This is a genomic window from Lolliginicoccus suaedae, from assembly GCF_008312885.1.
Classification (GTDB): domain Bacteria; phylum Actinomycetota; class Actinomycetes; order Mycobacteriales; family Mycobacteriaceae; genus Lolliginicoccus; species Lolliginicoccus suaedae.
This window is the reverse complement of record NZ_VSSO01000003.1, coordinates 516793-574463: the sequence shown is the minus strand read 5'-3', so window position 1 is coordinate 574463 and position 57671 is coordinate 516793. Positions and strand designations below refer to the sequence as shown.

The 57671-nt window shown below is 68.9% G+C and carries 46 protein-coding genes (1 of these 46 running past the window's edge); 35 read left to right on the top strand and 11 right to left on the bottom strand.

Going from position 1 to position 57671, the window contains the following annotated elements:
• Window positions 1–146 precede the first annotated feature (146 nt).
• The 8 genes from ahcY to secA all read left to right on the top strand — a co-directional run bounded on the left by ahcY (window position 147) and on the right by secA (window position 11359).
• Window positions 147–1646, top strand: a complete 1500-nt coding sequence (gene ahcY, locus FXO18_RS11745; protein WP_187774337.1) for an adenosylhomocysteinase — start codon at window positions 147–149, stop codon at window positions 1644–1646.
• A complete protein-coding gene (locus FXO18_RS11740) occupies window positions 1646–2323 on the top strand; it encodes a dTMP kinase (RefSeq protein WP_149361266.1) in 678 nt (225 codons plus the stop codon). The genes ahcY and FXO18_RS11740 overlap by 1 nt, the downstream gene beginning before the upstream one ends.
• Before the next feature lie 72 nt (window positions 2324–2395).
• Entirely contained in the window at window positions 2396–3073 is a 678-nt protein-coding gene (gene mtrA, locus FXO18_RS11735; RefSeq protein WP_149361265.1) for an MtrAB system response regulator MtrA, read from the top strand.
• Window positions 3070–4845, top strand: coding sequence for an MtrAB system histidine kinase MtrB (mtrB, locus tag FXO18_RS11730; RefSeq protein ID WP_149361264.1), 1776 nt, complete (start codon window positions 3070–3072; stop codon window positions 4843–4845). Before mtrA ends, mtrB begins: the two co-directional genes overlap by 4 nt.
• Window positions 4842–6641 carry an MtrAB system accessory lipoprotein LpqB gene (gene lpqB / locus FXO18_RS11725; protein ID WP_149361263.1) on the top strand — a complete coding sequence of 600 codons (1800 nt, stop codon included), beginning with the start codon at window positions 4842–4844 and terminating at the stop codon, window positions 6639–6641. Before mtrB ends, lpqB begins: the two co-directional genes overlap by 4 nt.
• Window positions 6642–6725: 84 nt before the next feature.
• Entirely contained in the window at window positions 6726–7388 is a 663-nt protein-coding gene (locus FXO18_RS11720; protein WP_235900618.1) for a ComF family protein, read from the top strand.
• 309 nt (window positions 7389–7697) lie between these two features.
• Window positions 7698–8351 carry a ribosome hibernation-promoting factor, HPF/YfiA family gene (gene hpf, locus FXO18_RS11715; RefSeq protein ID WP_407936469.1) on the top strand — a complete coding sequence of 218 codons (654 nt, stop codon included), beginning with the start codon at window positions 7698–7700 and terminating at the stop codon, window positions 8349–8351.
• Between the two features lie 146 nt (window positions 8352–8497).
• Window positions 8498–11359 carry a preprotein translocase subunit SecA gene (secA, locus tag FXO18_RS11710; RefSeq protein WP_149361261.1) on the top strand — a complete coding sequence of 954 codons (2862 nt, stop codon included), beginning with the start codon at window positions 8498–8500 and terminating at the stop codon, window positions 11357–11359.
• 127 nt (window positions 11360–11486) lie between these two features.
• On the opposite strand, the gene FXO18_RS11705 is transcribed toward secA, so the two are convergent.
• Window positions 11487–11987 carry an Rv3235 family protein gene (locus tag FXO18_RS11705; RefSeq protein ID WP_149361260.1) on the bottom strand — a complete coding sequence of 167 codons (501 nt, stop codon included), beginning with the start codon at window positions 11985–11987 and terminating at the stop codon, window positions 11487–11489.
• A 361-nt stretch (window positions 11988–12348) separates the two neighbouring features.
• On the opposite strand from FXO18_RS11705, the gene FXO18_RS11700 reads away from it, so the two are divergent.
• From FXO18_RS11700 to FXO18_RS11685, 4 genes are all read left to right on the top strand, one after another.
• On the top strand, window positions 12349–13755 hold the full coding sequence (locus FXO18_RS11700; RefSeq protein WP_149361259.1) for a WS/DGAT/MGAT family O-acyltransferase: 1407 nt from the start codon (window positions 12349–12351) through the stop codon (window positions 13753–13755).
• A gap of 10 nt (window positions 13756–13765) precedes the next feature.
• On the top strand, window positions 13766–14269 hold the full coding sequence (locus tag FXO18_RS11695; protein WP_187774328.1) for a DUF6912 family protein: 504 nt from the start codon (window positions 13766–13768) through the stop codon (window positions 14267–14269).
• A gap of 2 nt (window positions 14270–14271) precedes the next feature.
• Window positions 14272–15384, top strand: coding sequence for a ferredoxin reductase (locus tag FXO18_RS11690; RefSeq protein ID WP_149361257.1), 1113 nt, complete (start codon window positions 14272–14274; stop codon window positions 15382–15384).
• Window positions 15385–15474: 90 nt separating this feature from the next.
• Window positions 15475–16779 carry a fatty acid desaturase family protein gene (locus FXO18_RS11685; protein WP_149361256.1) on the top strand — a complete coding sequence of 435 codons (1305 nt, stop codon included), beginning with the start codon at window positions 15475–15477 and terminating at the stop codon, window positions 16777–16779.
• A gap of 28 nt (window positions 16780–16807) precedes the next feature.
• Here the strand turns inward: FXO18_RS11685 and rsgA are convergent, their stop codons facing one another.
• Both rsgA and aroA read right to left on the bottom strand, forming a co-directional pair.
• Complete coding sequence (rsgA, locus tag FXO18_RS11680; RefSeq protein WP_149361336.1) at window positions 16808–17803, bottom strand: ribosome small subunit-dependent GTPase A; 996 nt, start codon at window positions 17801–17803, stop codon at window positions 16808–16810.
• On the bottom strand, window positions 17800–19068 hold the full coding sequence (gene aroA / locus FXO18_RS11675) for a 3-phosphoshikimate 1-carboxyvinyltransferase (RefSeq protein WP_149361255.1): 1269 nt from the start codon (window positions 19066–19068) through the stop codon (window positions 17800–17802). Before aroA ends, rsgA begins: the two co-directional genes overlap by 4 nt.
• Window positions 19069–19166: 98 nt before the next feature.
• Here aroA and FXO18_RS11670 point away from each other — a divergent pair, with 98 nt between their 5' ends.
• The 3 genes from FXO18_RS11670 to rsrA all read left to right on the top strand — a co-directional run bounded on the left by FXO18_RS11670 (window position 19167) and on the right by rsrA (window position 21098).
• Window positions 19167–19928 carry an SOS response-associated peptidase gene (locus FXO18_RS11670; RefSeq protein ID WP_149361254.1) on the top strand — a complete coding sequence of 254 codons (762 nt, stop codon included), beginning with the start codon at window positions 19167–19169 and terminating at the stop codon, window positions 19926–19928.
• 217 nt (window positions 19929–20145) lie between these two features.
• On the top strand, window positions 20146–20772 hold the full coding sequence (locus FXO18_RS11665; protein WP_268884965.1) for a sigma-70 family RNA polymerase sigma factor: 627 nt from the start codon (window positions 20146–20148) through the stop codon (window positions 20770–20772).
• Between the two features lie 29 nt (window positions 20773–20801).
• Complete coding sequence (rsrA, locus tag FXO18_RS11660; RefSeq protein WP_235900636.1) at window positions 20802–21098, top strand: mycothiol system anti-sigma-R factor; 297 nt, start codon at window positions 20802–20804, stop codon at window positions 21096–21098.
• A 248-nt stretch (window positions 21099–21346) separates the two neighbouring features.
• On the opposite strand, the gene FXO18_RS16260 is transcribed toward rsrA, so the two are convergent.
• Window positions 21347–21421, bottom strand: a complete 75-nt coding sequence (locus tag FXO18_RS16260) for a 50S ribosomal protein bL37 (RefSeq protein ID WP_131245889.1) — start codon at window positions 21419–21421, stop codon at window positions 21347–21349.
• A 264-nt stretch (window positions 21422–21685) separates the two neighbouring features.
• On the opposite strand from FXO18_RS16260, the gene FXO18_RS11650 reads away from it, so the two are divergent.
• Together FXO18_RS11650 and FXO18_RS11645 are read left to right on the top strand one after the other, a co-directional pair.
• Entirely contained in the window at window positions 21686–21901 is a 216-nt protein-coding gene (locus tag FXO18_RS11650) for a biotin/lipoyl-binding carrier protein (protein WP_149361251.1), read from the top strand.
• Between the two features lie 9 nt (window positions 21902–21910).
• Complete coding sequence (locus FXO18_RS11645) at window positions 21911–23467, top strand: sensor histidine kinase (protein WP_149361250.1); 1557 nt, start codon at window positions 21911–21913, stop codon at window positions 23465–23467.
• 100 nt (window positions 23468–23567) lie between these two features.
• Here the strand turns inward: FXO18_RS11645 and FXO18_RS11640 are convergent, their stop codons facing one another.
• Both FXO18_RS11640 and FXO18_RS11635 read right to left on the bottom strand, forming a co-directional pair.
• Window positions 23568–23822, bottom strand: coding sequence for a WhiB family transcriptional regulator (locus FXO18_RS11640; protein WP_149361249.1), 255 nt, complete (start codon window positions 23820–23822; stop codon window positions 23568–23570).
• A gap of 326 nt (window positions 23823–24148) precedes the next feature.
• Entirely contained in the window at window positions 24149–25111 is a 963-nt protein-coding gene (locus FXO18_RS11635) for a diacylglycerol/lipid kinase family protein (RefSeq protein ID WP_149361248.1), read from the bottom strand.
• Window positions 25112–25234: 123 nt separating this feature from the next.
• Between FXO18_RS11635 and FXO18_RS11630 the strand changes: the two genes are divergently transcribed.
• Window positions 25235–25663: a hypothetical protein gene (locus tag FXO18_RS11630; RefSeq protein WP_149361247.1), complete on the top strand. Its 429-nt coding sequence runs from the start codon at window positions 25235–25237 to the stop codon at window positions 25661–25663.
• 90 nt (window positions 25664–25753) lie between these two features.
• The gene (locus FXO18_RS11625) at window positions 25754–26557 is read left to right on the top strand and encodes a ParA family protein (protein WP_149361246.1); all 804 of its coding nucleotides are present in this window, start codon (window positions 25754–25756) and stop codon (window positions 26555–26557) included.
• 27 nt (window positions 26558–26584) lie between these two features.
• Here the strand turns inward: FXO18_RS11625 and FXO18_RS11620 are convergent, their stop codons facing one another.
• A complete protein-coding gene (locus tag FXO18_RS11620; protein ID WP_149361245.1) occupies window positions 26585–27844 on the bottom strand; it encodes an Rv3212 family protein in 1260 nt (419 codons plus the stop codon).
• 5 nt (window positions 27845–27849) lie between these two features.
• Entirely contained in the window at window positions 27850–29508 is a 1659-nt protein-coding gene (locus FXO18_RS11615; protein WP_149361244.1) for a DEAD/DEAH box helicase, read from the bottom strand.
• A 486-nt stretch (window positions 29509–29994) separates the two neighbouring features.
• Here FXO18_RS11615 and FXO18_RS11610 point away from each other — a divergent pair, with 486 nt between their 5' ends.
• A complete protein-coding gene (locus FXO18_RS11610) occupies window positions 29995–30225 on the top strand; it encodes a DUF3107 domain-containing protein (RefSeq protein WP_149361335.1) in 231 nt (76 codons plus the stop codon).
• Between the two features lie 163 nt (window positions 30226–30388).
• On the opposite strand, the gene FXO18_RS11605 is transcribed toward FXO18_RS11610, so the two are convergent.
• Window positions 30389–31081 carry a TetR/AcrR family transcriptional regulator gene (locus FXO18_RS11605; RefSeq protein WP_149361334.1) on the bottom strand — a complete coding sequence of 231 codons (693 nt, stop codon included), beginning with the start codon at window positions 31079–31081 and terminating at the stop codon, window positions 30389–30391.
• 220 nt (window positions 31082–31301) lie between these two features.
• On the opposite strand from FXO18_RS11605, the gene FXO18_RS11600 reads away from it, so the two are divergent.
• From FXO18_RS11600 to FXO18_RS11590, 3 genes are all read left to right on the top strand, one after another.
• Window positions 31302–32408 (top strand): DUF3152 domain-containing protein, encoded by a 1107-nt coding sequence (locus tag FXO18_RS11600; RefSeq protein ID WP_407936468.1) that lies wholly within the window; start codon window positions 31302–31304, stop codon window positions 32406–32408.
• A 12-nt stretch (window positions 32409–32420) separates the two neighbouring features.
• The gene (gene moeB, locus FXO18_RS11595) at window positions 32421–33596 is read left to right on the top strand and encodes a molybdopterin-synthase adenylyltransferase MoeB (RefSeq protein ID WP_149361242.1); all 1176 of its coding nucleotides are present in this window, start codon (window positions 32421–32423) and stop codon (window positions 33594–33596) included.
• A gap of 102 nt (window positions 33597–33698) precedes the next feature.
• Window positions 33699–34577: a TIGR02569 family protein gene (locus FXO18_RS11590; RefSeq protein WP_149361241.1), complete on the top strand. Its 879-nt coding sequence runs from the start codon at window positions 33699–33701 to the stop codon at window positions 34575–34577.
• A 150-nt stretch (window positions 34578–34727) separates the two neighbouring features.
• On the opposite strand, the gene FXO18_RS11585 is transcribed toward FXO18_RS11590, so the two are convergent.
• Window positions 34728–35405, bottom strand: coding sequence for a FadR/GntR family transcriptional regulator (locus tag FXO18_RS11585; RefSeq protein WP_235900635.1), 678 nt, complete (start codon window positions 35403–35405; stop codon window positions 34728–34730).
• A gap of 185 nt (window positions 35406–35590) precedes the next feature.
• Here FXO18_RS11585 and FXO18_RS11580 point away from each other — a divergent pair, with 185 nt between their 5' ends.
• The 8 genes from FXO18_RS11580 to FXO18_RS11545 all read left to right on the top strand — a co-directional run bounded on the left by FXO18_RS11580 (window position 35591) and on the right by FXO18_RS11545 (window position 47251).
• A complete protein-coding gene (locus FXO18_RS11580) occupies window positions 35591–36913 on the top strand; it encodes an MFS transporter (RefSeq protein ID WP_149361239.1) in 1323 nt (440 codons plus the stop codon).
• Window positions 36914–37167: 254 nt separating this feature from the next.
• Window positions 37168–38577, top strand: a complete 1410-nt coding sequence (locus tag FXO18_RS11575; protein WP_149361238.1) for an MFS transporter — start codon at window positions 37168–37170, stop codon at window positions 38575–38577.
• A gap of 75 nt (window positions 38578–38652) precedes the next feature.
• Window positions 38653–40797 carry a molybdopterin oxidoreductase family protein gene (locus FXO18_RS11570; protein ID WP_149361237.1) on the top strand — a complete coding sequence of 715 codons (2145 nt, stop codon included), beginning with the start codon at window positions 38653–38655 and terminating at the stop codon, window positions 40795–40797.
• Window positions 40794–42338 carry an FAD-dependent oxidoreductase gene (locus FXO18_RS11565; RefSeq protein ID WP_149361236.1) on the top strand — a complete coding sequence of 515 codons (1545 nt, stop codon included), beginning with the start codon at window positions 40794–40796 and terminating at the stop codon, window positions 42336–42338. Before FXO18_RS11570 ends, FXO18_RS11565 begins: the two co-directional genes overlap by 4 nt.
• A complete protein-coding gene (gene nirB, locus FXO18_RS11560) occupies window positions 42335–44866 on the top strand; it encodes a nitrite reductase large subunit NirB (protein ID WP_149361235.1) in 2532 nt (843 codons plus the stop codon). Before FXO18_RS11565 ends, nirB begins: the two co-directional genes overlap by 4 nt.
• Window positions 44866–45261, top strand: a complete 396-nt coding sequence (gene nirD, locus FXO18_RS11555) for a nitrite reductase small subunit NirD (RefSeq protein WP_149361234.1) — start codon at window positions 44866–44868, stop codon at window positions 45259–45261. Before nirB ends, nirD begins: the two co-directional genes overlap by 1 nt.
• A gap of 65 nt (window positions 45262–45326) precedes the next feature.
• On the top strand, window positions 45327–46460 hold the full coding sequence (locus FXO18_RS11550) for a uroporphyrinogen-III synthase (protein WP_149361333.1): 1134 nt from the start codon (window positions 45327–45329) through the stop codon (window positions 46458–46460).
• Entirely contained in the window at window positions 46457–47251 is a 795-nt protein-coding gene (locus FXO18_RS11545) for a sirohydrochlorin chelatase (RefSeq protein WP_149361233.1), read from the top strand. Before FXO18_RS11550 ends, FXO18_RS11545 begins: the two co-directional genes overlap by 4 nt.
• 25 nt (window positions 47252–47276) lie before the next feature.
• Here the strand turns inward: FXO18_RS11545 and FXO18_RS11540 are convergent, their stop codons facing one another.
• Window positions 47277–47579: an MGMT family protein gene (locus FXO18_RS11540; RefSeq protein ID WP_149361232.1), complete on the bottom strand. Its 303-nt coding sequence runs from the start codon at window positions 47577–47579 to the stop codon at window positions 47277–47279.
• Window positions 47580–48042: 463 nt separating this feature from the next.
• Here FXO18_RS11540 and FXO18_RS11535 point away from each other — a divergent pair, with 463 nt between their 5' ends.
• The 4 genes from FXO18_RS11535 to FXO18_RS11520 form a co-directional block, all read left to right on the top strand.
• Window positions 48043–49806, top strand: coding sequence for a condensation domain-containing protein (locus FXO18_RS11535; protein ID WP_187774327.1), 1764 nt, complete (start codon window positions 48043–48045; stop codon window positions 49804–49806).
• Between the two features lie 70 nt (window positions 49807–49876).
• Window positions 49877–53317, top strand: a complete 3441-nt coding sequence (locus tag FXO18_RS11530) for an ATP-dependent helicase (protein WP_407936467.1) — start codon at window positions 49877–49879, stop codon at window positions 53315–53317.
• A complete protein-coding gene (locus tag FXO18_RS11525) occupies window positions 53314–56736 on the top strand; it encodes an ATP-dependent helicase (protein WP_149361229.1) in 3423 nt (1140 codons plus the stop codon). The genes FXO18_RS11530 and FXO18_RS11525 overlap by 4 nt, the downstream gene beginning before the upstream one ends.
• 11 nt (window positions 56737–56747) lie before the next feature.
• Window positions 56748–57671 carry the 5' portion of a saccharopine dehydrogenase NADP-binding domain-containing protein gene (locus tag FXO18_RS11520; protein ID WP_149361228.1) on the top strand. The gene runs 261 nt beyond the window's last position, so 924 of the gene's 1185 nt are visible here — the first part of the coding sequence; the start codon lies at window positions 56748–56750; its stop codon lies off the right edge, out of view.

The following is a 57671-nucleotide window of genomic DNA, read 5'->3' as shown; positions in this document are numbered from 1 at the left end:
CCTGGCCGCCACGGGCAGGCCGGGCAGTGGATCGCCTCCTAGCCAATCCCCACGCCGTAGCTGCAACGTATCCCCAACGACGCATCCCTCACGACGATGGACCGGGCCCTCCCGTGGCCCCACAAGCGAAGATCCCCAACAAGAAGATGGTGAAGATAATGTCGGCTCTGCCGGTCGCAGACTTCCACAATGGAATCGAGTACAAGGTCGCGGACCTCGGGCTTGCCGAGTTCGGTCGCAAGGAGATCCGCCTCGCCGAGCATGAGATGCCCGGCCTGATGTCCCTGCGCCGCGAGTACGCCGAGGCGCAGCCGCTCAAGGGCGCGCGCATCACCGGTTCGCTGCACATGACCGTGCAGACCGCAGTACTGATCGAGACCCTCGTCGCGCTCGGCGCGCAGGTTCGCTGGGCCTCCTGCAACATCTTCTCCACCCAGGACCATGCGGCCGCGGCAGTCGTCGTGGGACCGCACGGCACCCCTGAGGAGCCCCGCGGCACCGCGGTCTTCGCATGGAAGGGCGAGAGCCTCGAGGAGTACTGGTGGTGCGCGGAGCAGGCGCTCACCTGGCCCGCGGCGGATGGTCCCGCCAACATGATCCTCGACGACGGTGGCGATGCCACCATGCTCGTGCTCCGGGGCGCGCAGTTCGAGGTCGCCGGCGTGGTGCCGCCGCTCGACGAGGATCAGCACTCCGCCGAGTACCAGGTGTTCCTCGAGCTTCTGCGCGCCTCGACCGCCGCCGACGCCACCAAGTGGAGCACCATCGCCAAGTCCGTGCAGGGCGTGACGGAGGAGACCACCACCGGGGTCCTGCGGCTGTACCAGTTCGCCGCGGCGGGGGAGCTGACATTCCCCGCGATCAACGTCAACGACTCCGTCACCAAGAGCAAGTTCGACAACAAGTACGGCACCCGGCACTCGCTCATCGACGGCATCAACCGTGGCACCGATGTCCTCATCGGCGGCAAGAAGGTTCTCATCTGCGGCTACGGCGATGTCGGCAAGGGCTGCGCCGAGTCGCTCGCCGGGCAGGGCGCCCGCGTCCAGGTCACCGAGGTCGACCCGATCAACGCGCTGCAGGCCCTGATGGACGGCTACGACGTCGTCACCGTCGAGGAGGCGATCGGCAAGGCCGACATCATCATCACCTCCACCGGCAACAAGGATGTCATCACCCTTGACCATATGCGGGCGATGAAGCACCAGGCGATCCTCGGCAACATCGGTCACTTCGACAACGAGATCGACATGGCCGCGCTCGAGCGCAGCCCCGAGACGTCGCGCATCAACATCAAGCCACAGGTCGACGAGTGGGTCTTCGCCGACAAGGAGGGCAACCCGCTCCGGTCGATCATCGTGCTCTCCGAGGGCCGCCTGCTCAACCTCGGCAATGCGACCGGGCACCCGTCGTTCGTGATGAGCAACAGCTTCTCCAACCAGGTCATCGCCCAGATCGAGCTGTGGACGAAGAAGGATGAGTACGACAACGAGGTGTACCGCTTGCCCAAGCACCTCGACGAGAAGGTCGCGCGCATCCACGTCGAGGCGCTCGGTGGCAGCCTGACCAAGCTCACCAAGGACCAGGCCGAGTACATCGGCGTGGACGTCGAGGGCCCCTACAAGCCGGAGCACTACCGCTACTGATGGGCACGCTCGTTGTCCTCGAGGGGCTCGATGGCTCCGGGAAGCGCACGCTCGCCGCGGCACTGCTGCGGGAGCTCGCTGACCGGGGCCTGCGAGCCACCAGCCTGGCGTTCCCGCGCTACGGGCAGTCCCAGCCCGCTGACATCGCCGCAGAGGCGCTCAGGGGCCAGCATGGCGATCTGCTCGCCTCGATCAACGGGATGGCCGTGCTGTGGGCGCTGGACCGGCACCAGGCCCGGCCCATGCTCGATCGGCTGCGCCACGAGCATGATGTGGTGCTGCTCGATCGGTACGTGGCGTCCAACGCGGCCTACTCCGCCGCGCGTGGCGAGGCGCGGGACGAGGACAGCACGGTGGAGTGGGTGCGCGAGCTCGAGCACGGCCGGCTCGGGCTCCCGGAGCCGGGGCTGCACATCCTCGTGGACGTCGAGGTCGCGGTGGCCGAGCAGCGGGCCCGCCACCGCGCGGCCACCGAGCCTGGTCGCGCCCGCGATGCGTACGAGCGGGACAGCACGCTCCAGGAGCGCACCGCGACGATCTACCGGCGGCTGGCGGAGCAGCGCTGGACGTCGCCGTGGGTGGTCTTCGGCGGCGCCGGAGCGGGCGGGAGCTGCTCCATCGAGGACCTTGCCGGGCGCATCGAGGAGATCCGTGCGGCAAGCGCTGGGCGGGGCTAGAGTGGTGGGGAGCGCGGCGCGCCGGCAGCGTCAAAACCACGCTTGCAGGCATTTGAGTGTAACGATATGGGTATGAAGCCGAAGATTCTGGTTGTCGACGATGACGCAGCGCTCGCCGAAATGCTGACCATTGTGCTCCGTGGTGAGGGATTCGAGCCCTACGTCGTCGGAGACGGCACGCAGGCATTGAGCGCGGTCCGGGACATCCGGCCCGACCTTGTGCTCCTTGACCTGATGCTGCCCGGAATGAATGGCATCGATGTGTGCCGCGTGCTGCGCGCCGACTCGGGCGTCCCGATCGTGATGCTGACCGCCAAGACCGACACCGTTGATGTCGTGCTCGGCCTGGAGTCCGGTGCTGACGACTACGTGATCAAGCCCTTCAAGCCGAAGGAGCTCGTGGCGCGCGTGCGGGCCCGGCTTCGTCGGCGCGAGGATGAGCCCGCTGAGCTGCTCAGCATCGGCGAGGTCGAGATCGACGTCCCCGCGCACAAGGTCACCCGCAATGGCGAACTGATCAACCTGACGCCGCTGGAGTTCGACCTGCTGGTCGCGCTGGCCCGCAAGCCCCGCCAGGTCTTCACCCGCGAGGTGCTGCTCGAGCAGGTCTGGGGCTACCGGCATGCTGCCGATACCCGCCTGGTCAATGTCCATGTGCAGCGCTTGCGCGCCAAGGTCGAGAATGATCCCGAGAAGCCCGAGATCGTGCTGACGGTGCGGGGAGTTGGATACAAGGCCGGACCGCCGTGATCGGTCGCGCCCGCACCCGGCGCAAGATCAATGGTCGGACCACGAGGTGGGTGCGCAGGTTCAGGGCGGTAGGGTCGGCACTCGGGCACTGGTGGCGACGGTCACTCCAGCTGCGCGTCGTTGTGTCGACGATGGCACTGTCGCTCGTTGTCATCCTGGCGCTGGGCTTCGCCCTGACGAACCAGCTCACCGCGCGGATGCTCGAGGCCAAGCTTGGTGCTGCGGTGCAACAGCTGGATTCGGCGCGACTGACCGTCCAGCGGGAGCTCGCGGGGGCAGGGGATACGACCTCGCGCCAGGGCCGGATCAACAGCGCGCGCTCGGCCCTGAACTGGCAGGTCGACAATGACCAGAACACGGGTGGCGCTGGATTGTGGACGCCGGTGCTCATCGCGACCGACTCGGAAGCGACGCAGGGCCTGATCACCAGTGGCGCCGTGGAGCAGATCCCGGATTCGCTGCGCGACTATGTGCGCCAGGGCCAGGTCTCCTACGTGTACTCGACGGTTCCCGCGTCCGAGAACAGTGTCGTGTCCGCACTGATCATGGGAACGCCCACCGCCTCAGACATTCCAGGCCTGGAGCTGTACCTGATCTTCCCGCTCGAGAGCGAGGCCCGGAGCCTCTCCCTCATGCGAGGGACCGTGCTCACCGGCAGCGCCGTGCTGCTCGTCCTGCTCACGGCGATCTCGCTGCTCGTGGCGCGCCAGGTGGTCATCCCGGTGCGCTCCGCTGCCCGGATCGCCGCCCGCTTCGCGGAGGGGCGGCTCAAGGAGCGCATGCCCGTTCGGGGCGAGGATGATATGGCCCGGCTCGCCATGTCCTTCAACGAGATGGCGGAGAGCCTGTCGCGCCAGATCACCCAGCTCGAGGAGTTCGGCAACCTGCAGAAGCGATTCACCTCGGATGTGAGCCATGAGCTGCGGACTCCGCTGACCACCGTGCGCATGGCCGCCGACGTCATCTACGACAGCCGCGACGAGCTCGATCCGATGCTGGAGCGCTCGGCCGAGCTGATGATGCGCGAGCTCGACCGCTTCGAGAGCCTGCTCGCGGACCTGCTCGAGATCAGCCGCCACGATGCGGGCGTCGCCGAGCTCTCCGCCGAGCAGATCGACGTTCGCTCCTGCGTGCACGCCGCGCTCTCCACGGTGCAGCGGCTCGCCACCGATGCCAGCGTCCCGCTGATCGTGGATATCCCTGATGAGCCGATCATCGCTGAGGTGGATCCCCGCCGCGTCGAGCGTGTGGTTCGCAATCTCCTCGCCAACGCCATCGACCACAGCGAGGGCAACCCTGTGCTGCTCCGGATGCGCGCCGACAATGACACCCTCGCCGTCATTGTTCGTGACTGGGGCGTGGGGCTCAAGGCAGGGGAGGAGAAGCTGGTGTTCAACCGGTTCTGGCGCTCCGACCCCTCGCGCGTCCGGCGCTCCGGTGGTACAGGTCTCGGCCTCGCGATCAGCGTCGAGGATGCCCGCCTGCACAATGGCAGGCTCGACGCCTGGGGCGAGCGCGGGTACGGATCGGTGTTCCGGCTCGCGCTCCCGCTCTCGCGCGGACGCAGGGTCACCACCTCGCCACTGCCGCTCAAGCCTGACCCCGAGGACATGGACATGCCCGTGATCGCTCCGGCCGCGGAGCGAAGCACCAAGTCCGAGGTGGAGATCATGCTGGACCCCATGGAATCAGCGGCAGTGTTCACCCCCGACGATGTCGCCGACACTCGCTCGGGAAGGGACTCGGAGGACGCGGGGTGGCACGCGAAATGATGAGCGTTCAGCTTCCCGCAACGCTGCGGGCCCGGCGCCTGCTGAGCTGGCTGGCCCTCGCCACAGTCGCCCTGCTGGCGGCCGCGTGCACCACCCTGCCGACGGACTCCCAGCCCCGCGCGATCGGCACGATCCCGCAGGAGTCCCTCTCCACCTCGGTGCCCGAGCCCACGCCCGGCATCGATGCGTTCCCCCTCGTGCGCGAGTTCCTGCGCGCCAGCGCCGACCCCCGTGGGCGGCACGCTGCTGCGCGGGAGTTCCTCACGCCCTCCGCGGATAGCCAATGGAACGACAACGCGAACATCGTCATCGCCAACCGCATCGATGTGCTCTCCGAGGGGCTGCGCACCGCTGACACAGCGACCTTCGCCATCCGTGCCGACAAGGTCGGCCAGCTCAGCTCCGACGGAGTGTTCACCGCGGAGGAAGGCACTGTCGAGTCCCAGGTGACGGTGGTGATGAGCGACGGCGAATGGCGCATCGATGAGCTCGACAACGGTGTGGTCATCGAGCGCCCTCACTTCCTGACCAGCTATGAGCGGTTCTCCGTGTACTTTCTCGATGCCTCCGGTGAGCACCTGGTCCCGGACCTGCGATGGGCAGCGGTGGAGGAGGACCAGAAGGTCTCCCAGCTGATGGCCATGCTCATCGACGGGCCGAGCTCCAGGCTCGCGCCGGGCGTGCGGACCCGCTTCAGCGGCGACGTCCGCTTGCGCGGTCCCATCACCAAGGCTGACGGTCGTGCCTCGCAGGTAGGCGTGGGACTCGGGGGCGTGCGCCTGGACTTCCAGGGCCTCGGCTCGGCCTCCCTGGAGGAGCGCAGGCGCCTCGCCGCGCAGATCGTATGGACCCTCGACAGCGCAGGGATCCCCGGTCCCTACCTGATCGAGGCGGACGGCGCGCCGCTCGTGGAGGAGAACGCCTCGGGGTGGGGCCCGCAGGATGTCGCGTCGATGGATCCGGTGAGCAGCACGGCCACCGAGGTTGGCCTGCACGCGGTCGTCGACGGCCAGGTCGTGGCAGTGACCGACACCTCCATGACCCCGGTGCCCGGGACCGCTGGTGCGCTCGACAGCGTCGAGTACGCGGCCATCTCGCACGATGGCCGATCAGTCGCTCTCGTCGCCCGCAGCGACCAGTCCGACGAGGCGCCCTACCAGTTGCTCATCGGCGACTATGGCGGCGCGCTGTCGGTCGTCGGGGAGGGCATGTCCATCACTCGTCCCACCTGGTCCACCAGCGACGGCGCGGCATGGGCCGTGATCGACGGGGAGACCGTTACCCGCGTCGTCAGGGATTCCGGGACCGGCACGTTCTCCACGACGACGGTCGAATCCGGATCCCTCGCCGCGCTGCAAGGACAGATCACCAGCCTGCGGCTCGCCTCCGATGGAACCCGGGTGGCCCTCATCATCGGGGGACGCGTCCACGTCGCCGTCGTCGCCGAGCCCCGTGCGGACGAGTTCACACTGGTCAATCCCCAGCCGGTGGCGCTGAACCTGACCGACACCGCGGTAGCGCTCGACTGGGGCACCCCCGATGCCCTGCTCGTGGTCCGTGGCGTAGCTGACGCGCCGGTCGCGCGGGTCTCCGCCGATGGGTCGCGCGTCGAGCAGCTTCCGCGCAGCAACCTCTCGCCGCCCGTGACCGCGGTGGATGCCTCGCCGACCACTGAGTACGTGACGGATTCGCGCGGCGTGCTGAGGCTTGGCCGCGACGAGCCGCAAGGCGAGCGGTTCTGGCGCGAGGTCACCCGGCTGATGGGCACGGACGCCAAGCCCATCCTGCCGGGCTAGGCGCGGTTGTGGATAGCGCGGCGGTTATCCACAGATTCGCTATCGCTATCGATCCGGGCGGCGGTGATGCCGCAGGATCGTGGCATGCAGGCCTTGATGGAGCTCATCCTGCCCCGCGAATGCGGGGGATGCGGAACACCCGGAACCAGTTGGTGCGGCGCGTGCGACATGACCGTGCCATGGGAGCCAGCGCGCTGGATGCCCCGGCATGATCCCGGCGTGCCGGTATGGACGCTGGCCCGGCACCGGGGCCCGCTGCGCCGGGCACTCTCCGGATGGAAGGAGCACGGACGCAGTGATCTCGCGCCGGTGCTCGCGTACCGGATGGCCCACGCCCTGGCTGCCACCGCAACCGGGGGAGCGGGCCGCACCGTGCTCCTGCCCGCGCCGAGCCGCTGGTGGGCCACGCGCATGAGGGGCCGGGATGCGATCGCTGATCTCGCATCGCAATGCGCGCGCCTGCTCGAGGATCTCGGCGGAGGAGATGCTGCCATGGAGCGCGCGCTTGCCCTGCACTGGCGGGCACGGGATTCGGTGGGCCTGACGGCACGACAGCGCGCGGCGAATGTACAGGGGCGGGTCCGTGCGCGCGGAGGCCTCCTTTCTACTGCCGCCCAGGCGCCGCGTGGCCGTGTCGTTCTCATCGACGATGTGGTCACCACCGGGGCGCTGCTCGCGGAATCAGTCCGTGTACTGCGAAAATCCGGCATTCCTGTGCGCGAGGCAATGGTGCTTGCCGCGGCCTGAGCGGGCCCAGGCAAATTTTCCGTGACTTTTCGGTCCGATCGGTAGCGCGACGGGAAACGACGTACTACCGTCGCGTTCACAACCCATAGCACGGCGATCTGGGGAGGTGACGTCATCGATCCCTTGTGCCGGGTGCGGTTGAGCAGGTCCCCGGCACTCTCGCACTGCAGCTGACACCGCAGGAACGGTGAGCAGCGGAATCTGGGAGGTATTGTGTCGACTGTTTCTCAAGCGGATCTTGTCCGGGCCCGAAACGGCGAGCCGGTAGGGCTCGACGAGGCCACCGAGGATCGCGGCAATCACGCGGACATTGTTGTCAAGGGCCGAAACGTCGAGGTTCCCGATCATTTCCGGCTCCATATCGAGGAGAAGGTAGGCCGGCTCGAGCGGTTTCACCACGATGTCCATCTCTATGACGTCGAGCTCCAGCACGAGAAGAACCGACGCCAGGCCAAGCACTGCCAGCGCATCGAGATCACCGCGCGGGGCAAGGGGCCTGTCATCCGAGCGGAGGCGTCGGCCGAGAATTTCTACGCAGCGCTCGAGATCGCGGTGGACAAGCTCGAGAGCAGGTTCCGCAAGACGCGTGATCGGCGCAAGGTCCATCATGGTAGTCGCACACCGATCTCGGTGGCCGAGGCTACGGCAGCGATGGCCCCCGAGCCCATGCTCGAACCGGGATCCCCCGCGCTCAATGGCAATGCCTGGGAGCGCAGCACCGATGAGGACATGGTGGCTGCGGCAGCCAGCGTGCCGGACGACGGGATCGAGGAGTATCCAGGCCCTGGGCATATCGTGCGCACGAAGGTGCACTCGTCCAAGCCCATGACCGTCGACGAGGCCCTGTACGAGATGGAGCTCGTGGGGCACGACTTCTACCTGTTCCATGATGTGGATTCAGACAGCCCCTCGGTGGTGTATCGGCGCCATGCCTTCGACTACGGTTTGATCAGGCTGGCTTGAGGAAAGCGACGGATCACGATCCGCGCTCTACCATGGAGTCCGGCTAGGTGGATGCCTAGCCGGATTTTCCATGGCGGGATGCCGCCCGGCGGTGGCCACGCCGCCCGGGTGCACGCTGTCACGACGACGATTGAGGAAACCTGTACATGCTCTCGAAGCTGCTGCGAGTGGGCGAAGGCCGTATGGTCAAGCGGCTCCAGGTCATCGCGGACCACATTGGAACGCTCTCGCCCGACGTGGAGAAGCTGTCGGATGATGAGCTGCGCGCGAAGACCGACGAGTTCAAGCGCCGCCATGAAGCCGGGGAATCGCTCGATGACCTGCTGCCCGAGGCGTTCGCCGTGGCGCGGGAGGCGTCGTCGCGCGTGCTGTCCCAGCGGCACTTCGATGTCCAGGTCATGGGAGGCGCGGCGCTGCATCTCGGCAATATCGCCGAGATGAAGACCGGTGAGGGCAAGACCCTCACCTGTGTGCTGCCCGCCTACCTCAATGCCATTGCGGACAAGGGCGTGCATGTGGTCACCGTCAATGACTACCTCGCCAAGCGTGACTCCGAGTGGATGGGCCGCGTGCACCGGTTCCTCGGCCTCGAGGTCGGCTCGATCCTGTCGGGCATGACGCCAGCCCAGCGGCGGGCCGCCTACAAGGCAGACATCACCTACGGCACCAACAACGAGTTCGGTTTCGACTACCTGCGCGACAACATGGCGCACTCCACCGAGGAGCTCGTGCAGCGCGGCCACAACTTCGCCGTCGTCGATGAGGTGGACTCGATCCTCATCGACGAGGCCCGCACGCCGCTGATCATCTCGGGCCCGGCCGATGGATCCTCCAAGTGGTATGGCGAGTTCGCTCGCATCGTCCCGCTGATGAAGCCCGACGTCCACTACGAGGTGGACATCAAGAAGCGCACGATCGGCGTGCACGAGGCTGGTGTCGAGTTCGTCGAGGACCAGCTCGGCATCGAGAACCTGTATGAGGCCGCCAACTCGCCCCTCGTCAGCTACCTCAATAACGCCATCAAGGCGAAGGAGCTGTTCCAGAAGGACAAGGATTACATCGTCCGCGATGGCGAGGTCATCATCGTTGATGAGTTCACCGGGCGCATCATGCAGGGCCGCCGCTACAACGAGGGCATGCACCAGGCCATCGAGGCCAAGGAAGGCGTGGAGATCAAGGCCGAGAACCAGACTCTCGCCTCGATCACCCTGCAGAACTACTTCCGCATGTACGACAAGCTCTCGGGCATGACCGGCACCGCCCAGACCGAGGCGGCCGAGCTGCACCAGATCTATTCGCTCGGCGTGGTGTCCATCCCGACGAACCGCACGATGCAGCGCGTGGACCAGTCAGACCTGATCTACAAGACCGAGCGAGCCAAGTTCGATGCCGTCGCTGATGACATCGCTGAGCGCCACCACAAGGGCCAGCCCGTGCTCGTGGGCACCACCAGCGTGGAGCGCTCCGAGTACCTCTCGCAGCTGCTGCAGCAGCGCAAGATCAAGCACAGCGTGCTCAATGCGAAGTATCACGAGCAGGAGGCGCAGATCATCGCCGAGGCCGGGCGCGCGGGCTCGGTGACGGTGGCGACCAACATGGCCGGCCGTGGTACCGACATCGTGCTCGGCGGCAACCCCGAGATCATCCTCGATATGCGGCTGCGCGCCATGGGACTCGATCCCGTCGAGCACGACGAGGAGTACCAGGCCAAGTGGGATGCCCAGATCGACGACGTCCGCGCAGAAGTCTCGGCGGAGGCACGGAAGGTCTGCGAGGCTGGAGGACTCTATGTCCTCGGCACCGAGCGGCACGAGTCGCGTCGTATCGATAACCAGCTGCGTGGACGCTCGGGCCGCCAGGGCGACCCCGGTGAATCCCGGTTCTATCTCTCCCTCGGCGATGAGCTGATGCGCCGCTTCGGCGCTGTCGAGGTCATCATGTCCCGGCTCAACCTGCCCGAGGACGTGCCCATCGAGTCGAAGATGGTGTCCCGCTCGATCCGGTCCGCGCAGACCCAGGTGGAGCAGCAGAACTTCGAGGTCCGCAAGAACGTCCTCAAGTACGACGAGGTGATGAACCAGCAGCGCAAGGTCATCTACGCCGAGCGCAACCGCATCCTGCGCGGCGAAGCGCTCGATGGCCAGATCAGTCACATGATCGACGATGTCATCACCGCGTACGTCAACGGTGCCACCGCTGAGGGCTTCGCCGAGGACTGGGACCTCGAGCAGCTCTGGGCGGCATTGAAGACGCTGTACCCGGTGAGCTTCGGCTGGCAGGAGCTCGCGGGCGAGACCAAGCCCGGAGAGCATTCGGACCTTACTCGCGAGCAGCTTCTCGACGCGCTCCTCGAGGATTGCCACAAGGCATACGCCAAGCGGGAGACCGACATCGAGGCCGTCGCCGGGGAAGGCGCGATGCGCCAGCTCGAGCGTCGCGTGCTGATGTCCGTGCTCGATCGCAAGTGGCGCGAGCACCTCTACGAGATGGACTATCTCAAGGAAGGCATCGGCCTGCGCGCGATGGCGCAGCGCGATCCGCTCGTCGAGTACCAGCGCGAGGGCTACGACATGTTCACCGGCATGATCGACGGTGTGAAGGAGGAAGTCGTCGGCTTCCTGTTCAACGTCTCGATCGAGCAGCAGCCCTCCCGGACGGTCCAGCCCGCGGCCGGGCTCACCGGTGCGGGCGCGAGCCCGCTCGCCCAGGCCGCGGCCGCCTCGCGCGCCCGGCAGGCTCAGGGCGCAGCGCCAGCACGGCCCGCCCAGGAACCCGCTCCTGCACAGCCCGCGGCCAGCAGCACGCCGCAACCCGCGGCTGTGCAGGCCAAGGGGCTCGATGAGGATGAGCAGCCACCGCGGCTCACCTACAGCGGCCCCTCCGAGACAGGCGAGACGCAGGTCCGTGGCGAGAGCAACACCGTCGAGGAAGGCGTGAGCACCAACCGTCGCGTGCGTCGCCAGGCCGAGAAAGAACGCAAGAAGGCCACCCGCGGGCTTCGCCGCTAGGCAACTAGGGGTGCGCCGCTAGGCGGGCGCGGACGTCGAGCGAGTGTGCGAAAAGCGACAGGATTCTTCAGGATCACTGTCGCTTTTCGCACACTGGTGCCCCTGTTTCGGGCGCCCTCGTCCCCGCCTATCCGAGCTCGAGCGCGGTGCACTGCCAGGACCCGTCGCGCCCAGTCTCGAACCGCGCGGCAAGGGCGAACGCGCGCTCGCCGCGCGCGCACGTGCATGAGGCCTCGATGCACCTTTCCGAGACGGGGCGCACATGCACGCTGAGGATCCGCGCTGGTGGCGTGCCGGTGCCATGCAGACGGGATCGCTCGGCGAGCAGCGCGATCACCGCGGGTGCTGCCGCGCGCCTGAGGTGGCCGGTATCGCGCCGTTGATCGAGCACATCGACGATGAGCCGGAACAGCGCGGCTGCGGCGGCGCGCGCGGAGTGCTGCTCGTCGCGCTGCTCATCGGTGCGGCGGTTGAGGGGCCTGGCGCGGCGGGCCGAGGAGGTGCCAGGGAGCCGGCGTGGGCCGCCGCACGGGGGCGCGTGCCGACCGGGCGCGGGCTCGCTGCGTGGTGGGGCGCCGATGCGCGCGCCGTCGAGGCGCGGGATGGGGCGTGGTGCTGATGTGGCCATGAAGGTCCCTCCGTGTCCGCTGTGATACGGGGACCGTTCGCGACGGTGCCCGTATCGTCCATTACGTGGTCTAGCGGCCGCGCGGAGAGGAGCGAGGCAGCAATAGAGTACCTTGTTCTGTCAAGCGCGCTCGGCCGCCGACCCGCTGGGCCGGACATGGCGCGGCCAAACCGGGTAGTCTGTGGTGCGGTATCGCTGAGAAAGCGTGAGTGAGGGAGATTACAAGCTTGGTGCCGGTGTGTCCGCGCCGCTACATCGGGGGTGTCGTGAGAAGGGTTTCCGCGTCGCGCGGTGTTGATGCGCGCCCGGTGCAGGGTGGCGCCCAGCGGCGCGCCTGCATGGTGGTCCGGGAGGTCGTGCTGTGGTGAAGAAGCTGTCCAATCTCGACGCCTCGTTCTATTACATGGAGGAGAGCACGACGCCCATGCATGTGGGCACGCTCGCGATCTTCCAGAGCACCGATGAGGAGCAGCTCGACTATGACAGCTTGCTCAACCTCGTCGAGGAGCGGATCGGGCTGGTGCCGCAGTACCGCCAGAAGGTGCGCGAGGTAGCGCGTGGCCTGGGGCGGCCGGTATGGGTCGATGACGCGGATTTCGACATCACTTATCACGTGCGTCGCTCGGCGTTGCCGCGCCCGGGCGACGATGAGCAGCTGCATGACCTGATCGCGCGGCTCGTCTCGCGCCCGCTGGATCGGTCCCGCCCGCTGTGGGAGATGTATCTCGTCGAGGGGCTGTCGTCCGGTCGCTCGGCCATCTTCATCAAGTCGCATGAATCGCTGGTCGATGGCCTCGAGAACATGGAGATCGGGCAGGTGATCTTCGATCGCAAGCCACGCCCGGCGGAGCTCTCGGATGACCTGTGGATGCCGGAGCGCGAGCCTGGTGATCTCCGGCTGGTGGCAGGCGCCGTCATGGATCTCGTATCCCGCCCGCGCGATGGCATGCACACGTTGCGCATGGCCACGAAGGACGTCTCGGCGACGGTGGGGAAGGTCGCGCAGGGCGCGGGCAAGGTTGCCTCGATGGTGTGGTCGGCGGCGAGCACGGCCCCCACGAGCCCGCTCAATGTCACTATTTCCCGGAATCGCCGCTACGCGGTGGCGGCGAGCTCGCTGGACGAGTTCCGCCGCATCCGCGCTCGCTATGGCTGCACGGTCAATGATGTGGTGCTGTCGGTGATCTCTGGCGCGCTGCGCAACTGGCTCGTCTCGCGGGGCGAGCCTGTGTCGGCGTCGTCGACGGTCCGCGCGCTGGTGCCGATGGCGGTGTACCTCGAGGGCGCGTTCGATGGCACGGGCGGCGAGGCACGGCGCAATGTCTCGTCCTTCCTGATCGATCTGCCAGTGGGGGAGCCGAACCCGGTGGTGCGGCTCTCGCAGGTGGCCCATGCAACGGAGGTCCATGCCCATTCGGGACGGTCCGTGGATGCGGGGACGCTGGTGCAGCTTTCCGGCTTCGCCCCCGCGACGCTGCATGCGATGGGCGCGCGCGTCGCCAGCTCGTTCCCGCAGCGGGTGTTCAACCTGATCATCACGAACGCCCCCGGCCCGCAGTCGCCGCTCTACTCGGCCGGGGTTCGGATGACGGAGATGTACCCGGTGCCGCCGCTCGTGAAGAACCAGGCCCTCTCCATCGGTGTGACGTCGTACAACGGTCGGATCTATTTTGGGCTGAACGCGGATCGGGGAGCGATGTCCGACGTTGATGTGTTCGCGTCGATGCTCGCCGAGTCGCTCGATGAGCTGCGCGAAGCGTGTGGCTGAAGGAGTTCGAGTGCGGATCTATGTGCCGGTCACGATCAGCATGCTGCAGCAGCTTGTCGCGGATGAGCAATTGCTCCCGGTCGGGGGGACAGCCTTCGCGGTGACCCCGGCGCTGCGGGAGGCGTATGCCTCCGGCGACGAGGAGGAGCTTGCCGAGGTAGCGATGCGCGATGCTGGTCGTGGTTCGCTGCGCCTGCTCGCTGCCGAGACCGACGCCGCCGGGGAACCCGTGCTGCGGCGCGCGGTGCTGGCAGTCGATGCCGAGGACGTGGTGCTGCGGCCCGATCTCGACGATGCCGTGGTGAAGGTCGCCGGTCCGGTGCTGCTTGCTGAAGTGGCGAGCGCGCATATCGACCTGTCCGCCGCCGAGGCCGCGATCGCGCGCGTGCTGCCGGTGATCGACCAGGCTGACCTCGGGGACGAGGACGCCGAGCTCGCGCTCGGTGACGTGGAGGATCATGATCTGGCCTGGTACGCGACGCAGGAGCTGCATTTCCTTCTCGAGCTCTTGTAGCCATGAGGCTGTGGAAGTGGCTGGAGAAGCCGATCGAGGACCTTCCGGCGGTAGCTGATCGCCGGCTCCACGCCGCCCGCGCGGCGCTGACCCGATTGACGACCCCGCTGATCCCGGATGACTATCTGCACCTGATCAATCCGCTGTGGTCCGCACGGGAGCTGCGTGGCCAGGTGGTGGAGGTGCGCGCCGAGACCGCGGATTCCGCGACGGTGGTGATCAAGCCCGGCTGGGGCTTCGATCATCGCTATCGGGCCGGGCAGTTCGTGGGCATCGGGCTGGAGGTCGATGGCCGGTGGCACTGGCGGTCCTACTCGTTGACGAGTTCCCCGCGCGAGGGCGGCGGATTCATCTCGATAGCGGTGAAGGCCATGCCGGAGGGGTTCCTGTCGTCCCACCTCGTCGACGGGGTGAGGCCGGGCACGATCATCCGGCTCGCTGCGCCGCAGGGCGAGTTCGTGCTCCCCGAGCCCCCTCCGCGCAAGATCCTGTTCGTCACCGCAGGCAGTGGCATCACCCCGGTGGTCAGCATGCTGCGAACACTCGACAGTCGTGGCGGAGCACCGGACATCGTCCATGTGCACTCCGCGCCCCGGGAGAGCGATGTGATGTTCCGCGGGGAGCTCGCCCGCCACGAGGCGCGGCCCGGCTACCGGCTGCACCTGCAGCTGACCGACGATCGCGGATTTTTCACCCCAGCCATGCTCGACGTCCTCGCGCCGGACTGGCGGGACCGAGAGGCGTGGGCGTGCGGTCCGCAGGGGCTCCTCGATGCGATGGAGTCGCAGTACCAGGCGGAGGGCGCGGGGGACCGGCTGCATGTGGAGCGGTTCTCGGTGGGCCGCACCGCGCACGCGACCGATGGCGGGACGGTGCGCTTCGGGCTGTCTGGCAAGGAGATCGCGGTCGACGGCGCGACCACACTGCTCGAGGCCGGCGAGCTGGCAGGGGTCCGGATGCCGTTCGGATGCCGGATGGGCATCTGTCATACCTGTGTCGCGCAACTAGGCGACGGTTTCGCGCGCGACCTGCGCAGTGGCCGGGAGGCCAGCCCGGGGGAGCGGATCAAGACCTGCATCTCCGTCGCGGCCGGGGATTGCCAGCTCGTGCTATGAGCCAGATCGCACCGAGAATGCCGTAGCCTACGGTCTAGCAGCCTGCGCACCGGTAGGCCCACGTTGTCGCTCTGCCAAGGACGGTTCCCGATGGCCATCACAGATATCAAGGAGTACGCGCACCTCACCACCGAGGATGTCGAGGCGCTCGCTCGCGAGCTCGACCAGATCCGTGCGGACATCGAGGGGTCGCTCGGTGAGCGCGACGCTCGCTATATCCGTAATACCATCCGGTTCCAGCGCGGCCTGGAGATCGCGAGCCGTGGCGTTCTCTTCGCGAGCTGGTTCCCGCCCGCATGGCTGCTCGGCACCGTTGGCCTGGGCATCTCCAAGATCGTGGAGAACATGGAGATCGCCCACAACGTCATCCACGGCCAGTGGGACTGGATGAACGATCCCGAGATCCATAGCAGCTCGTGGGAATGGGACATCTGCGATCCCTCCGCGCACTGGAAGCAGACCCACAACCACTTGCACCACAAGTACACCAACATCATCGGCCTCGACCCCGATGTGGGCTACGGCCTGCTTCGCGTCACCCGCGATAGCGAGTGGGAGCCATTCAACCTCGGCAACCCGATCTACAACCTTGTTCTTGCCCTGCTGTTCGAGTATGGGGTCGCCGTCCAGCATCTCGAGCTCGCCAACGTCGCGGCGGGCCTGAAGGACATGGATGAGTTCGCGGAGCAGCGCGACGAGGTGCTGCGCAAGATCCGCAAGCAGGTGGCCAAGGACTACCTGTTCTTCCCCGCGCTCACCGGCCCGGCATTCCTCACCACCCTGGCCGCGAACATCGGCGCCAACATCATTCGCAACGTCTGGGCGCACGGCATCATCTTCTGCGGGCACTTCCCCGACGGAGCCGAGAAGTTCACCCAGGAGCAGTACCTCAGCGAGACCAAGGGCGAGTGGTACCTGCGCCAGATGCTCGGTTCCGCCAACTTCACGGCGGGCCCGATCATGCGGTTCATGAGCGGCACGCTGTGCTACCAGATCGAGCACCATTTGTTCCCGGATCTGCCCAGCAACCGGCTCGAGGAGATCTCCAAGCGGGTGCAGGTGCTCGCCGACGAGTATGACCTGCCCTACACGATGGCCTCGTTCCCGCGGATGTACCTGCAGACCTGGCGCACCATCGTCAAGCTGGCCCTGCCGGATCGGTTCCTCGCCGGCACCACCGATGCTGCCCCCGAGACGAACTCCGAGCTGCGGTTCCGCATCGCCGGAGGAATCCGCGACACCTTCATCGGTGCTGACCCGGTCACCGGTGCCCGGCGTGGCCTGCGGACCGCTCTGGCCGCGCGTCGCAAGCGCCGGGGGATCGTGCTCGCCCTGCGCCAGGCCATCACCGGGCAGCCGGAGCGGCAGCCGATCGAGCAGCCCGTCGCGGCCTGACCCTAGCGCGCTAGCCAGGCGCCCAGCGTCACCAGTGCTCGTTGGTCCCGAGGGCCTGGAGCAGCAGGCGCACCGCCATCGCCCGGCGCAGCACGGCGCCGTCGAGCTGATCGAACGCGCATCCCGGATCCTCCGGTTCCCCGAGGTGCCCGCAGCCGCGCGGGCAGCGCTCCACGATCTCGGTGAGGTCCTCGAACGCCGCGACCACATCCTCCACACCGATGTGGGCGAGGCCGAAGGAACGTACTCCTGGTGTGTCGATCACCCATCCGCCGCACGGCAGGGCGAGGGCGACCGACTGCGAAGACGTGTGCCGGCCCTTGCCGATGCCCGATACCCGCCCGGTCGCCCGGTACGCGTCGGGGACCAGCCGGTTGACCAGGGTGGACTTGCCCACCCCGGAATGGCCGATCATCGCGGACATGGTCCCGGAGATGTGTTCGAGCAGCGGCTCGAGAGCATCCTCGACGCCCGTGGTCACGATGGGGAGGTCCAGGCCGTCGAAGTGCGCGGTGAAGGTGCTCGGGTCCGCGATATCGCTCTTGGTGACGCACAGCACTGGCTTGAGGCCGCCCACGTACGCGGCGATCAGCGCTCGTTCCACGAAGCCCGTTCGGGGCGGGGGATCCGCGGCCGCGACGACGATCAGCAGGACCTCGGCGTTGGCCACCACGATCCGCTCGAACGGGTCGGTATCGTCAGCCGTGCGGCGCAGCACGCTGGTGCGGTCCTCGAGGCGCACGATGCGCGCCAGGGTGTCGTGGGTGCCACTGGTGTCCCCAACGATGCCCACGTGGTCGCCCACCACGATCGGCGTCCGACCAAGCTCGCGCGCCCGCATTGCCACTACTAGGCGCTGGCCAGGCTCGCCGTCGAGGACCATGCAGCCCCAGCGGCCCCGATCCACCGAGACCACGAGGGCCCGCTCGGCATCGAGGTGCTCGGGGCGGGTCTTGGTGCGCGGCCGGGTGCCCTTGCCCGGACGGATGCGCACATCCGATTCGTCGTAGCGGCGACGGCTCAGCGTGGATCGCCCCCTTCGAGCATGCGGCTCCACATCCCGTCGAAGCCCGGCAGCGTCTTGGCGGTGGTGCCGATGTCATCGACCTCCACTCCAGGCACGACCAGCCCGAGGATCGCCCCGGCGGTGGCCATCCGGTGATCGGCGTAGGCATGCCATAGGCCGCCGTGCAGCGGCACCGGGGTGATCTCCAGCCCGTCGTCGGTCTCCACGCACTGCCCGCCCAGCCGCGAGATCTCGGTGGCGAGCGCGGCCAGGCGATCAGTCTCGTGCCCGCGCAGGTGCGCGATGCCCCGCAGCCTCGATGGGGACGCGGCGAGCGCCGCCAGCGCGGCAACCGTGGGGGTCAGCTCACCGATGTCCCCGAGATCGGCATCGACGCCGACGAGCGCTCCGGTGCCCGTGACGGTGAGGCCGTCCGCGTCTAGCCGGACGTCGCAGCCCATGCGCTCGAGCAGGCCACGGATCTGATCACCGGCTTGCGTCGTCTCCTTCGGCCAGCCCGGCACCGTCACCGAGCCGCCGGTGACCGCGGCGGCCGCGAGGAACGGCGTCGCGTTGGACAGGTCGGGCTCGATGTCCCAGGTGGTCGCCGACACGGGCGCGGGCGCGATCCGCCAGGTGGAGGGATCGGGCCGCTCCACAGTCACCCCGGCCTGGGCCAGCATCTCCACGGTCATGTCGATGTGCGGCGTGGAGGGGACCTTGCCGCCGGCATGCCGCACTGTGACGCCCTGCTCGAAGCGAGCGCCCGCGAGGAGCAGGCCCGAGACGAACTGCGAGGACCCCGAGGCATCGATCGTCACTTCTCCGCCCCGCACCGCGCCCGTGCCCCGGACGGTGAAGGGCAATGCTGATCCTTCGACGTCGGCGCCGAGCGCCCGCAGCGCGTCGAGCGTCACGCCTTGCGGGCGGACGCGGGCCTGCTCATCGCCGTCGAACCGCACTGCGCCGTCCGCGAGCGCTGCGACCCCGGGCAGGAACCGCATCACTGTGCCGGCGAGCCCGCAATCGATCTCGGTGCCATGCAGCGGGCCGGGCTCCACCAGCAACTCGGTGGCGGACTGCTCGGTGATGCTGGTGCCGAGCGCGCGCAGGCCTTCGATCATCAGGTTCGTGTCCCGGCTGCGGAGCGCTCCCAGCACCGTGGACGGGCCGTCCGCGAGCGCCGCGAGCACTAGTGCCCGGTTGGTCGCTGACTTGGATCCGGGAACGGCAACGACGGCGGAGACCGGGGCCGGGTGATGAGGGGCGTGCCATGAGCTCATGCGCCCATCTTCCCGCATCCGGTGCGTCGTCCGCGACAACGGGGCCGATCGTCGGCTGATCAGCCTTTCTTGTCGGGGCCACGTGCCAGGATGGAGGCATGTGCGGACGATATGCCGTGACCGCGGACCCAGCGACGCTCGCCGAGGAGCTCGACGCCATCGATGAGACCGGTGGCGCGGCACGGACCGGCTACAACATCGCTCCCACCACGGAGGTCGCGGCGGTCGTCGATCGGCACGATCACTCCGATAATGATGACAATGCCGGGGCAGCCGTGCGGCGCAGGATCAGGGCCATGCGCTGGGGGCTTGTACCCGTGTGGGCCAAGGATCTCCGGTCCGGACCGCTGCTGTTCAATGCCCGGTCGGAGACGGTGGCCACCAAGCCGGCATTCCGTACTTCCTACGCGCGCCACCGGTGCCTCGTTCCGATGGACGGCTGGTACGAGTGGAAGCCCGCCGCATCGGGCAGCCGCCCCGCGAAGATCCCGTACTTCATGAGCCGCCGCGACGGCGAGCGGCTCTACGCGGCGGGCATCTGGTCGCCCTGGAAGGATCCTCAGCGGACCGGGGAGGGCGCCACCATGCTGAGCTGCTCCGTCCTCACCACCGCTGCGGTGGGGGACCTCGCGGCGGTCCACGATCGCATGCCGCTGATGCTCCATGCCGGGCAGTGGGACCAATGGCTCGACCCCGATGGCGGCCCGCCCGATGCGCTGCTCGAGAGCCCGGGCGAGTCCTTCGCGGAGGTGATCGAGATCCGTGAGGTCCGGCCCCTGGTCAACAATGTCCGCAACGATGGGCCCGAGCTCCTCCAGCCCGTGCCGGGACCCGGCGGCGGGGAGCCGTCGCTGTTCTAGCGTGCTGGTGGTCGCTCGTGACCAGCCTGGGAACAAAACCCCTCGTCCATAGGTTGCACCGGACGGACGATATTGCAAGGGGCAATCTGGGTGGAGGTGTCGCGTGGGCTCGTTGTGCATGGAAGCGCCGGTGGATCAGCGCCTCGGGCAGGCGGTAGTCTTGAAGACTGCTATCAGCGAAGGGGCGCCTGTGCCAAAAGCGAATCAGTACAGCCCGATAGAGGGCACTGACGAGTCAGATAACGCCGCGGAGACCGCCACGCAGCTCGTGGAGCGGTTCGAGCGCGACGCCATGCCCATGATCGACCAGCTCTATGGCGCCGCGCTGCGGATGACGCGCAACCCCACCGACGCCGAGGACCTCGTCCAGGAGACCTACCTCAAGGCCTACTCCGCGTTCAGCTCGTTCAAGAAGGGCACCAACCTCAAGGCGTGGCTGTATCGCATCATGACCAACACCTACATCAATGGATATCGAAAGAAGCAGCGGCAGCCCGCGCAGTATCCCACCGATGAGATCACTGACTGGCAGATGGCGGCATCCGCCGAGCACCAGTCCACCGGCTTGAAGTCCGCCGAGGTAGAGGCCCTCGACGCGCTGCCCGACGACGAGATCAAGAACGCGCTGCAATCACTCCCCGAGGAATTCCGTATGGCTGTCTACTACGCCGACGTCGAGGGGTTCCCCTACAAGGAGATCGCGGACATCATGGGAACGCCGATCGGCACCGTGATGTCCAGGCTGCACCGAGGCCGCAAGCAGCTCCGTGCCGCGCTCGCCGATGTCGCCCGTGACCGGGGATTCATGCGGAACGCCGCCAATGGCGAGGAGGACAACGCGTGATGAGCACCCACGATCACACCGGCTCCGGCATGGATCCACACGACGACGATCACGAGCATGGGCTCGACTGCTCCGCCGTGATGGCTGACGTCTATCTCCTGCTCGACAACGAATGCGCCGATGGTGTCCGTGAACGGCTCCAGTCGCACCTCGACAACTGCGGCCCTTGCCTCGAGCACTACGGCATCGAGGAGAGGATCAAGCGCATGCTATCCCGCAAGTGCGCGGGGGAGCGGGCGCCCGAGAGCCTGCGCGAGCGACTCACCCTCGAGATCCGGCGCCAGGTCATCTACGGCGAGGTCACCCGCGTCCGCTACGAGGAGTAGCTGCCGGGGCGCGAGCGTTGGTCGGCGAGCGGTGCCTGCCCGTCGGCGGAGTGATGCCTGACGGCAAAAGCACCGGAAAACGGCAAACGCGAGAGAAGCCGCGCGGCAACTTGCTCGGTTTCTATCGCGTTTGCTGCCGTAGGCATGCCGTCAGGCGCTTCCGGGCGAAAAAGCCCGCGCATACACCTGTGGGGCCTGACCAGTTTGGTGGTCGGGCCCCACAGGTGACGGCTGAGAGCGTTCGATGCTCAGGCGTTTGGGCGCTTGCCGTGGTTTGCCTTGTTCTTGCGGCGGTCACGACGCTTGCGGCCTCGCTTGCTCATGGGCTGTCTCCTTGGACATGAAATGGTTTTCCACGCATTGGGTTGCCGATCCAGTGTACTCGTTGCCGGAGGGTGCCCCGCACAGCTGCCGGAGGGCCCCGGTCCGCGCCGCCACGAGCCTGCCCGGGGCGTGCTGCCCCGACGGTTCCTGCGTGCGCTCGGTGCCCGTGGCGGCGCGCGAGTTGCCTGCCGGTGCGAAGCGGCGGGCAGTGACTGGGCTAGCCTGGTGGGATCAGTGTGATCGATATCGCTGCGGAGGAACCCATGGCGGAAAATGTGCGTGCGGAAATGGTCGCGAAGGTGCTCGAAGTCGTGGTCCATCCTGGTGATGTCGTGAAGGAGGGGGACACTCTCGTGCTGCTCGAGTCGATGAAGATGGAGATCCCCGTCTTGTCCGAGTTCAACGGCACGGTCGACGTCGTGAATGTCACCAAGGATGATGTGATCCAGCAGGGTGACCTCATCGCGGTCATCTCCTAGGGCCCGCCTGTGTCCACTCTGAGCGCGCTGCTCGCCGAGCACACCGACCTGCCCGGCGAGGCCGTGAACCACCTGCAGCGCCTCGTCGGCGAGTGGCAGTTGATCGCGGACCTGGCGTTCTCGGACTTCCTCATGTGGGTCGCCACCGGGGACCTCGAGGACGATGATGGCGCCGACGATCTAGCGGGGGCCCGTGCGGTATGCGTGGCGCAATGCCGGCCAACGACGTCGCCGACGGTGTATCCGCGCGACCTCGTCAGCAGCGGCGTCGAGTGGGAGGACCACCCCGAGCTCGTGGCGGCGATGCTGCGCGGGGAGATCCTGCGCGAGGACAACCCCCGCTGGCACGAGGGCACGCCGCTTGCGCGCGAGGCCATCCCGGTGCGGTCGGGCGGGCAGATCATCGCGGTGCTCACGCGGGATTCCTCGCTCGCGCAGCTGCGGGTGCCAAGTGCCCTGGAGATGGCCTACATCGCGTGCGCGAGCGATCTGTGCCAGATGATCTGCGACGGCAGCTTCCCGCTGCGGGAGGACCTCGCTGGCATCCAGTCGAGCCCGCGGGCGGGGGACGGGCTGATCCGGATCGGGGTCGATGGCGTAGCGGAGTACGCGAGCCCCAACGCGTTGTCGGCGTACCACCGGATGGGCTTGAGCACGGAGATCTCGGGCCATGACCTCGTGGCACTGACCCGGCCGCTGATCTCCGACCCGTTCGATGCGCAGGAGTTCGCGGTGCGGGTCAAGGCCGTGACGGCGCGGGAATCGAGCATGCGGATGGAGATCGATGCGCGCGGAGCGACGGTGCTGTTCCGCGCGTTGCCGTTGTACCCCCATGGTGTCCCGGGCGGCGCGCTCGTGCTGGTGCGCGATATCACGGAGGTGAAGCGGCGTGATCGGGCGCTGCTGTCGAAGGACGCGACGATCCGTGAGATCCACCATCGGGTGAAGAACAACCTGCAGACGGTGGCGGCCTTGCTGCGCCTGCAGGTGCGGCGGACGACGAACGAGGAGGCGCGCCAGGCTCTGGCGGAGTCCGTGCGACGAGTGAGCTCCATCGCGCTGGTCCATGACACCTTGTCGATGTCGGTGGACGAGCAGGTGAACCTCGATGAGGTCATCGATCGCTTGGTGCCGATGATGGTGGACGTGGCGACGATCGGCAAGCCTATCGATGTGCGGCGCGAGGGCAGCATGGGCGTGCTGCCCGCGGACAAGGCAACCCCTCTGGTGATGGTGCTGACCGAGCTGGTGCAGAACGCGATCGAGCATGCGTTCGACATGGGCGCGACGGCGGACCTGCACTATGCCACGGCGACCGATGGGGACGATTCCCGTGGCGAGATCGTGCTGCGCGCGGAGCGGTCCGCTCGCTCGCTCGATGTGGTGATCCATGACAACGGCAACGGTCTGCCTGACGGCTTCAGCCTGGAGAAGTCCGACCGGCTGGGCCTGCAGATCGTGCGGACGCTGGTCGCGGCCGAGCTCGGGGGCTCGCTCACGTTGCAGGAGAGCGCGGACGGCGGCACGGATGCCTTGCTTCGCGTGCCGCTCGGGCGGAGGCGCTGAAGTGCGCGGGCACGAGCAAGCCCGGGGCCACGAATGGTCCCCGGGCTTGGTGCTCGGCGCGGGAGTGCCTCGGCTTGGTGAGGTTCCCGGTAGCGTCGTGCTAGACGGTGCTGCGTGCGCGGGTGCGCGCCTTGCGGCGCTTGAGCGCGCGACGCTCGTCCTCGCTCATGCCGCCCCAGACGCCTGCGTCCTGGCCGGACTCCAGCGCCCACGAAAGGCATTCCGGGGTGACGGGGCATCGGTTGCATACAATCTTGGCCTGCGCGATCTGTGCCAGCGCCGGACCGCTGTTCCCCACGGGGAAGAACAACTCGGGGTCCTCGTCGCGGCAGACCGCCCTATGGCGCCAGTCCATAATCGGTACTCCTCACTGGGTGTGCCGCGCACGAGGGCGGGGGGTGCGTCACACCGTAGTTGTTAGCAATTTACCCACGCGTAGCCATATTGTTTCCGCGCTGTTAACTAAGAATCGTGTCACGATCTCTGGGGAAGTCAATAGCTTTCCCTGGGACGTAACCTAAGTCACTGCGCGGAACCCACATGCGCGTCTTCGTAGCGCAATCTCGTACAGGAGTGTGGTGGTGCTCACTCCAATAGTTCTACGCTCGGAGACTCCAGTGTGCGGCAATTCGACCAGATTCGCTACCGGTCGGAGTGCCGCTAAACCTACTGTGTCAAGAATCACACGCCGGGAGGGGACTCCGCGATCACGTCCAGCATGTCCGGCACCGCATGGAACGCCACATCATCGCGCATGCCGATGTAGTCCCCGTCCACCTGCAGCCCCATCGGTCGCGACGCCCGGACCCGCACGTGGGGCACATCATCGACCCGCAACAGGTGACGGTGCGCGGGGCCGGAGCTGCCGAACACTATCTGCCGGGCCACCCTGGCGATCGGGACAATGCCTGCGGAGCGCATCGCGAACACGCCCAGGCCATTGTCGAAACTGACACCGGGATTGGTCAGCACGGGCCGCTCATCGATGAATGTCCATGGGCTCGCGTTCGAGACGAACGCGAAATACACGCCCTCATGGACCGCTCCGCCGGGAAGCTCGACCGTCAGCGCCGGAGGGAGCCGCCGCTCCCGCAGGAACGCCCGCATCGCGGCCCGCATGTATCGGCCCGGCGTCGCGGGGCGACCGGACGCGCGCTTCTTCTCCACCGCGCGCACCGCATGCGCGTCAAGGCCCACGCCCGCATTGAACAGGAACCAGCGCCCCTCGCAATGCGCGAGCCCGATCCGTCGATGCTGCCGCCGCGCGATCAGATCGAGGATCTGGTTGGCGGCATCGAGCGGGTCCGGCGCGATCCCCAGCGACCGCGCGAAGACGTTCGCCGAGCCTCCCGGGATCACCGCCACCGAGGGCACCGCGCCGAGCGGCAGCGAGGTCAGCAGGCCCTCGCGAGGCGGCTCGAGGATGCCGTTGACGACTTCGTTGACCGTGCCATCGCCGCCATGCACGATGATCAGCGGATAGCCCTGCTTGGTCGCCTCCGCCGCGAGCTCGGCGGCATGGCCACGGTGCGCGGTCTGCTTGATGCGCAGCGAGAGCTTGCTCGAGAGCGCGTGACCGATGAGGTCACGGCCAGCTGACGAGGTGGTCGTCGCGTGAGGATTCACGATCAACAAGGCGCGCACGAGGACTCAGCCTAGCCGGTGATCGCGCGACCAGCGCGCCACCCGGCGCCGCGGGTTGGCCGGCTCCGCGCCCCGAGGTTGCCGCGCTACCACCCGGCGGCGCCGCTGTCTTACCCTGGCAGGGTGCCTAGGACTGGACCCGCCATGCCCCCCGAGCCGGACGACACCCTGCCGCTGCCGGTGCCCTGGGGCATCCGCGCCGCCGGAGCGATCGTCGCGGCGCAGGGCGCCACATGCCTGGGTCTCGGTGCCTGGTATGCCGCGCGAGCGATCGCGTCCGAGGGCAACGAGGCGCGCTTCGGGATCGCCCTCTCCTCGTGGTTCTTGCTGCTCGGCGCTGCCGTCCTCGCTGGTGGCATCGCGCTCGCGCTGGGCAAGAGGTGGGGCAGGGCCGTCGCGATCGTGATGCAGCTGCTCCTGCTGCCCGTGGTGTTCTCGATGATCACGACCTCGCACCAGTACGCCCTCGGTTTCGGCCTCGGTGGCATCGTCGTGCTGACGCTGGTGCTGATGATGTCCGGGCGCTCGAGCGACTGGCTCAACGCCGACTGAGCCCCCGGCCGGTGGCGGATATCGAATCGCCAGGCAAAACGCCCGCGCCGGTCCTCGCTTCGCGCGTGTTGATCAGGGACTATAGGACTCGTGACCAGAGTTCTCGCAATCGCCAATCAAAAAGGTGGCGTCGCCAAGACCACCACAGTGGCATCGCTGGGGGCTGCCCTCGCCTCGATGCAGCAACGCGTGCTGATCGTCGATCTCGACCCGCAGGCATGCCTGACCTTCTCGCTCGGTCACGACCCCGACAACATCGACGCGTCGGTGCACGACGTGCTCGTTGGCTCCCAGAAGGTCAGCAACGTCGTCCTCGAGACCAGCGACGGGATGACCCTGCTGCCGTCGACGATCGATCTCGCCGGCGCCGAGGCCATGCTGCTCATGCGGGCGGGGCGCGAGTTCACCCTCCGCCGCGCGCTCGACGCCGTGGCCCCCGAGTTCGACATCATGCTCATCGACTGCCCGCCCTCGCTCGGCGTGCTCACGCTCAACGGGCTCACCGCCGCGGATTCGGTGATCGTGCCGTTGCAGTGCGAGACCCTCGCGCACCGGGGAGTGGGGCAGTTGCTGCGCACGGTCTCGGAGGTGCAGCAGATCACCAATCCCGACCTGTCGCTGCTCGGGGCGCTGCCCACGCTGTACGACGCGCGCACCACCCACAGCCGCGACGTCCTCGCTGACGTATCGGACCGGTACGGGCTCCCTGTCCTCGCGCCGCCCATCCCGCGCACCGTGAAGTTCGCGGAGGCCAGCGCATCCGGTGCCTCGATCCTCGCGGCCCGCCGCAACAAGGGCGCCGATGCCTACCGCGCGCTCGCCAGCCAGCTGCTCGACCACTGGCAGCAGGGCACACCGCTCGCGACGTTCGACCCCTACGCCAAGGTCTCCTGACCGGCAGGAGCCGCCGGGAGCCCGGTCCTAGGGGCCCGGGGCGAGCGCCACAAGGGTCTCGCCGCGCTGCTCGATGACCAGATCGCCCACCACGGCGAGGTTCACGGTGCCCGGCGCCTCATCGCGGTCCACCGCCATGGTGCGGATCGGCTCGCCGGTGCGGACATCCACGACGGCGATGCCCGACGGAACAGGCACGAGCAGGCTGCCCGCCATCATCGCAGGCTGGCCCAGTGAACCCGGGAAGTCCCAGATGGGGCGCTGATCGTTCGGCGATAGCGCCACCAGCCCTGCCCCGGCATCCCAGACCGCGATGCCCGAGCTCCCATCGAGCACCGCGGGCAGCGTTGCTCCAGCGAAGGCCTCGGCCGCGAGCACCCGTGGGGGAAGATCGTGGCGCCCGCGCGGTTCTGCCTGGCCGTCGAAGATGGCGAGGGCGGGCCGGTCCCCGGGCACCGCGATCACGGTGGACTGGGGAGAGGCCGAGACGATGCGCGCGCCGTCCACCCCTGGCACCTCGCCGAGCGTCGCATCGGTCCGGGTGAGCAGGGCATCGCCGAACTCCTCGGGCTTGCGGAAGCTCTCGGGGTCGCTGGCGAGCATGACGAGTCGCTCGCCCACGTCATCGGGGCACTGGACGATCATGGGTATGCGGCTCTGCGTGATCGCGGCATCGCGGATCTCGCAATCGTCGCGTGGCTGCAATCCTGGCTCGATCGGTGCGCTCACCCGGCCAGTCTCCACCGTTCGCACGAGGTCCGAGCGCCAGCCCTCGAGGCGGGTGGGGCCGAAGGAAGCGAAGCGGGAACCGTTCGATTCGATCGTCACCGTGGCGTCCGCCTCGCTCGTGCGCTGAGGACCGCGTTCACCGGAAGCTGGGTCGAACGACATGACCTCGCCGCATCCCCGTGGCCCGCGGAACGCGACGATCACCCTGTTCCAGGTCGAGGTGGCGGTGCAGATCGCTTCCGCGCGGCGGTAGGACCATGCCTGAGCGCCACTGCGCGCATCGTGGCCCCCGACCTCGTTGGCGCGCACGGAGATGACTGCTCCTCGCGCGACGATGGGCGTCGTCGATCCAGGACTGCGCTCGCGCCATGCCTCGACGAGCGCGTCCGGCACGGCGGTCGCTTGCTCGATCTCGGGAATCGGTTCCGCAGCGGTGACGAGCGAAGCGTGGCGGGCGGGGCTGGCCCACCACGCGCCGAGCGCCGCGGCGGCCAGCACCGCGACGAGGAGAGCCGCCACCGCGATATCGGCGCGGCGGCGGCGTTCAGGCGCGATCATGCCGCCTAGCTGCTCGTGGGGCCCGAGCTGGAGCTAGTGGGCGCGACGGACTGCGCATCGCCGGAGGGCTTGCGGCGGCGGCGACGGCGACGTGGTGCACCGGAGCCTTGCTCTCCCGTGCTGCCACCCTCGCTGTGGCCCGGAGCGCCGCTGTTTCCTGGTCCGTTGTTGCTGGACGCGGATCCGGTCTCGGCGCTTGCTCCGCCGCTACCGGACTGCCCGGAGCCGCCCTGCTGCCCGCCACGGGTGCGACGACGCTTGCGGTTGCCGTCGGTCTTGCGCGGCGGCCGAGGGGCTGCTGGCCCGCTGGACTGCTCCGCGGGGGCATCCGTGCTCGCGCGGGGCGGGATGGACACCCGGCCGGTGGCATCGGTGGGGATATCGAGATCGGTATACAGGTGATCCGAGGTCGAGTAGGTCTCCGCGGGGTCGGGCTTGCCCAGATCCAGCGCGGTATTGATCGCCTTCCAGCGGGCCGTGTCCTCCCAATCGACCAGCGTGATCGCGATGCCCGTGCGGCCAGCGCGGCCGGTGCGGCCAACGCGGTGCACGAAGGTGTTCTCGTCGTCCGGGCAATGCAGGTTGATGACATGGGTGACGTCATCGATATCGATGCCGCGGGCCGCGACGTCCGTGGCGACGAGGATATCGACCTTGCCGGTGCGGAACGCCTTGAGCGCCTTCTCGCGCGCGATCTGGCCGAGGTCGCCGTGGATCGGACGCACCGAGAATCCCCGCTCCTCGAGGTCCTTGCTGAGCTGGTCGGCCTGCCGCTTGGTGCGGGTGAAGATCATCGTCGCGCCACGCTCCCGTGCCTGCAGCACGCGGGAGACGAGCTCGAGCTTGTCGAGCGCGTGCGCCCGGTAGACGAACTGCGCGGTGCGGGCGTGCACGGCGGGGGAGTCATGCTCCTCGGCCCGCACATGGGTCGGGCGGCGCAGGAACGTGCGGGCGAGGGTGATGATCGGGCCCGGCATGGTCGCCGAGAACAGCATGGTCTGGCGGTTCTCCGGGACCCGGCTGAGCAGCTTCTCGATATCGGGGAGGAAGCCGAGATCAAGCATCTCGTCGGCCTCATCGAGGACGGCCACCGCGACCCGATCGAGCTTGAGGTGCTTCTGCGAGCAGAGATCGAGCAGGCGGCCCGGCGTGCCCACGATGACGTCGACGCCCTCGTGGAGCGCCGAGATCTGCTCCTCGTAGGGGCGGCCACCGTAGATCGCCTGGACGCGCAGCATGCGGGGCTGGTCCGCGGAACCGACCGGCACGTCCTGCGAGATGCCGGTGAGGTCCTTGGTGACCTGCAGGCACAGCTCGCGGGTGGGCACCACGACCAGGGCCCGCGGGGTTCCGTCGAGCTCCTCGAGGGTGGAGATGCGGTGCAGCAGTGGCACGCCAAAGCCGAAGGTCTTGCCCATTCCGGTCCGGGCCTGCCCGATCAGGTCATCGCCGGCCATCGCGAGCGGCAGCGTCAGCTCCTGGATGGCGAAGGTGCGCTCGATGCCGAGCTTGTGCAGCGCGGCGACGATCTCAGGACGCACGCCCAGCTCGGCGAAGCTCGGCGATTCGTGCGGCGTCGTCAGGACGTCCGCATCAGCGACGACGGTCTTGCCGACGTCCTGCGTAGTGTCGGATTCACTGTCATGGGTGAAGGTGCTCAGGATGTCCCTTTCGTTCGGGCTGCTCCCGGGCTAGCAGGCACAGGGAGCAGCATCCGGGCTATGCGGGCGCGCAGGGGCACGCCATGCAGGTTCGAGCGCGACGACTCGCATGCATCCGGTCGCAGGGCATCCCGGGCCGCGCGGAGCCATGCACCGGGCCGGAGGCCTGGCGACTCGACATCGCGACCGGGACGTGCGCCATTTGAGGATGCGCGCGCGTCGCGTCCCCCCTATGGTAACTGCCGCGAGGCCCGGTGCAGCCCTGTCGAGCCGGGCTGGGCGCAGGCGCGGCATGCCCGGGGGCCCGGCCGGCACCGGGCGGGGGCCATGTTTCGCTACTAGCGCAGCCGGGGGCGGGTGCCGCGGGCGCTGCGTTCGCTAGCCTTGCTGGGGTAGGGATGCCGGTCCCGGGCCCGACACATCGCGCGGGCCGCCGGTGTCGTTGTAGGCGTGACCGGCCATGCGGGCCGGGACGGATCGGAGGACAGCGTGGAGGTCAAGATCGGCATCGCCGACAGCAACCGGGAGCTCGTGGTCAACAGCACCCAAACGGTCGAGGACGTGGAGAAGCAAGCACGCGCGGCGTTCGAGTCCGGCAGCCCGACGACCCTGGAACTGATCGACGAGAAGGGTCGCAAGTACCTCGTGCCGTCGGACAAGGTCGCCTACGTCGAGATCGGTCCCGCGGATCCGCGCAAGGTCGGCTTCGCCGCGCTCTGATCCCAGGACCCAGGGCCTCGCGCGTTGCGCGTGGCGGCCAGGGGCGGTGCATAGCGGCAGAAGCACCAGAAACGGATAAACGCGATAGAAGCTGCGCTGGTTTCCCGGCGGCTTCTATCGCGTTTGCTGTGTGGTGGCAAGGACTCCCGCGACCGCCCGCTGCCTATTCCGGCACGGGCATGTCATGGCCGAGCGGCTCGGGCAACGCGGTGCCTGCTCGCTGGTAGGGCACATGCGACAGCCCGCCCCAGGCCAGGGCCACGGTCGTCTCGACCGCGTCGGACTTGCTGATGGGACGGCGAGCCTCGAGCCAGTAGCGGGCATTGACCTGGCTGATGCCCACGAGGCCTACCGCGAGCATGCGGGCCCGGTAGGGATCGAGCCCCGAATCGTGGCTCACGAGGTCAAAGACCGCATCGATGCACGCCTCGGTCGCTTGCTCGACCCGAGCCTGCACCGAGGGATCGCCCAAGGCATCCGATTCGAAGATCAGCCGGTATCCCTGCGTGTCATTGTCGACGAAATCGAAGAACGCTTGGATCGCTGCTCGGAGCCGACGGCGGTTGTCCGTCGTCGAGCGCAAGGCCTGGCGGACGCTCGCCACGAGGTTCTCCACGTGAGATTGCAGCACCGCGAGATAGAGCTCCAGCTTGCTCGGGAAATGCTGGTAGAGAACTGGCTTGCTCACCCCGGCCCGCTCGGCGATGTCATCCATCCCCGTCGCGTGGTAGCCCTGCCCCGCGAAGATCTCGCTCGCCGCGGCCAGCAACTGGGCGCGGCGGGCACCCCGGGGGAGCCGACCGCTGCGGCGGGTCACCGTGCCTCCGGGACCGGGGGGCTTGCCACGCGCGGCGATCGCGCTGGGCGCTCCGGCCGGACGATCCGCGGCCCGGGTCACATCCTTCACAGCGCGTCCCACCACCTTCCTGGTTGCACCGGCCTCGCTGCATCGCGATCATTGGTCACGGGCATCACCGCCCGTGGCCTCGTTGGTAACACGACACTACCTTGCCGGTCGGGGAGCGCACCGCGACCGCGAGACGCGGCCGTTGCGCTGCCGGGCCGGACCGGCCACCCTGGTTTACCCTGGACCCAGCAGAGGATCGCCCGGCCCATGCAGTTCCAGGCGGGCGGTGGGAGACCTGCGAGCGGATACACGAGACAGTGATGCGGCATCGGCGAGCGAGCGCATCACGAGGGGGACAGCGAGCGCAATCATGAGGACCCGCAGGACACGACAGCGCCAGGACCGGCGCGGGCCAGCCCGGATCGTCGCCGCCGCGGCATCCCGCCTGCTCCAGGCACCAGGGTGGCGGATCGCTGCGATTCCTGTCCTCGTCCTCGCGATCGTGGTGGCGGTGCTCCACCCGCTCGGGCGCACCGGCACGGACGTGGGCGAGGCCGAGGCCCGCCTCTCGGAGGCCGCGCACGGCTCGGTCCCGCTGCTCGACGGCGGAGTGCACGGCACGCGGCAGCAGCGTGAGGACCCGGGCCCGATCCCCTCGCCCAACGAAGGCTTTCCCGTCGATCTGCCCACCGGTCACCTGCCCGCGGGCGGTGGCTACGCGACCGACGGTTCCGGGCAGTGGCGGATCGTCCCCGGCGGCACGGCGCCGGTCGGCGCGCCCGGAGCGCGGGTGTTCCGCTACACCGTCGAGGTCGAGAACGGGGTCGATACCACCAGCTATGGCGGCGACGAGGCCGTCGCGCGGATGGTCGATGCGACTCTCGCCAACCCCAAGAGCTGGACCGGCGACCCCCGGTTCGGCTTCCAGCGCATCTCGGATCCCGGGCAGGGCGAGCCCGACTTCCGGGTGTCCCTGACAGCCGCGATGACAGTCCGCGAGATGTGCGGCTACACCATCGAGCTCGAGGTCTCGTGCTACAACCCCATCCCGGGCCGGGTCATCGTCAACGATGCTCGCTGGGTGCGGGGAGCGGTCCCGTTCCAGGGAGACATCGGTTCCTACCGGCAGTACGTGATCAACCACGAGATCGGGCACGCTATCGGTTTCGCCGCCCACGTGCCTTGCGAGGCGGAGGGCGCGCTGGCGCACGTGATGATGCAGCAGACGCTCTCCACCGCCAACAATGACATCGCGCAGCTCGACCCCTACGGCAGCATTCCTGCCGACGGGCTGTCCTGCCGCTACAACCCGTGGCCCTTCCCGCAGGTCCCCTAGGAAAGGCTCACGATGACTTCCAGCGGGTCCCTGCCGGCGCTCGTGGAGCCCGGCCCGCCGCTCGCGCCGGGCGAGGCGACCCGCTACAGCCGCCACCTCCTCATCCCTGGCATCGGGGCAGTGGGGCAGCGCCGGTTGCGCAGCGCCCGCGTCCTGGTGATCGGCGCCGGCGGGCTTGGCTCGCCGATCCTGCTGTACCTCGCCGCCGCGGGCATCGGCACACTCGGTGTGGTCGAGTTCGACGATGTGGAGCTGTCCAACCTGCAGCGGCAGGTCATCCACGGGGAGTCCGGCATCGGGCGGCCCAAGGGCGCGAGCGCTCGCGACGCCATCCGCGAGCTCAATCCTGGCGTCGAGGTGCGCTGGCACGATGTGCGCCTCGAGCCGCGCAACGCCGTCAACATCTTCCGCCAGTACGACCTCATCCTCGATGGCACCGACAACTTCGCCACCCGCTACCTCGTCAGCGATGCGGCGGTTCTCGCCGGGAAGCCGTGCGTGTGGGGCGCGATCTTCCGCTTCGAGGGCCAGGTGTCCGTCTTCTGGGACGCCGCTCCGGACGGGCGGGGCGTCACCTATCGCGACTTGTTCCCCGAGCCGCCGGCTCCGGGGACCGTGCCCTCCTGCGGCGAGGGCGGGGTATTCGGAGCGCTGTGCGGCACCATCGGTTCGATCATGGCGACCGAGGCGATCAAGCTGATCACCGGCGCTGGCGACCCACTTCTCGGGCGCGTACTCGTCTACGACGCGCTCGCCATGTCCTTCCGCACGCTCCGGCTGCGGCGCGACCCCGCCACGGCTCCCGTTGCCAAGCTCGACGACTACGAGCAGCTCTGCGGCATGCCCACCGCCGACGTCCCGCCCGAGGCCGGGATCAAGCCCACCGAGCTGCACGAGCTCCTGCGCGCGCCTGCCGGCCCCGTCCTCATCGACGTGCGCAGCGAGGGCGAATGGACGCTGGCGCACCTGCCGGGCGCGCAGTGGATACCGCACACCGAGTTCCTCTCCGGCGAGGCGCTCGCACGCATGCCCGGCGATCGCGATCTCGTGCTCTACTGCAAGACCGGCGTGCGCTCCGCCGCCGCGCTGGAGGTCCTGCGCGGCCAGGGATTCACGACCGCGCGGCACCTCGCCGGGGGCATCGATGCATGGGCCGAGCAGATCGACCCCAGCCTGCCCCGGTACTGACCCCAGCTGGCCCCCGTGCTGGGATTTCCCGCGCCAGGGTTTTCGGCGACGCCACGGCCTGCCTGCAGCGCTGCGGGGCCGGGAGCAGGTAGGTTACCGACCGTGAGTCCTGCCCCGCCCCCGGAACATGTGCGCGCCACCTTTGGCCTGCGCGAGATCGAGCCAGTGTCTCTCGGAGACGACTGGGACGGTGGGTGGCGGCTCGGCGACGTGGTCCTCTCGCCCGTCGGAGACCACGCCCGCGCCGCCTGGTCGGCGAAGGTCCGCGAGACCCTGCTCGTCGACGGTGCCCGCGTCGCCAAGCCCGTCCGCGCCACCGATGGCCGCTACGTCGTCGCTGGCTGGCGGGCCGAGACCTTCCTCGAAGGCTCGCCCGAGCCGCGCCACGACGAGGTCGTGTCGCTCTCGGTGCGCCTGCATGCCGCCACCGCGCGCATGGAGAAGCCCCGGTTCCTCACGCAGCAGCCCGTCGCGCCGTTCTCCGAGATCGACGTGTTCGTCGCGGCTGACCGTGCCGCGTGGGAGCCCGTGCCGCTGCGTGATCCGCGCCGCACCGGCCTGCTCGACATGGCCAAGCCGGGCGTGGACCGCAGCCTCGACCTGCTCAAGCACCTCGGCGAGCAGCGCCGCGAGGTCAACCTGCCCGGCCAGCTCGTGCACGGCGACCTTTTCGGCACCGTGCTGTTCTCCGATACCGCCGCGCCGGGCATCACCGACATCAGCCCGTACTGGCGGCCCATGTCCTGGGCAGCCGGGGTCGTCGTCGTGGACGCCCTCTCCTGGGGCGGCGCTGATGACGGGCTCATCGAGCGGTGGGACGGCATGAAGGAGTGGCCGCAGATGCTGCTGCGCGCCCTGATGTTCCGCGTCGCGGTGCACGCCTTGCATCCGCGCTCCACCGACTCCGCGCTCGTGGCTCTCGAGAGCACCGCCGAGCGCATTCTCGAGCTCGTCCGCGAGCAGGCCACCACGGGCCGCTAGCCACTGCGGCTGGGCCGCGGTCGGTTGTGTGCGCTTGTGCACCCTCCCGCCCCGCGCCTGGGGTTATTCGGTAACACTTCCGAGCAGCCGTACGCCTCGGTCGCGGATTTGCTGCCTTGGCGGACGCTGGCGGTCCAGGCGACCGGGCGCCTACTCCTCGAGCTGGTCGATGAGACTGGTGAGGAATTGCTGCGCCTCGCGACTGGCCTGATCAGGGTCGCCGTCGATTATGGCCTGGACGAGTCGCTCGTGCTCGGGGTCGTAATGGGGCGCCTCGCCGGGGTGGGCGTCGGCGTGGGCGTGGATGGTGGTGCTGATGATGGGCAGCAGGGAGTCGTAGAACTCGACGTAGAGGGCGTTGTGGCTGGCGGCGACGATGGCGCGGTGCAGGGCGATATCGGCCTGGACGGATGCCTCGTGGTTGCCCTGGGCGGCGAGGTCGCGGCGTTGCTGGAGCAGGTCGCGCAGCGTGGTGATGTCGTCAGGGGTGCGGCGGCAGGCAGCAAGGGCCGCTGCGGTGACATCAAGGGCCTGGCGCAGCTCGAGCACGTCGCGGTCAGCTGCGGCGGCGAGGTGAGTGGCGAGCGCGCCGGAGACCGGGGAGTCGGACAGTACATAGGTGCCGGAGCCCTGGCGGCGCTCGAGCAGCCCGGCGTGGACGAGGGCCTGCACGGCCTCGCGGATGGTGTTGCGGCCGGTGCCGGTCATCTCGGTGAGCTCGGGCTCGGTGGGGATGCGGGTGCCCACGGGCCATTTTCCGCTGGTGATCTCGTGGCGCAGCATGGTGGTGACTTGCGCGATGAGGCTGTTGCGTTGCACGGGCCGCACCATGTGTGCTCCTTCGTTGTGTTGCTGGGGCGTGAGCGCTGTGCCGGGGGGCTGGGGACTCGACCCTAGGGGCTGGGGGACGGGACGAATCGCATAAGCGGGGCGTGACCAACAATACTGTTGCCCCTCGCCAATAAATCATCCTATGATTCGATGAATTGTCGAGAGCGAGGTGACAAGCCCCCATGCCCCCCTATCTCCCATCGCAGGCCGTCGACGCCGAGCACGCCACCGTGCCCCGATCGGCCGCTCCGTCCCAGCCGTCCCCGCGGGCGGGCTGGCGCCCCTGGCGCGGGCGCGCGCTCGTGCTTATCGGCATCGTCCTCGCCGCGTTCACCCTGCGCCTCGCCGTCACCTCCTTCACCCCGCTGATCGCCGAGATCGGTACCGATATCGGGTTTGGGTCGGTCATGGCGGGAGTCTTCGGCATGTCCGCGCCAGCGATGTTCGCCATCGCCGGGATCACCACACCCCGCATCATGGCGCGCATCGAGCTCGAGCGTGTCGCGCTGCTGTCGGTCGTTCTCACTACTGCCGGGCTGGCGCTGCGCCCGCTCATGGGCTCGCCCGCTCCGATGCTCGCCGCCACGATGCTCGCGCTCTACGGCATGGGCATCGGCAACATCGTGCTGCCACCACTGGTCAAGCGATACTTCTCCGACCGGCTCGCCCTGATCTCCACGCTCTACATCACCTTCGTGCAGCTCGGCACCGTCGTGCCCGCGGTCGTGGCGATCCCGGTGGCGGACCAGCACGGCTGGAGGGCCTCGCTCGCCATCTGGGCGTTCGTTGCGGCCGCAGCAGTCCTGCCCTGGATCGGGCTGCGCAACGCCTTCAATAGCAACGCATCCAAGTGCAACGCATCCCCCGCCGCATCAGGCACGGCCGAGGATGCTAGCCACACGTTGATCGCTATGCCGCCCACGGGCCGGCCCTGGCGCTCACCGGTGGGGTGGGGCCTCGCCGTGATGTTCGGCATGACCTCGCTGATCACCTACAGCTTCCTCACCTGGCTGCCCACCATGCTCACCGACGCTGGCGTCGACCGGGTCGACGCGGGCGCCTACCTCGGGGTGTTCATCTTCTCGGGCCTACTCGCGATCATGCTGGTGCCCGCGATCACCACGCGCATGACCAACCCGTTCCCGCTCGCGCTGGCTAGCATGACGTCTCTCGCGATCGGCATGGCCGGGTTGGCGATCGCTCCCGCTGCTTATCCGCTCGCGTGGGCGATCCTGCTCGGGCTCGGGCCGTCGACGTTCCCGATGGCGCTGACGCTGATCAACCTGCGCACCCGCAGCGCGCACGCGGCAGGTTCCTTGTCGGGCTTCACGCAAGGGGTCGGCTACCTGCTTGCCTGCGGTGGCCCGCTCCTCGTGGGGTTGCTCCACGATGCGACCGGTGGCTGGACTCTCGCCCTGGCGCTGCTCGCCGTCGCGATGGTGACGCTGATCACTGGAGCCTTCCACGCGTGCAAGCCGCGTGTGATCGAGGACACCTGGAACTAGCGGATCTTGCCTTCCCGATACGTCCACGAAACACCGGATTAACGCTCACCGTGCACTATTTGTCCAGGTGAGGAGATCTTGACGGTGAGGTCATCGCACGCAGCACCGAGGCAACACCTCGTCCCTAGCGTGAGATCCACGGTCCAGCAGCAGCGCTATCCCGCGCTCCGGCTGGCGACACAACACCTTCGTCGTCGAACCGCCCGGCCACCACGCCGGACGGGGTCAACGAGGCCTAGGAAAGGGATCCAGCGATGACTCTAGTGAGCGAGAAGCCCACTCCGGGCGAGAGCGCGCCATCGAGCGCAAGCATCAAGGGTGGCCAGTGGATCGATCACTGGGAGCCCGAGGACGAGACGTTCTGGGAGAAGACCGGCAAGAAGACCGCCAACCGCAACCTGTGGTTCTCCGTGTTCGCCGAGCACCTCGGGTTCAACGTGTGGGTGCTCATGAGCATCGTGGTCGTCTACCTCGACCAGGTGGGCATCGCGTTCAGCGCGAGCCAGATCTTCTGGCTGCTGATCGTGCCGAACCTCGTCGGTGCCGCGCTGCGCGTGCCCTACACCTTCGCGATCCCCAAGTTCGGCGGCCGGGCCTTCACCACCTTCTCCGCCGGCGCCCTGCTCATCCCCACCAGCATGCTGGCCTACGCCGTCACCACCGGCGCCCCGTACTGGTTCTTCCTGCTCACCGCTGCGCTCATGGGCCTCGGTGGCGGTAACTTCTCCTCCTCGATGGCCAACATCTCCTTCTTCTTCCCGGAGAAGAAGAAGGGCCTCGCGCTGGGCATCAACGCCGCCGGCGGCAACATCGGTGTCGCGGTCTCGCAGCTGCTCGTGCCGTTCGTCATCAGCCTCGGCACTGGCATCGACCTGATCTGGGCCGCCCTGATCTGGATGCCGTTCATCATCGTCGGCGCGATCGGCTCGTTCTTCTTCATGAACAGCCTCACCTCCGCGAAGCCGGACAAGGACTCCTACAAGCTCGCCCTGCAGAACCGCCAGACCTGGATCATGGCGTTCCTCTACATCGGCACCTTCGGCTCGTTCATCGGCTACTCCTTCGCGTTCCCGACGCTGATCAAGCTGGAGTTCATGGACCTCGGCTTCGGTGGCTGGGTGCGCATGGCCTTCCTCGGCGCGCTCATCGGCTCGGTCAGCCGTCCCTTCGGCGGCTGGCTCGCTGACCGCGTTGGCGGGGCGAAGATCACGCTGCTCTCCTTCGGCGGCATGGCGATCGGCACCCTGACGGCTCTCCTCGCGGTCAGCATCGCCAACTTCTGGCTGTTCTTCGCCGCGTTCGTGGCCCTGTTCATCCTCTCCGGCGTCAGCAACGGCTCCGCCTACCGGATGATCCCGCTCATCTTCTCGGCCCAGACCCGGGCACAGGTCGCTGAGCTCGGTGGCGACCTCACCGAGGAGCTCAAGCGCTCCAAGCGCCGCGCGGCCGCCGCGGTCGGCGTGATCGGTGCTGCTGGTGCCTTCGGTGGCGTGCTCGTCAACCTCACCTTCAAGCAGTCGGTGGCGATCGCTGGCACCCTTGCGCCCGCGCTGATCGTCATCACCGGCTTCTACCTGGTGTGCGGGCTGGTCACCTGGTGGTTCTACCTTCGCTCGAGCTTCGCTATCGAGCGCGTCCCCAACCTGGCCTACGCGAACGTGTAGGTCCCGCCTGATCCGCTTGCTGCCAGCATCGCCGAAGCGCGGTGCTGGCAGCGGCATTTGGAGGTATTCGCTGCGATGTCCATCACATCACGCAACCTGGTCGCCACCAGCACGCACTGCCCCTACTGCGGGCTGCAGTGCGCGATGACGATCACCGCGGACAGCGCAGCGGCAACTCCTGGGGACAGTGCCCGCTCGGCCACCGTCGAGGGCCGCGCGTTCCCGACCAATCGGGGCGGACTGTGCCAGAAGGGCTGGACCAGCGCGGAGCTGCTGCGCGCGCCCGACCGCATCGTCACCCCGCTGGTGCGCCGCGGCGAGGAGTTCATCGAGGCCAGCTGGGACGAGGCCCTCGACCTCATCGCCGACAAGATTCGTGCGATCCAGGCGCAGTACGGCAACGACGCCATCGGTGTTTTCGGCGGCGGCGGGCTCACCAACGAGAAGGCGTACATCCTCGGCAAGTTCGCTCGCGTGGCGCTGCGCACCTCCAACATCGACTACAACGGCCGCTGGTGCATGTCCTCGGCCGCAGCGGCCGGCATCCGCTCGTTCGGCGTGGACCGGGGCCTGCCCTTCCCGGTCAGCGACCTCACCCGCGCGCGGGCCATCATGATCTTCGGCGGCAACGTCGCCGAGACCATGCCCCCGTTCGTCGGCCACCTCTCCACCGCTGCGGACGCGGGCGGCCTCATCGTCGTCGATCCACGCCGCACCGCCACTGCGGCCCGTGCCGAGGACGGCGGCGGGCTGCACCTGCAGATCAAGCCCGGCACCGATATGGCGCTCGCGCTCGGGCTCGCGCACATCGCGATCACCGAGGGCCTGATCGACCGCGACTACCTCGACGCCCGCACAGAGGGATACGACGAGTACTGGCCGGAGGTGGCGCAATGGCTGCCCGAGCGCACCGAGCGCGTCACGGGCGTGCCGGTGGCGCACATGCGCCGCGCGGTGCGACTGCTCGCCGCCTCGCAGCGCGACGACACCGGCGCCTACATCCTGACCGCGCGCGGTGCCGAGCAGCACGCCGACGGTACCGACACTGTCTCCGCGATCATCGGGCTCGCGATGGTCCTCGGCCTGCCCGGCAACCGGGGGAGCGGCTACGGCTGCATCACCGGCCAGGGCAACGGCCAGGGCGGGCGCGAGCACGGGCAGAAGGCCGACCAGCTCCCCGGCTATCGCAAGATCACCGATCCCGCGGCGCGCGCGCATGTCGCTGCGGTGTGGGGCATCGACCCCGATGAGCTGCCCGGTCCCGGCAAGAGCGCTTATGAGCTGCTCGACAGCCTCGGCCAGACCGGTGGCGTCCGGGCCCTGCTCGTGCATGGCTCCAACATCGCGCTCTCCGCCCCGCGGGCTGGTCACATCGTTGAGCGGCTCGAGGCGCTCGATCTGCTCGTGGTGTGCGACTTCGTGATGTCGGAGACCGCAGCGATGGCCGATGTGGTCCTGCCGGTGCTGCAATGGGCGGAGGAGGAAGGCACCCTCACCAGCCTGGAGGGCCGCGTGATCCGGCGCCGGACCGCCGTGGTCCCGCCGGAGGGCTCGCGCGGCGAGCTCGTGATCTGGCAAGGCCTTGCCGAGCGGCTCGGGCAGCCCGCTGATCGCTTCCCGGTAGCGCCGCAGGTCGTGTTCGATGAGCTGCGCCGCGCCTCGGCAGGGGGCATCGCCGACTACAGCGGCGTCACCTATGAGCGCCTCGACGCGGGCGAGGCGCTGCACTGGCCCTGCCCGGAGCAGGCCACGGGCGCGCATCCGGGCACGCCCCGGATGTTCCTCGACGGCTTCGCCACCCCCAGCGGGCGGGCCCGCTTCATCGCCGTGGGCTACCGGGGCCCCGCCGAGCCCGTCGACGCGGAGTATCCCTTGATCGCGATCACTGGCCGGGTGCTCGCCCACTACCAGTCTGGCGCGCAGACCAGGCGCGTTGCCGAGCTCGCCAAGGCCGCGGGGGAGATGTTCGTGCAAGCTCACCCCGATACCGCCGAGCGGTGCGGCCTGCGTAACGGCGATTTAGCGCAACTGGTAAGCCGCCGTGGCACCACGCGCGCCCGGGTTCACTGTGACGAAACAATGCGCGCCGACACTGTCTTCATACCGTTCCACTATCCCGACGCGGAGCGCGCCAACCTGATCACCAATCCCGCGCTGGACCCGACCAGCCGGATGCCGGAGTTCAAGGTCAGCGCGATCCGATTGGAGAACGCGACATGATCAGCCAGCACGCTACCGGCGAGCGCGACATCGTCATCGTCGGCAACGGCATGGCCGGTGCCCGCATGGCCGAGGAGCTGCGCCAGCGCCAGCCCGACCCGCGCCAGCTCACCATCACCGTCATCGGTGACGAGCCGTGCCCCGCCTACAACCGCATCCTGCTCTCCACCGTCCTCGCCGGTGGACTCACCGCGCGGGAGACCCGCCTCAAGCCCGACAGCTGGTACGAGCGCAACGCCATCACCGTCCGGACCGGAGTGCTCGCGGAGAAGATCGATCGCGACGCCCGGCGCGTGTACCTCAACGACGGCTCCATCGTGGAGTACGACGACCTCGTGCTCGCCACCGGAAGCCGGTCATTCGTCCCGCCGATGGAGGGCATCCGTACCAGTGACGGTGCCCTCGCGCGCGGGGTGCGGGCATTCCGCACCGTCGAGGACTGCGACGCCATCCTCGCTGCGACGACGCCAGGGGCGCGCATCACGGTGCTCGGTGGCGGACTGCTTGGCCTCGAGGCCGCGCGCGGCGCGCTGGGCCGCGGCGCGGAGGTCACGGTGGTGCACCCGGCGAGCCACCCGATGGAGCGACAGCTCGACGGTGACGGTGGTGCTGTGCTCGCGCGCGTCCTCGAGGACATGGGCATGCGCCTCGTGCTCGGCCAGCGCGCCCGATCGCTCATCCATGACGAGGACGGCACCCTGACGGGCCTGCTCCTGGAGGACGGCACGGAGCTCGCCACCGATCTCGTGGTGCTCTCCGCGGGCATCCGGCCCTGCACCGAGCTCGCCGAGCAGTGCGGCCTCGATATCGACCGCGGCGTGATCGTTGATGACCAGCTCCGCACCTCCGATGAGCGCATCCGTGCCATCGGCGAGTGCGCTGAGCATCGCGGCATGGTCTATGGGCTCGTGCAGCCCGCCTGGGAGCATGCCGCGGTCGTGGCCGATCACCTCACCGGGACCAACGCCACGAGCAGCTACCAGGGCACATCGCAGACCACCCGGCTCAAGGCCCATGGCATCGACCTCGCATCGATGGGGGAGGTCTACACCGATCTGCACGATCGCGAGGCGGAGGTGCTGGCGCTGGCGGACCCGGTGCGCGGGCGCTACGCGAAAGTGATCGTGCGCGATGAGCGGTTGGTGGGGGCCGTCCTGCTGGGAAATCCCGAGGTCACCGGCATGCTCGCCCAGTACTTCGACACCGGGATGGCCGTTCCGGCGGACCGGATGGCCCTGCTGCTCGGTCGTGGTGCCGCGGGAATAGCGGAGGCAGCTAGCCCGGCGAACATGCCGGGCTCGGCGGTGGTGTGCAAGTGCAATTCCGTCACCAAGTCCCAGATCACCGCTGCCTTCCGCGAGGGTGCCCGCGATACCAGGGCCGTGGCGTCGGTGACGCGCGCCACCACCGGGTGCGGGGGCTGCACCAGCGCGGTCGACGGCCTGTGCGGATGGCTTAAAAAGGGCGACCCGGACGCGAAACACGCACGCAACGAAGCGTCCATACCTTTGGAACATCAGCACGAAGAAGGAGCGGCATGATGCAGAAGAAAATCGTTGTCGTCGGCCACGGAATGGTCGGCCACCGATTCATCGAAGCGCTCCGGGCACGCGATGAGCAGGGCGAGTGGAAGATCACGGTCCTCTGCGAGGAGCCCGTGGCAGCCTACGACCGAGTAGCCCTCTCGTCCTATGTCAGCACGTGGGACCACAAGGAGCTCGCTCTCAGCGGCAATGACTACCCCGGTGACACGCATGTCGAGGTCCGCCTGGGCGAGCGCGGCGAGGTCATCGATCCGGATGCCCGCACCGTCACCACCACCGGTGGCGATGTCATCAACTATGACAAGCTCGTCCTCGCCACGGGTTCGTACGCGTTCGTGCCGCCGGTTCCGGGCAAGGACGCCGAGCGCTGCTTCGTGTACCGCACCCTCGAGGACCTCGACAAGATCCGCGCCGCGGCGGAAGCCTCGCCCGCCGGTGCTGTCGGTGTCGTCGTCGGAGGCGGGCTCCTCGGCCTCGAGGCGGCCAACGCACTCAAGCTCATGGGGCTGACCCCTCACGTTGTGGAGCTCGCGCCCCGGCTCATGCCCCTGCAGGTCGACGAGGGCGGCGGCGCCCAGCTCAAGAGCCTCGTCACCGACCTCGGACTGACCATCCACACCGGTGTCTCCACCGCTGCGATCATCGAGCAGCAGGACGGCACCCTCGCCGTCGAGCTCTCCGATGGCTCGGTCATCGACGCATCCCTGCTCGTGTTCTCCGCTGGCGTGCGGCCCCGCGACGAGCTCGCCCGCACCTCCGGCATCGAGGTCGGCGAGCGCGGTGGCATCATCACCGACCTTTCCTGCCGCACCTCCGATGACAATGTCTTCGCCATCGGCGAGGTGGCCGCGATCGAGGGCCGTTGCTACGGCCTCGTCGGGCCCGGCTACGCCACCGCCGAGGTGGTCGCCGACCGGCTGCTCGGCGGCACCGCCGAGTTCCCCGGCGCGGACCTGTCCACCAAGCTCAAGCTGCTCGGCGTCGATGTCGCGAGCTTCGGCGATGCCTTCGCCACCACCCCGGGCGCGCTCGAGGTCGTCCTCAGCAACCCCGCGGCCGGCACCTACGCGAAGATCGTCCTCTCCGACGACGCGAAGACCCTCCTCGGCGGGATCCTCGTCGGCGACGCCAGCGCGTACGCCACCCTGCGACCCATGGTGGGCCGCGAGCTGCCCGGCGACCCCGCCTCGCTCATCGCCCCCGCCGGGGGTGGATCGGCCGAGATCGGTACCGCCGCGCTGCCCGACGACGCCCAGATCTGCTCCTGCAACGCCGTCACCAAGGGCGATATCTGCGGGGCCATCGACAACGGTGCGTGCGACGTCGCCTCGGTGAAGTCCTGCACCAAGGCTGGCGCATCCTGCGGCGGCTGCCTCCCGCTGGTCAAGAAGCTCCTCGCCGACTCGGGCGTCGAGATGTCCAAGGCGCTGTGCGAGCACTTCAACCACTCGCGCCAGGAGCTCTTCCAGATCGTCCAGATGACCGGGATCCGCACGTTCTCCGAGCTGATCGCCAAGCACGGCACCGGCAAGGGCTGCGACATCTGCAAGCCCACCGTCGCCTCGATCCTCGCCTCGACCTCCAGCGAGCACATCCTCGATGGGGAGCAGGCAACGCTGCAGGACACCAACGACCACTTCCTCGCCAACCTGCAGAAGAATGGCACCTACTCCGTGGTGCCGCGCATGCCCGGCGGCGAGGTCACCCCCGATCAGCTCATCGTGATCGGCCAGATCTCCAAGGAGTTCGACCTCTACGTCAAGGTCACCGGCGGCCAGCGCATCGACATGTTCGGTGCCCGCGTCGAGCAGCTGCCGCAGATCTGGCAGCGGCTCGTCGACGCCGGCATGGAATCCGGCCACGCCTACGGCAAGTCCCTGCGCACCGTCAAGAGCTGCGTCGGGTCCTCCTGGTGCCGCTACGGGCAGCAGGACTCCGTCAAGATGGCCGTTGACCTCGAGAAGCGCTATCGCGGACTGCGCTCCCCGCACAAGCTCAAGCTCGCCGTCTCCGGGTGCGCCCGCGAGTGCGCCGAGGCCCGGGGCAAGGACGTCGGCGTCATCGCCACCGAGCGTGGCTGGAACCTCTACGTCGGCGGCAACGGTGGCCAGACCCCCAAGCATGCGGTGCTGCTCGCCTCCGACCTCGATGACGAGACGCTCATCAAGTACATCGACCGCTACCTGATGTTCTACATCCGCACCGCTGACCGCTTGCAGCGCACCGCACCCTGGCAGGAATCCCTCGACGGCGGCATCGACTATGTGCGCCAGGTCGTGTGCGAGGACAGCCTCGGGCTCGCCGATGAGCTGGAGGCCGCGATGGCCAAGCACGTCGTCGGCTACAAGGACGAATGGGCCGGGGTCCTCGAGGATCCCGAGAAGCTGTCCCGCTTCGTGTCGTTCGTCAACGCGCCGGACGAGGCCGACCCGACCGTCCAGTTCACCGAGAGCGACGGGCGCAAGGTTCCCGTCGGCCTCGGAATGCCCGGAATGCCCGCCACCACAACCGCAGGGGTGAAGTGATGACCGCGCTCGATTTCCGCCAGCCCGTACCCGACGAGGACACCACCTGGACCCGTGCCTGCGCCTACGACTTCCTCACCCCCAACAGGGGGGTCGCGGTGCTGCTGCCCGGCCACGAGCAGGTCGCGCTGTTCCGCCTCGACGATGGAACTCTCCGCGCCGTCGGCAACATCGACCCCTTCATGAACGCCGCCGTGATGTCCCGCGGTATCGTCGGTGACCGCAAGGGCACTCCGGTCGTGGCATCGCCACTGCTCAAGCAGGCATTCTCCCTGGAGACCGGAGCATGCCTCGACGACGAGGCGATGGCACTGCCCGTCTACGACGTACGCATCAGCGAGGGCATGGTGGAGGTTCGTCCAGCTGACCCGCGGTGGCGTGACGAAGTAGCGTGAGAAGCGTGCCCACACCCGCGACGACACCCCGGCCCCTCACGACACAGGGAGAAGACGCGACCGACATGCTCGCGGGCTTCACCATCGGCATCACCGCCGCGCGGCGCGCCGAGGAGTTCGCCACGCTGCTCGAGCGTCGTGGCGCCACGATCATGCATGCTCCCGCGATCCGCATCATCCCCCTCGTCGACGACACCGAGCTGCGGCGCGCCACCGAGGCCGTGATCGCCGACCCGCCCGACATCGCCGTCGCCACCACCGGCATCGGGTTCCGCGGCTGGGTAGAGGCCGCCGACAACTGGGGCCTCGCCGAGCCACTGCTCGAGGCGCTCGCCACAGCACGCTCGCTCGCGCGCGGGCCCAAGGCGAAGGGCGCGATGCGCGCGGCAGGAATCCGCGAGGAATGGTCCCCGGAGTCCGAATCCTCCGCCGAGGTCCTCGACCACCTCCTCGAGGAAGGCGTCGAGGGCAAGCGCATCGCGGTGCAGCTGCACGGCGCCACCACCGAATGGGAGCCCATCCCCGACTTCTGCGAGGTCATGCGCAGCGCCGGCGCGACAGTCATCCCCGTGCCCGTGTACCGCTGGCTCCCGCCCAAGGACCTCAGCCACCTCGACCGCATGATCGAGTCGGCCATCAACGGCGAGCTCGACGCCATCACCTTCACCAGCGCGCCCGCCGTCGCCTCGCTGCTCGGTCGCGCGCAGGACACCCACGTCCTCGAGCTGCTGCTCAACGCGATGCGCACCCGCGTCATCCCGTTCAGCGTCGGACCTGTCACCGCGGCACCGCTCGAGACGCTCGGCGTGGCCACCACCCAGCCCCACCGTGCCCGGCTCGGTGCTCTCGCCCGGCACATCGCCGAGGAACTGCCACGGCGCGCCCGCAACCTCCAGGCCGGCGGGCATCATCTCAGCCTGCGCGGCAGCTGCGTCGTCGTCGATGGGGAGGTCAAGCAGGTCCCGCCCGCGTCGCTCGCCATCATGCGGGCGCTCGCGCAGCGCCCCGGCATGGTCGTCTCCCGCGAGGACCTGCTCGCGGTACTGCCGGGCGCCGGCGACGATACCCACGCCGTCGAGACAGCGGTAGCACGCTTGCGCGCCGCGCTCGGAGCGCCCAAAGTGGTGCAGACGGTCGTCAAGCGCGGCTACCGACTCGCCCTCGACCCAGTGCACACCCATCCGACGGAGGACCGATGAGCCGAGCAGCCGAACAGCACGGGCCCACCGTGGTGCTGGTCGCCCACGGCACCCGCAATCCCCACGGCGTCGAGATCATCGCCCGGATCGCCGAATCTGTCGCCGCTCGGCTCGGGCACGTCCCCGTAGGCTTCGTTGACGTGCTCGGGCCCTCCCCGAGCGAGGTGCTGCGCGACACCGCTGGGCCCGCCATCGTGGTGCCCGCGTTCCTCGCGTCGGGCTACCACGTGCGGACCGACGTGCCCCGGGAGGTCGCCGAGAGCGGCCACCAGGAAACGATCGTGGCGCGCGCGCTCGGGCCCGACCCCATCCTCGCCGAGATCCTCGAGGACCGGCTGCGCGAGGCTGGCTGGCAGCCCGGCGATGCCGTCGTGCTCGCTGCCGCCGGATCCTCCGACGACAGAGCGCTCGCGGAGGTCGAGGAAGCCGCCCGGCTCCTCTCCACCCGCCTCGGGACGGTCGTCGAGGTCGGCTACGCGGCCACAGCCGCGCCCCGCGTCACCGAGGTGGTCGCCGCGGCGCGCGCTCGCACCGGAGCGCGCGTGTTCATCGCGAGCTACCTGCTCGCCGAGGGCCTGTTCCAGAACCGGCTCCGCGAATCCGGCGCTGATGGCGTCGCCGGTCCCATCGGCGTGCACCCCCGGCTCATCGACCTCGTGTGCCGGCGGGCCGCCGAAGCACAACGCCTTGGCCGTGACCGTGCTCGACCCTCCCGCGCGGGATTGCTGGGCGTCGCCGCCCGGCGTCCAGGCCGGGGCTCGGTCACTAGTTGGTCGATGCGCTCCCGCTAGCGCTGGAGAAGGGGTAGGTGCTCGCTCAAGCGGGGAACACATGACGAAGCGGCCGTAGCAGGACGCGGTGGCCGGACACCGTCACATTCTCGGCCTGCAACCGTAGTGCTTGCTCCGTCGCGAGGTGCGGGGCGAGTGATCCGTCCGCGCGCACCACCCGGTGCCAGGGCAGGTCGGCGCCATCGGTGCGGAGGATCCATCCCACCATGCGGGCGTTGCCGAGCCCGGCGGCCCGCGCGACGTCGCCGTAGGTGGTCACGTGCCCGGACGGCACCGAGCGGATCAGCGCGCGCACCCGCTCCACGTCAGCATCCTCGAGCGCAGGCATGTATTTCCTTGGCCTCCAATCGATATCGCTCGACGGACCGGTGCCGCTTGGTCCCTCTCGTCCGTGCCTGCGGGGGCGGCGCCGACGAGTGGCGTGATCCGCGATCAGTGGGTGCCGTTCCGGCGATCGTGCCTGTGTTGTCGCCGCATGTAAGCTGTGTCACGCTGCACGGCATGGTAAAGGTCACAACGATCCGGGTCCTGTTCGCGGCATGAATGCGACATGGTCGCAATCTTGTCGAGAATTGACATGCCTGTAATCATGCCGCCTGTAGCCTGGTAACACCACGATCACAAACTACTTGCGTTAGTGATCGTGCAGCGTGTCCCGCGGTGCAGCAAGCCAGACCGGCCAGCCGGACCTACTGCCATTGCCGTACATGGGGGAGCGCACGCATGATGCCATGCCGATCCGCGGCTCCCCGCGCGGGTCGGCTGACTCGCAGTTTAAGGAGTGCCTGAAGATGGATGACGCACCCCACGGCCAAGCCGGACGGGCCGCCGAGCGGCGTCGCCCCGCGCCGTCGCGCGCAACGAGCGCGAGCGATTTCCACCGGTGCCGCCCGTCCCGGATTCCGCTCTCCCCGGCTGAGCAGCGACTCTGGCTCATCAACCGCTTCGACCCGCGCACGGACGCGCACAACGTGCCGATATCCATCGATCTGACCGGTGACCTGGACCAGCGCGCTCTTGGCGCAGCGACCGCCGATCTGCTCGAGCGCCACGAGATCCTGCGCACCCGGTTCCCCGTCTCCGCCGAGGGCCCGCACCAGGAGATCATGCCCGCGTCCGCGGTGCCCATCGACATCGCTCCGGTGCACGTCCCGGCGCATGTGGACCCGCCCGTCCTCATCGAGGACTTCGCCGCGACCGGATTCGACCTCACCGTCGAGCCTCCGTTCCGCGTCCGGCTCTTCCAGCTTGCTGCTGACGAGTACATCCTGACCATCGTCGTCCACCACATCGCGGTCGATCGTGCTTCCCTCAGGCAATTGATCGCTGACCTGTTCCAGGCCTATGAGGCGCGGTGCGCGCGCCGCAAGCCAGACTGGTCCGAGCTTCCCGTGCAATACGCCGACTATGCGCTCTGGCAGCGCGAGCTCCTCGGCGAGGAAAGCGACCCCGACAGCGTCACCGCGCGCGAGATCGAGTTCTGGCGCGCGGAGCTCGCCGATGCCCCTGAGCTGCTCGACCTGCCCCTTGACCGTCCTCGCCCGGAGTACCAGCTCCAGCGCGGGCGCGCCATCGAGTTCTTCGTCGGCGATGCAGCGCACGCGGGCCTGCGCCGGATAGCTGACGAGCAGCAGGTCTCGGTGTTCACGGTGCTGCAAGGCGCTCTCACGCTGCTGTTGTCGCGGTTGTGCGGCACAGATGATGTCACTATCGGCACGACCGTCGAGGCGCGCGCGGACGAGTCGCTCGCTCCGATCGTTGGCATGTTCGGCAACACGCTCGCCCTGCGCAACCGGGTGGTCTCCACCGAGACCGTCGCGCAGTTCCTGCGGCAGGTCCACGCGCGCGGCACCGATGCGTTCGCGCACCCCGAGACGCCTTTCGAGCGCCTGGTCGACGTCCTCGACATCAAGCGGACCACCTCATACCATCCGGTTTTCCAGGTGGCCATGTCGATGCACTCCGACGACGCCTACGCGGCCTCGGTGGGCGGCATCGATATCTCGATCGGATCGATGCAAGCGAGCTCCGCCGATTGCGACCTCGAGCTGGTGCTCACCGAGCACACCGACGCGGATGGCGGGCCCGCGGGCATCGCGGGCTCGATGGTGTACGCCATCGATCTGTTCGAGGAGTCCACCGTGGTGGCCATCGTCCAGCGATTCCAGCGGCTTCTCACCGCGATCGTCGACGATATCGATACCCCTATCCGGGATATCGATGTGCTCACCGACAAGGAGCGAGGCCTCCTGCTACCGCGCCGGACCCTCGTGCACCGGTCCCTCGACCAAGCCTTGCGCACGACGAGTCGGCGGCTCGCGGCGCTCACCTCATCGCCGCTGGCAAGGCGAGCCGAATCCAGCTATGACGAGGTCATGGGCAAGGTGTCGGGTGCCGCGAGCAAGATTGCCCCAGCTGCTTCGGGCAACGAGCTAGCGCTCGCCCTTCTCAGCTATGCCACCGGCAAGATGGACCCAGCCGCCGCCCAGCGCCTCGCGGACACCATGACGCGCAGCCGCGAAGCCAGCACCGAGACGCGCGAGATCACGGCCTAGCCGCTTCGGCGCGGCCGCAAGCCGGGATAGGCCGACGAATCCCGCAGCTTTGTCGGACCCGCATGGTTGCATGGATGCCATGGCAGCCAAGGCAGGGGTACCGGAGGGCGTGCGGCTCGAGCTGGCCCAAGCTCGCCCCCGGGCAGCGGTGGCGCGGGAGTGGAGCGGCGAGGCAGCCCGTGTGCTCGCCGCGGTCTCGGCGAGCAGCCAGCTTCCTGACGGGCCGGGTGCCGGACTGGCCTGGAGCCCGTACCAGGTACTGGGCGGGCCAGGCACGGGCAAATCCTCCCTGATCGCGGATCTCGTCGTCGAGGCGCTGCGCGGCGGCGCCGATCCGGAATCCATCCTCGTCCTGGTCCCGTCGAAGCATGCGGCAGGCACCATGCGTGATGCCATCAGCGACGCGATGGGCGATGACTCGCCCCACGGCGCGCCCCGGGCTAGCCGCGAGCCACTCGTGCGGACCGTGCATTCCTACGCCTTCGCCGTTCTCGCGCTCCATGCCAGCTTGTACGGCAATCCGCCCCCTCGCCTGATCACGAGCAGCGAGCAGGACGCGGTGATGCGCGAGCTGCTGCACGGTGACATCGACGATGACGCCCAGTACTGGCCTCCCGAGCTGCGGCCAGCGCTCGGGCTGGACGGCTTTGCCTCCGAGCTGCGGGACCTCGTGCGCCGCGCGGGCGAGCGGGGCCTCGGGCCGGAGGACCTAGCGAGGATCGGCAAGGCGCACAAGCGGCCCGCCTGGGTCGCTGCGGGACGGTTCGCGATGGTCTACGAGCAGGTGATGATGCTGCGAGGCTCGGTCGGGATGGAAGCCCCGCAGGCGACGGCTCCCGCTCTCGACGCCGCGGAGCTCGTCAGCGCCGCGGTCACCGCGTTCGCCGCCGATGCGGACCTGCTCGACCAGGAACGGGCACGGGTGCGCTACCTGTTCGTCGATGATGCCCAGCATCTTGATCCGCAGGCGGCGCAGCTCGTCGAGCTGCTCGGTACCGGGGCGCGGATCGCTGTCCTCACTGGCGATCCGGACCAGGGGATCTACCGCTTCCGCGGGGCGGATGCACGCTTCGTGGAGAGTCTCGCCGGGCCTGGATCGGACCGCCAGGTGGTGCTCGGCGAGAGCTTCCGCATGCCGGTCGCGGTCGCGGCCGTGGCGGCGCGGATCTCCGCGCGAATCCCCGGGATACAGCCCCACCGGGCACCCAGCCCGGGGCATGCCGCCGCCGATCAGGATGAGGCTGGCCAGGACGAGCTTGGCCAGGACGATCCAGCGGAACCCAGCCTGGTGCAGGGCCATGTCCTTGCCGAGATCGTGCCGACGCAGGCGCGCGAGGCCGCACTGATCGCGGATGTGCTCCGGCGCGCGCACCTGATGGACGGCATCGCCTGGTCCGACATGGCCGTCGTCGTGCGCTCGGTCCCCACGCTGTCCGCCCCGCTGCGCCGCGCCCTGGTCTCCGCGGGGGTGCCGGTGACAACGCCGGTGCCCGAGCATCCACTGGCCATCCAGCGAGCCTCGCAGGCCATGCTCGTCGCGGCGCGGGCGGCAGCGCGGCGCACGGTCCCCGCCTTGGGGGCCGAGGACGCGTTGCTGTTGCTGACCGGTCCTATCGGCGGCGCTGACCCCCTGCTGCTCAGGCGCGTGCGCAGGGGCACCCGGCGGGCAGAGATGCGGCGCGGCGGTGATCGGGATTCCGCCGAGCTGCTCGCGCTGCTCATCACCGCCGAGGACGACGACGCGGATGCCGAGGGATTGCGCCGCGACCTCACCCGTGCCGAGGCAGCGCCGATCAACCGGGTGCGGACCGTGCTGCGGCGGGCACGCCGGGCGGAACGGCGCGGCAGGGGAGTGGAGGATGTCCTCTGGGAAGCATGGTCGGCGACCGGGCTGCAGCAGCAGTGGCTCGCGAGCGCGCTGCGCGGTGGCGCGGCCGGAGCACAGGCTGATCGCGATCTCGATGCCATCGTTGCCCTGTTCGATGCGGCTGCCTCGTACGTCGATCGGCTCCCGGGGGGCTCCCTCGCGGGATTCGTCGAGCATGTCGAGCAGCAGCAGATCGCGGCCGAGCCGTTCCAGCAATCCCAGCTGCACGAGGAGTCGGTGACCCTGCTGAGCGCGCACGCGGCCGCCGGCCGGGAGTGGGACGTCGTGGCGGTGGCGGGCGTGCAGGAAGGCACCTGGCCATCGCTGCGGGGGCGCAGCAGCCTCCTCGGTGCCGAGGATCTCGATGACATCCTGGAGCGGGAAGCCAGCGGCGAGCCCGAGTCCCCGGTCTCCCGGCTCGCCCCGGTGCTAGCTGACGAGCGCAAGCTCTTCCTCGTGGCGTGCAGCCGCGCCCGGCGCACGCTGCTGGTCACTGCCGTCGAATCGATCACCGGTGACGCGGACCTCGCGCCCTCGCGCTTCCTCCTGGACCTGCAGGAGAGCCTGGACCCGTCCGAGCCGTCGATGCCGGAGCCAGCGAACCCGGGGCAGCAGGAGCCGCCCATCGAGCATCCGGCGCGCACCGTCCTGGCGCTGCCCGCCCTCGTGGCCCGCCTTCGGTCGGTGGTGTGCTCGCCCTTCGAGACGGAGGAACGAAAGCATCATGCAGCGGCGCAGCTCGCGCGCCTCGCCGCCGCTGGCGTGCCTGGTGCCGACCCGAAGCGCTGGTACGGCTTGGCCAGGCCCAGCACCAGCGACGCCCTGTGGGAGCCCGAGGACGGGCCAGTGCCGCTCTCGCCCTCCTCGGTGGAGGAACTGCTCGCCTGCCCGCTGCGGTGGCTGCTCACCAAGCACGGCGGCACGGATTCCGACACGCTCAGCGCCATCAAGGGAACCCTCGTCCACACCCTCGCCCAAGCCGTCGCTGGGCGCATCCCCGACGAGGAGATCGCTGGCGCGCTCGAGCGGGCATGGGAGAAGGTCAATGTGGGCGCGCCCTGGTTCGCCCGCCACGAGCTCGCCCGGATGGAAGGAATGCTCGACAACTTCCGTAGCTGGCTACGATCCACCCGCAGCGAGCTCACCGAGGCCGGGGTGGAGGTCGTGATCGACGGCGTGCTGCCCGCCCCAGCGAGCGAGGGCACGGACGAGTCGCAGGGGCCCGACGTGCGACTGCGGGGCCGCATCGATCGGCTCGAGCGAGACACCGAGGGCCGCCCGGTGGTGGTCGACATCAAGACTGCCCGCACCCCGGTCAGCGCGGGCAAGGCCGCCGAGCACGCGCAGCTCGCCACCTACCAGGTCGCCGCGAGATCCGGCTTGATCCCCGGCGAGGACCTCGCAACGGGGGGCGCGCGGCTGCTCTATATCGCGCAATCCCACCGCGCCACCGGCGCTTCCCAACGGTCCCAGGATCCGCTCGACGACGAGTCCTGGCAGGAATGGGCGGGACTCATCCGCGAGGCCGCCACCGCCACGCGGGGCCCCGTGTTCGAAGCGCGCATCAACGACGGCTGCGATCATTGCCCCGTGCGATCCAGTTGCCCCGTGCAAGAGGAAGGACGGCAGGTGACCGAGCAATGAGCGGACGATCATCCAGCCGCGACCCGTTCGCACAGGCACGGTTCACCCCCGAGCAGATTGCCCGCGCCATCGGCCAGCACCCACCGACCGAGGAGCAGCGCGCAGTCATCACCGCGCCCGCCGGGCCCGTCCTGGTGGTCGCTGGAGCAGGCGCGGGCAAGACCGAGACCATGGCGGGCCGGGTGATCTGGCTGGTGACCAACGGGTTCGTCAGTCCCGAGGAGATCCTGGGCCTGACCTTCACCCGCAAAGCAGCCCAGCAGCTCGGCCAGCGCATCCGGGCCCGCCTCGCCCGGATCGCGGGCTCCTCGCTGCTGCGCGATGCCGACCCGGGCGGCGAGCTGCGCACCCGCCTCGAGATCGCCGAGCCCGACGTGAGCACCTACCACGCCTACGCGGGCCGGCTGCTGTCCGAGCATGGCCTGCGCCTGCCCATCGAGCCCTCCGCGACGCTGCTTGGCCAGACCGAGTTGTGGCAGCTCGCGTTCACCGTGGTCAACACCTGGGATGGCCCGCTCGACATCGAGCACACCCCCGCGACGATCACCGACTCGGTGCTGGCCCTGTCCGGCGCGCTCGACGAGCACCTGATCGACATCGACGAGCTCGAGGATCATCCCCATGAGTTCGAGCAACTCATCGAGACCCTGCCGCCGGGCCCGCGCCAGCAAGCCGGGCCCAGCCAGGACCTCCTCAAGCATGCCCAGGTGCAGCAGCACCGGCGCCAGCTCATCCCGCTCGTGCGCCGCCTCCGCGATGCGCTGCGCGCCGAGGGTGCGCTCGACTTCGGCAGCCAGATGTCCCTCGCGGCGCGCGTCGCCTCCCTGCACCCGGAAGTGGGCAGGATCGAGCGGACCCGCTACCGGGTCGTCCTGCTCGACGAGTACCAGGACACCGGGCACGCGCAGCGAGTGCTGCTGTCCTCGCTATACGGAGGCGGGCAGGACCGCGGCCTCGCCGTCACCGCCGTCGGCGACCCCATCCAGTCCATCTATGGGTGGCGCGGGGCCTCGGCGGCGAACCTGCCCCGGTTCGCCACGGACTTTCCCGGCCCGCGAGGCAAGCCCGCAACCCACCTCCAGCTGCTCACGAGCTGGCGCAACCCGGTCCGTGCCCTCTCGATCGCGAACGCGGTCTCCGACCCGCTGCGCGCCCGGGGCATCCAGGTGAGCATCCTCAAGCCACGCCCCGCTGCTCCTGAGGGCGACATCCGCCTCGCCCTGTGCACCGATGTGGAGGCCGAGCGAGCCTGGGTGGCCGACCACATCTCCGCGATCTACCAGAACACCCTCGAGAACGGCGAAGCTCCCCCCACGGCAGCGGTGCTCATCCGTCGCAACCGCGATGCCGCGCCGCTCGCCGAGGCCTTGCGCGAGCGTGGCCTGCCCGTCGAGGTCGTCGGGCTTGGTGGCCTGCTCGACACCCCCGAGGTGCAGGACCTCGTCGCGATGCTGCGGCTCGTCGCGGACCCGATGGCAGGCACCGCCGCGATGCGCGTGCTCACCGGAGCGCGGTGGCAGCTCGGCGCCCGCGACATCACCGCCCTGTGGCAGCGCGCCCGCAAGCTAGCGCTCACCCAGCGAACCGCGAGCAGTGGTGCCGTCACCTCATCGGAGGACCTCGACGATGCTCTCGGCGATGCGATTCCCGGTGAGCTCGCCGAGCATGCCGCCATCAGCGACGCGATCGCCGACCCCGGCGACCGGGCCGAGTACTCCACCGAGGGCCACCGGCGCATCACCGCGCTCGCCGGTGAGCTCGCTCAGTTGCGCGGAAGGCTCGGCCAGCCACTGACCGAGCTCGTCGCCGATGTGGAGCGCACCATCGGCATCGGCATCGAGGCCGAGTCCCGCTGCGCGACCAGCATCGATGGTGGCGGCGCGGGACGCGAGCACCTCGACGCGTTCGCCGACGTGGTGGCCGGATACTCGCGCAATCCCGCGGCCACGCTGCCCGGCTTGCTCGGCTACCTCCAGGCGGCGGCAACGATCGAGAAGGGCCTCGCGCCCGGCGAGACGCAGGTGGCGCCCGATCGCGTGCAGATCCTCACCATGCACTCCGCGAAGGGCCTCGAATGGGAGGTCGTCGCGATCCCGCACCTGTGCCACCGCGTGTTCCCCTCCGAGGCGCGCTCCGACACCTGGCTCAGCAGCCTCCGCGAGCTGCCCTCCCACCTGCGCGGCGACCGGGCCGAGCCTGGCGAGGATGCGGCGGAGGGAGTGCCAGTCCTCGACACCAGTGCCGTCACCGACCGCAAGCAGCTCAGGGATGCGCTCGACGCGCACAAGGAGGCATTCGCGCGTCGCGGGCTCGACGAGGAACGCCGGTTGTTCTATGTCGCGGTCACCCGCACCGAGCGTGTCGTGCTGCTCTCCGGGCACCACTGGGCGGAGCAAGGACTCAAGCCCAAGGGGCCCTCGCTATTCCTCGAGGAGGCGAAGGACCTCGCCGAGGGCGCTCTCGCCGGCACCATCACCATCGAGCACTGGGCGCCCAAGCCGGACGAGGACGCGAGCAACCCCCTCTCCGAGCAGGTGCATGCCGCCTCCTGGCCGCGCGATGCCCTCGGCGCGCAGCGCGGCAACGTCGAGGCCGGGGCAAAACAGGTGCGCGCGGCCATGCGGCAGGCCAAGCAGGAAGCCGACGATCAGCCCGCAGCCACCGCGGAAGCCGATGATGCCGAGGCGCGGCAATGGGCAGACGATGTGGATGCGCTACTGCGCGAGCGGGAGCAACGGCAGGAGACCGTCGTCGAGGTGCGGCTGCCGCGGCACCTGTCGGTCAGCAACGTCGTGATGCTCGCCGGATCCCCCGACGAGCTCGCCGTGCGGCTGCGGCGGCCCTTGCCCTACCCGCCGAACCCGCTGGCCCGGCGCGGCACCGCCTTCCACGCCTGGCTCGAGCGCCGCTACAGCGCCACCCGGCTGCTCGACCTCGACGACCTGCCCGGAGCCGCGGACATCGACGAGAAGGTCGATGACAACCTCGAGCAGCTCCAGGACGCGTTCGAGCGATCCGCCTGGGCGACCCGCAATCCCGTCGAGGTAGAGGTGCCGTTCGAGACCGTCGTCGGCGGCACCGTGCTGCGCGGCCGCATCGATGCCGTCTTCCGCGACAACGACGGCGGCTGGACCGTGGTGGACTGGAAGACCGGCAAGGAAGCCGGGCCGCGCGACGAGCGTGCGGTCGCGATGCAGCTCGCCGCCTATCGCATCGCCTGGGCAGACCTGATGAGCACCACTGGCGAGCCCGTCGAGCTCGCCAAGGTCCGGGCCGCGTTCCACTACGTGCGCTCGGGCAACACCGTGGCGCCGAAGGACCTGCCCGACCGCGATCAGCTGCGCGCGATCCTCGAGAATCCGGGCGACACCGCCGCGGCACGCCACGTCGATCCCGCAGCGCCAGCGCTCGACCACTAGGCTCGGTGAGCATGACGAGAAGAATCCTGGTGCTTGGTGCCACAGGCTATACCGGCGGCCTGGTCGCGCAGGAGCTCCTCGCCCGCCGGGAGCGCCCCATCCTGGTCGGGCGCGATCCCGACGCGCTGGCGCGCCGCGCGCGGGAGCTCTCGCCCCAGCAACCACTGCCCACCATCGCGCTCGACGTGCGCGACGTGGGCACCCTGCGACGCACCATCACTGCGGACGACGTGATCATCACGACGATCGGGCCCTTCGAGGAACTCGGCCGCACCGTGGCGGAGGCTGCCGCGGAGGCCGGCGCGTCCTACCTCGACTCCGCGGGGGAACCCTCGTTCATCCGCTGGATCTTCGCCAAGCTCGGCGCCCGCGCCGCGCACCGCGGGGCCCGCCTGATGCCAGGATTCGGGCACGAGTACGTCAGCGGGCAGCTCGCCGGCGCCTGGGCGCTCGAGAAGGCCGCCGACATGGGCATGCCGCACCGGCTCGAGATCGGCTACTTCCGCGCCAACGGTTCCCTGTGCTCCCTGAGCCGCGGCACCATCGCGTCCCTCGCCGGGGCGAGCCTGCAGCGCTCCTTCACCTACCGCGGTGGCATCCGCGATGAGCGGCCCGGCGCCCGCAGCGCCCGCTTCTCCATCGGCGGGCGCAATCGCAGCGGATTCAGCATCGGCACCACCGAGCACCTCACCATCCCGGAGATCTCGCCGAGCCTGCAGGAGCTCGACGTCTACCTCGGCTGGTTCGGGAAGGCCTCACCGATGCTGTCGCGCGCCAGCATCGCGGTGCCCGCGCTGCGCTCCATCCCCGGCTCCCAGCGCCTGATCGCCGCGGTCGGCGCGCGGGCGAGCACGCTGCGCTCCACCGAGCTCGACCAGCCCGCGCTGGCCCAGTCCCGCACGCTCGTCGCCGCCCGCGTGTTCGCTGCCTCGGGC

Bases quoted from the DNA above. Each gene is read 5' to 3' on its own strand.
- FXO18_RS11530 (WP_407936467.1), top strand. From the start codon at position 49,877: ATGGATGCCATGGCAGCCAAGGCAGGGGTACCGGAGGGCGTGCGGCTC.
- aroA (WP_149361255.1), bottom strand. From the start codon at position 19,068: ATGAGCTCATGGCACGCCCCTCATCACCCGGCCCCGGTCTCCGCCGTC.
- FXO18_RS11720 (WP_235900618.1), top strand. From the start codon at position 6,726: ATGCAGGCCTTGATGGAGCTCATCCTGCCCCGCGAATGCGGGGGATGC.
- FXO18_RS11550 (WP_149361333.1), top strand. From the start codon at position 45,327: ATGCTCGCGGGCTTCACCATCGGCATCACCGCCGCGCGGCGCGCCGAG.
- FXO18_RS11580 (WP_149361239.1), top strand. From the start codon at position 35,591: ATGCCCCCCTATCTCCCATCGCAGGCCGTCGACGCCGAGCACGCCACC.
- FXO18_RS11570 (WP_149361237.1), top strand. From the start codon at position 38,653: ATGTCCATCACATCACGCAACCTGGTCGCCACCAGCACGCACTGCCCC.
- nirB (WP_149361235.1), top strand. From the start codon at position 42,335: ATGATGCAGAAGAAAATCGTTGTCGTCGGCCACGGAATGGTCGGCCAC.
- ahcY (WP_187774337.1), top strand. From the start codon at position 147: ATGGTGAAGATAATGTCGGCTCTGCCGGTCGCAGACTTCCACAATGGA.
- secA (WP_149361261.1), top strand. From the start codon at position 8,498: ATGCTCTCGAAGCTGCTGCGAGTGGGCGAAGGCCGTATGGTCAAGCGG.
- moeB (WP_149361242.1), top strand. From the start codon at position 32,421: ATGACTTCCAGCGGGTCCCTGCCGGCGCTCGTGGAGCCCGGCCCGCCG.
- FXO18_RS11535 (WP_187774327.1), top strand. From the start codon at position 48,043: ATGGATGACGCACCCCACGGCCAAGCCGGACGGGCCGCCGAGCGGCGT.
- FXO18_RS11705 (WP_149361260.1), bottom strand. From the start codon at position 11,987: ATGGCCACATCAGCACCACGCCCCATCCCGCGCCTCGACGGCGCGCGC.
- nirD (WP_149361234.1), top strand. From the start codon at position 44,866: ATGACCGCGCTCGATTTCCGCCAGCCCGTACCCGACGAGGACACCACC.
- FXO18_RS11685 (WP_149361256.1), top strand. From the start codon at position 15,475: ATGGCCATCACAGATATCAAGGAGTACGCGCACCTCACCACCGAGGAT.
- FXO18_RS11620 (WP_149361245.1), bottom strand. From the start codon at position 27,844: ATGATCGCGCCTGAACGCCGCCGCCGCGCCGATATCGCGGTGGCGGCT.
- FXO18_RS11565 (WP_149361236.1), top strand. From the start codon at position 40,794: ATGATCAGCCAGCACGCTACCGGCGAGCGCGACATCGTCATCGTCGGC.
- FXO18_RS11525 (WP_149361229.1), top strand. From the start codon at position 53,314: ATGAGCGGACGATCATCCAGCCGCGACCCGTTCGCACAGGCACGGTTC.
- FXO18_RS11540 (WP_149361232.1), bottom strand. From the start codon at position 47,579: ATGCCTGCGCTCGAGGATGCTGACGTGGAGCGGGTGCGCGCGCTGATC.
- FXO18_RS11670 (WP_149361254.1), top strand. From the start codon at position 19,167: ATGTGCGGACGATATGCCGTGACCGCGGACCCAGCGACGCTCGCCGAG.
- FXO18_RS11545 (WP_149361233.1), top strand. From the start codon at position 46,457: ATGAGCCGAGCAGCCGAACAGCACGGGCCCACCGTGGTGCTGGTCGCC.
- FXO18_RS11640 (WP_149361249.1), bottom strand. From the start codon at position 23,822: ATGGACTGGCGCCATAGGGCGGTCTGCCGCGACGAGGACCCCGAGTTG.
- rsrA (WP_235900636.1), top strand. From the start codon at position 20,802: ATGGATCCACACGACGACGATCACGAGCATGGGCTCGACTGCTCCGCC.
- FXO18_RS11575 (WP_149361238.1), top strand. From the start codon at position 37,168: ATGACTCTAGTGAGCGAGAAGCCCACTCCGGGCGAGAGCGCGCCATCG.
- FXO18_RS11690 (WP_149361257.1), top strand. From the start codon at position 14,272: ATGAGGCTGTGGAAGTGGCTGGAGAAGCCGATCGAGGACCTTCCGGCG.
- FXO18_RS11650 (WP_149361251.1), top strand. From the start codon at position 21,686: ATGGCGGAAAATGTGCGTGCGGAAATGGTCGCGAAGGTGCTCGAAGTC.
- lpqB (WP_149361263.1), top strand. From the start codon at position 4,842: ATGATGAGCGTTCAGCTTCCCGCAACGCTGCGGGCCCGGCGCCTGCTG.
- FXO18_RS11740 (WP_149361266.1), top strand. From the start codon at position 1,646: ATGGGCACGCTCGTTGTCCTCGAGGGGCTCGATGGCTCCGGGAAGCGC.
- mtrA (WP_149361265.1), top strand. From the start codon at position 2,396: ATGAAGCCGAAGATTCTGGTTGTCGACGATGACGCAGCGCTCGCCGAA.